Origin of the sequence: Microbacterium sp. gxy059, assembly GCF_050958665.1 — a bacterium.
Classification (GTDB): Bacteria; Actinomycetota; Actinomycetes; order Actinomycetales; family Microbacteriaceae; genus Microbacterium.
Window position 1 is genome coordinate 56,846 of the sequence record NZ_JAMXWT010000008.1, and the last position, 55,066, is coordinate 111,911.

Consider the following 55,066-nt stretch of genomic DNA (forward strand, 5'->3'; position numbering starts at 1 on the left):
CTCACGGAGACGACGGCCCCCGCGAGCGTGAACCTGCCGTCTGGCTTCAAGATCGGCACGGTCGGGCCGGCGCTGCCCGGCGTCGGCCTGCGGGTCGCGGACGACGGCGAGATCCAGGTGCGGGGCATCAACGTCTTCCGCGAGTACTGGCGCAACCCGCAGGCCACGGCGGAGGCGTTCGACGGCGAGTGGTTCCGCACGGGAGACCTCGGCACGCTCGACGACGACGGCTACCTGACGATCACCGGCCGCAAGAAGGAGATCATCGTCACGGCGGGCGGCAAGAACGTGGCCCCCGCCATGCTCGAGGATCCGATCCGCGCCAACCCCATCGTCGGCCAGGTCGTCGTCGTGGGAGATCAGAAGCCGTTCATCTCGGCGCTCGTGACGCTCGACCCGGAGATGCTCCCCGCCTGGCTCGCGACGCACGGGGAGTCCTCCGACCTCACCGTCGAGCAGGCGGCGCAGTCGCCCGCCGTGCGCGCCGAGGTGCAGCGCGCGATCGACGAGGCGAACCAGCGCGTCTCGCGCGCCGAGTCGATCCGCGAGTTCGTGATCCTCCCGACGGAGTGGACGGAGGCCAGCGGCCACCTCACGCCGAAGCTCTCGATCAAGCGCGCGGAGATCATGAAGGACTTCGGAGACGAGATCGAGCGGATCTACTCGACGGGCCGCGACGTCACGAAGAACATCCCCATCGGCTGAGCGCGTCGACATACGACGGGGCCCGCGATCTCCTCCGAGATCGCGGGCCCCGTCGCGTGCGGAGTCAGAACCAGTCGGACTCCCTGACCTGGCGCATCGCGATCCGGCGCTCGTCCTTCTCGAGGCGATGCAGGTAGACCACGCCGTCGAGGTGGTCGGTCTCGTGCTGCAGCATCTGCGCGAAGAGCCCCTCCCCCTCGAGCACGGCGTCGCGCCCGTCGACGTCGATCCCCTCGACCCGCGCGTACGGGTGGCGCGGCGTGGGGTGCCAGAGGTTCGGCACCGAGAGGCAGCCCTCGTTGGTCGGCGTCTTCTCGCCGCGCACCTCGACGACGCGGGGGTTGAGGATCGCGCCGACCCGGCCGTCGACGTTGTAGCTGAAGGCGCGCAGGCCGACGCCGATCTGGGGCGCGGCGACGCCCGCCCTGCCGGGGAGGCGGACGGTCTCGATGAGGTCGTCGACGAGGGCGCGGATGCCGTCGTCGATGTCGTCGATCTCGGCGCACGTCGTGCGCAGCACCGGATCGCCGTAGAGGCGGATCTCCCGGACGGACATGTCAGTCGCTCTCCTTCCGACGCAGCCCCTCGACGACCTGGGCGGCGAGGTCGCGCGCGGCGCGGCGGGTCGCCGGCGCGAGCTCCGTGAAGCCGATCGCGCTTCCCGCGGCCAGGCGCGCGTCGTAGGGCAGACGCACGACGCCGCGCACGCGGCTCGCGAAGTGGGACTCGAGCTCGTCGACGTCGACCAGCGGCTTCCCCGGCGCGTCCTGGTTCAGCACGACGACCGCGTCTCGCACCTCGTCATCGTACCCGTTCGCCTCGAGCCAGGTCAGCGTCTCCGCCGCCAGCCGCGCCTCGTCGACGCTGAGGCCGGCGACGACGACGATCTGGTCGGCCGCCTCGAGCGCGGCGCGCATGACCGAGTGCACGATGCCCGTGCCGGTGTCGGTGAGGACGATCGAGTAGTACTGCTCGGCGATCCGCGCCACATCGCGGTAGTCGTCGTCCCCGAACGCCTCGGACACCTGCGGATCCGTGTCGGACGCGAGCACGTCGAGGCGCGTCGCGTCGCGTGCGACGTGCGCGGTGAGATCGGCGTACCCGTGCACCTCGTCGTGTCCGCGCACGAGGTCGCGGACGGTCTTCGTCGTCGTCCCCGCGACCCGGTCGGCGAGCGTGCCGCGGTCGGGGTTGGCGTCGACCGCGATGATCCGGTCGTCGCGGGCGTCGGCGAGCGCCATGCCGAGGAGCGCCGTGACCGTGGTCTTGCCGACGCCTCCCTTGCGGCTGAGGACGGGGACGAAGCGCGCCTCGCCGGCGAGCGGCACGGCGATGCGGCCGATGAGCTCCCTGCGCTCGCGCACGCGGCGTCCGTCGCCCGGGTGGATGAGGCCGAAGGTGGCCCGGTGCACGGCCCGTCGCCACCCGCCTTCGGGCGCGGGCCGGCGGACGGCGGTGTGGTCGAGCAGGCGATCGGCGGTCAGGACGTCGCTGCTCTCGCGCGTCGAGGCGCTCGTCACCTCGTTCGCGCGGCGCGCGGCGGGGACGGCGGGCGCCGGGCGGCGCTCGGGTGCAGCGGGTGTCACGGCGGTGTCCTCCTGCGGCGCGTCGTCGAAGGTCTCGGGTTCTGCTTCGGGCTCGGGCTCGGGCTCGGGCTCGGGCTCGGGCTCGGGCTCGGGCTCGGGCTCGGGCTCGGGCTCGGGCGGAGTCTCGCGCGGATCGGCGGTCTCGTCGTCTCCCGAGGGCGCGTCGCGGGGATCCGAGTCCTCCGGCGCGTCCACGACGTCCGCGGCATCCGCGGCGTCGACATCGTCGTCGGCATCCGCATCGTCGCCCACGGCGTCGTCCGCGGCGTCGACGGTCTCGGCGGGTGCGGACTCCTCGGCGACGGGGTCGCCCGCGGCCGCGCCGAGGGTCGCGGTCTCTTCGGCCTCGGGAGCCGCCGGCTCCTCGTCGGCCACGGGCCGTTCGTCGGGCTCGACCTCTTCCTCGACCTCGGCCTCCTCCGCGGATTCCGTGTCCTCCGCGCCCTCGCCGTCCGACCGCGCACCGGCGACGAACGGCGCCCACCGATCCTCGTCGGGCTCCGCCTCGGACGGGGCGTCGTCCGCCTCCTCGACCTCTTCGCCGTCGATCTCCAGGGCGGCCGGCTCCGCCGGATCCTCGTCGGGCTCGATATCCCCGACGACGAGAGCCTCACCCGGCTCGATCTCGTCGGCGATGACGTCGTCGCCCTCGTCGTCCCTGTCCGGGTCGTCGGGCAGCGAGACGGGGATCTGCGAGGTCAGCCCCAAGAAGTCGATGGCCGTCGTGTCGATGCTCTCGGAATCGAGCACACCGCGCTCGACGGGCTCGTCAGAAGACGGCGTGCGATCGGCTGGCACGTGGAGTCGCTCCTCATGAGGAATCGGGGGCGGTCGAGACCGCGGCGGGTCCTTCCCGCCCCCGAGAGGCTACTCGGCCGCGCGCACGACGACCAAAAGATCGCCCGCGTCCACCTGCTGCGTCTCGCCGATCGCGACGCGCTCCACGACGCCCGTGACGGTGGCGTTGATGGACGCCTCCATCTTCATCGCCTCGATCGAGGCGACCGGGTGCCCCGCCTCGACGGAGTCGCCGGGCTGGACCTTGAGCGTCACGACGCCGGAGAAGGGCGCGGCCACGTGCGCGGGGTCGCTCCGGTCGGCCTTCTCGGCCTGGTGGCTCTCGACCGTGATCGACCGGTCGCGCACCTCGAGCGGACGCAGCTGCCCGTTGAGGGTCGTCATGACCGAGCGGATCCCCTTGTCGTCGGCGTCGCCGATCGACTCGAGGCCCGCGTAGAGCTCCACGCCCTTCTCCAGCTGGACGACGTGCTCGACGCCCGGCTCGAGGCCGTACAGGTAGTCGAGGGTGTCGAGCACCGACAGGTCGCCGAACTCGTCGCGCGTCTGCTCGAAGGCCGCGGTCGGCTGGGGGAACAGGAGGCGGTTGAGCGTCGCGCGCCGGGTCGCCGAATCCGCGTCGAGATCCCGTGCGTCGTCCTCGCTGATCGGCGTGATGCCGGTCTTCGCCGTGCGCCCCGCGAGCACCTTGGAGCGGAACGGCTCCGGCCACCCGCCGGGCAGCTCGCCCAGCTCGCCCGCCATGAAGCCCACGACGGAGTCGGGGATGTCGTACTTCTCCGGGTTCTGCTCGAAGTCGTCGGGGTCGGCCTTCACCGCCGCGAGGTGCAGGGCGAGATCGCCCACCACCTTCGACGACGGCGTCACCTTCGGGATCCGTCCGAGCATGCGGTCGGCCGCCGCGTACATGTCTTCGATCAGCTCGAAGTCGTCGGCGAGGCCGAGCGCGATCGCCTGCTGCCGCAGGTTCGACAGCTGGCCGCCGGGGATCTCGTGCGTGTACACGCGCCCGGTGGGGCCGGCGAGCCCCGACTCGAAGGGGCGGTAGACCTGGCGCACGGCCTCCCAGTACGGTTCGAGATCGGCGACGGCGTCGAGGTCGAGCCCCGTGTCGCGGCTGGTGTGCGCGAGCGCGGCGACGAGCGCCGACAGCGACGGCTGGCTCGTGGTGCCCGCCATGGTGGCGGCCGCGGCGTCGACCGCGTCGGCGCCGGCCGCGCTCGCCGCGAGCAGCGTGCCGAGCTGTCCGCCCGCCGTGTCGTGGGTGTGCACGTGCACGGGCAGGTCGAACTCGCGGCGCAGCGCCGTGACGAGCTTCGCCGCGGCGGGCGGCCTCAGCAGACCCGCCATGTCCTTGATCGCGAGCACGTGCGCCCCCGCGTCGACGATCTGCTCCGCGAGGCGCAGGTAGTAGTCGAGCGTGTAGAGGTCCTCCGCCGGGTTCGCGAGGTCGCCCGTGTAGCAGAGCGCCACCTCGGCGACGGTCGAGCCCGTCTCGAGCACGGCGTCGATCGCGGGGCGCATCTGCGAGACGTCGTTGAGCGCGTCGAAGATGCGGAAGATGTCGATGCCCGTCGCGGCCGCCTCGCGCACGAACGCGTCGGTGACCTCGGTCGGGTACGGCGTGTAGCCGACCGTGTTGCGGCCGCGCAGCAGCATCTGGATGGCGACGTTGGGCAGCGCCTCGCGCAGGCGGGCGAGCCTCTCCCACGGGTCCTCCCCGAGGAAGCGGAGGGCGACGTCGTAGGTCGCGCCTCCCCAGGCCTCGACCGAGAGCAGCTCGGGCGTGAGGCGCGCGACGTGCGGGGCGACGCCCACGAGGTCGCGCGTGCGGACGCGCGTCGCGAGCAGCGACTGGTGGGCGTCGCGGAACGTCGTCTCGGTGACAGCGAGCGCCTTCTGGTCGCGGAGCGCCTTCGCGAATCCGGCCGGGCCGAGCTCGAGGAGGCGCTGGCGGCTGCCGGCGGGAGCAGGCTGCTCGAGGTCGACGACGGGGAGCTTCGCCGACGGGTCGAGGTCGGTGGGCCGATCGCCGTGCGGCTTGTTGACGGCCGCGTCCGCCATCCAGCGCAGCAGCTTGGTGCCGCGGTCCTTCGACTCGCGGCCGCGCAGCAGCTCCGGCCGCTCGTCGATGAACGACGTCGACAGGTCGCCGGCGACGAACGCCGGATCCTCGAGGACCGCGCTGAGGAAGGGGATGTTCGTGGAGACGCCGCGGATGCGGAACTCGGCGAGCGCGCGACGGGCGCGCGCGACGGCCGTCGGGAAGTCGCGACCGCGCACCGAGAGCTTCGCGAGCATCGAGTCGAAGTGCGGCGAGATCTGCGATCCGGCGGCGGTCGTGCCGCCGTCGATGCGGATGCCCGCTCCGCCCGGCGAGCGGTAGGTCGTGATGCGGCCTGTGTCGGGGCGGAAGCCCTGCGCCGGGTCCTCGGTCGTGATGCGGCACTGGAGGGCGGCGCCGTGGAGCCGGATCGCGTCCTGGGACAGGCCGATCTGCGCGAGGGTCTCGCCGGACGCGATGCGCATCTGCGCCTGCACCAGGTCGACGTCGGTGACCTCCTCGGTCACCGTGTGCTCCACCTGGATGCGGGGGTTCATCTCGATGAAGACGACCTCGCCCGCGCGGGGCCCGTCGGTCTCCAGGAGGAACTCGACCGTTCCGGCGTTCTGATAGCCGATCGAGCGCGCGAACGCGACCGCGTGGCTGTGCAGGGCGCGCGCGATCTCGGGGTCGAGGTGCGGGGCGGGCGCCAGCTCGACGACCTTCTGGTGGCGTCGCTGCACCGAGCAGTCGCGCTCGAAGAGGTGCACCGTCTCGCCCTCGCCGTCCGCGAGCACCTGCACCTCGATGTGGCGCGGCCTCAGCACGGCCTGCTCGAGGAACATGCGGGAGTCGCCGAACGCGCTGCCCGCCTCGCGCATCGCGGCCTCGAGCGCGTCGCGCAGGTCGTCCTTGGTCTCGACGCGGCGCATGCCGCGACCGCCGCCGCCCGCGACCGCCTTCGCGAAGAGGGGGAAGCCGATCTCCTCCGACTGGTCGAGGAGAGCCTCGACGTCGTCGGTGGCCGGCGTCGACCGGAGCACGGGCACGCCCGCGGCGATCGCGTGATCCTTCGCCGTGACCTTGTTGCCCGCCATCTCGAGGACGTGCGCGGGCGGCCCGATGAAGGTGATGCCGTTCTCCGCGGCCTTCGCCGCGAGCTCCGGGTTCTCGGACAGGAAGCCGTAGCCGGGGTAGATGGCGTCGGCCCCGGCCTCCAGGGCGACCCGGACGATCTCGTCGACGTCGAGGTACGCCCGGACCGGGTGCCCCTCCTCGCCGATGCGGTACGCTTCGTCCGCCTTCAGGCGGTGCAGCGAGTTGCGATCCTCATAGGGGAACACGGCGACGGTGCGCGCGCCGAGCTCGACAGCGGCGCGGAACGCGCGGATCGCGATCTCACCTCGGTTGGCGACGAGAACCTTCGAGAACATGGGCCTCCTTAGAGGGGAGCGGCGGATCCCCGGATCTTTCCGGCGGGCCGGGGACGCTCACAGCTTAGGGGAAGGTAACGTTGTCGTCGTGCACGTACTCAGCGTCAGCTCTCTGAAGGGCGGAGTCGGCAAGACCACAGTCACCCTGGGCCTCGCCTCCGCCGCGTTCGCGCGCGGCATCCGCACGCTCGTCGTCGACCTCGACCCCCAGTCGGACGTCTCGACCGGGCTCGACGTGTCGACAGCGGGGCGTCTCAACATCGCCGACGTGCTCGAGGATCCGAAGGAGAAGACGGTCCGCCAGGCCATCGGCTCCAGCGGGTGGACCAAGGTGCATCCCGGCACGATGGATGTGCTGATCGGCAGCCCCTCGGCGATCAACTACGACGGCCCCCACCCCTCGGTCCGCGACGTGTGGAAGCTCGAGGAGGCGCTCGCGATGCTCGAGAGCGAGTACGACCTCGTGCTCATCGACTGCGCGCCGTCTCTCAACGCCCTCACCCGCACCGCGTGGGCGGCGAGCGACCGCGTCGCCGTCGTCACCGAGCCGGGCCTCTTCTCCGTGGCCGCCGCCGATCGCGCGCTCCGCGCGATCGAGGAGATCCGCCGCGGCCTCTCCTCGCGTCTGCAGCCGCTCGGCATCGTCGTGAACCGCGTGCGCCCGCAGTCGGTCGAGCACCAGTTCCGCATCAAGGAGCTGCGCGACATGTTCGGCCAGCTGGTCCTCGAGCCGCAGCTGCCGGAGCGCACCTCGCTCCAGCAGGCGCAGGGCGCCGCGAAGCCGCTGCACGTGTGGCCCGGCGAGTCGGCCCAGGAGCTCGCGAGCGACTTCGATCAGCTCCTCGACCGCATCGTCGAGGCCGGGCAGATCCCCGTTCCCGAGAACGGCCCGCAGCAGGCCTGACCCGATACGCGAGAAGAGGGGCCGGATCCGACATCGGACCCGGCCCCTCTTCTCGTCCTCCGCCCTGACGAGGGACGAGAAGAGGGTGCGACGAGGAGTCCTCGTCGCACCCTCTGCGCTTCCGCGCGGGGTCTCACATGTTGATCATGTGACCCGCGAGCCCGTGGAACGCCTCCTGCAGCGCCTCGGACAGCGTCGGGTGCGTGTGGACGTTGCGCGCGGCCTCGACGGCCGTGAGGTCCCACTTCTGCGCGAGCGTCAGCTCGGGCAGCAGCTCCGACACGTCGGGGCCCACCATGTGACCGCCGAGCAACTCGAGGTGCTCGGCGTCGGCGATGAGCTTGACGAAGCCGACGGGCTCTCCGAGCCCGTTGGCCTTGCCGTTGGCCGAGAAGGGGAACTTCGCGACCTTCACGTCGTGGCCCTCGGCCTTGGCCTGCTCCTCGGTGAGGCCGAAGCTCGCGACCTGCGGCGAGCAGAACGTGGCGCGGGGCATCATCCGGTAGTCGCCCAGCGTCATGGTCTCGGCGCCGCCGATCGTCTCGGCCGCCACAACCGCCTGAGCCTCGGCCACGTGGGCGAGCTGCAGCTTGGCGGTGACGTCGCCGATCGCGTAGACGCCTGGCACGTTGGTGCGCATGTGGTCGTCGATGTCGATCGCGCCGCGATCCGTGAGGGCCACGCCCGTCTTCTCGAGACCGTAGCCCTCGGTGCGGGGGGCGAAGCCGACCGACATGAGCACCTTGTCGGCGTCGATCTCGCCGGCGGTGCCGTCCTTCTTCTTGTACGTCACGTGCACGGACGAGCCGTTGTCGTCGGCGCTCGTCACGCCCGTCGACGTGAGCACCTCGATGCCGTACTTCTTGTACTGCTTCGCGATCTCCTTCGACACGTCCGGGTCCTCGTTGGGGAGCACCCGGTCGGCGAACTCGACGATCGTGACCTTCACGCCGTAGTTCGACAGCACGTAGGCGAACTCCATGCCGATGGCGCCGGCGCCCACGATGACGATCGAGTTCGGCAGGTCGCGGGTGAGGATCTGCTCCTCGAACGTCACGACGTTCTGGCTCAGCGAGACGCCGGGCAGCGAGCGCACGGTCGAGCCCGTCGAGATGATGACGTTGTCGGCCGTGACGCGCTCGCTCGTGCCGTCGCTCTTCGCGACGTCAATCGTCTTCGCGTCGACGAAGGTGCCTCGACCCTCGTACTCGGTCACCTTGTTCTTCTTCATGAGGAAGTGGATGCCCTTGACGTGCGTCTCGGCGACCTTGCGGCTGCGGTCGAACGCCGCGCCGAAGTCGAAGGACACATCGCCGGAGATCCCGAAGAAGTCGGCCTTGTGGGTGAAGGTGTGGGCGATCTCCGCGTTCTTGAGAAGCGACTTCGACGGGATGCAGCCCACGTTGAGGCAGACACCGCCCCAGTACTTCTCTTCGATGATCGCGGTCTTGAGACCGAGCTGGGCGCTTCGCACGGCCGCGACGTACCCGCCGGGGCCGGCGCCGAGGATGACGACGTCATAATGAGCCATGGCACCCAGCCTATCGCCTGGCGACCCTGCGGTTCACCCGTCGGATCCGCGTCGGCGGCGGATCGTCCGCCACGCGATCCCGATCGCGACGAGCGCCACGACGACGACCGCGCCGCCGATGAGCCACGGCGTCGCGTCTCCCGCCTCGTCCTGCGCTTCGTCGGCGGGAGCCTCCGAGGCGGACGTCTCATCGGAGGCGTCCGACCGCGGGTCGTCGTCGCCCTGCTCCGCGGACGCGCCGGAGCCGTCCGCATCCGGGGCCTCCGCCTGGTCCTCCCCCGCGTCGGCGTCCTCCGCCTCGGCGGCGGAGACGCCCTGCTCCGCGGTGAAGACGAACAGCTGGCTGTCGGCGTGCCCGTCCGCGTAGAGCACCCGCCAGATCACGGTGTACTCCCCCGCGGGAGCGTCCGACGCGTCGATCGCCTGCGTCACGACGGGGCCGGCCACGACCGGGTCGCCCGACGCGTAGTCGCGGCACTCCCGGGTGTCTGCCTCTCCGGGGTTCGCGACGAGCAGGGCCGCGTCCTCGCAGGTCGCGTCGTAGACGACGACGTCCGTGGTCCCGTCGCCGGGCGCCGTCGGCGCGATGAGGTCCTCGCTGAAGGTCAGCGACACCTCGCTCGGCAGGCTCTCGACGACCCCCTCGGTCTCCGGGGAGGTCCCGATGAGCGTCGAGTGCGCGCTCGCAGGAGAGGCGGGGCCGGCGAGAGCGGCGAGGAACGCGACGGCGAGGGCCGCGAGCGCGGGGCCGCGGCGGCGTCGGAGAGCGGATCGATCGGTCACAGAGCACACCGTACGCGCCGGCCCCGCACGACGTCCGGAGCCGCTCGACGACCGCGCGCGACACGCGCGGCGACCGTGATGAATCCGTTAGGCTTGCGGGAACGGAAGGAGGGCACGTGTCTGACCAGCAGTCCCAGCCCATGACCATGTCCTTCAAGCGCGATCAGTTCGCCGCAGGACACGACGGATCGGGCGACCTCACGCAGACGTTCCGGCACGACACCGATCTGTCGTTCGTGCCGTTCGCGGGAGAGCTGACCCAGGCGGAGCTCGACGCGGTCGCGGCCCTGCCCTCCGGCGCCGCGCTCCTCCTCGTGCGGTCCGGCCCCTCCGCGGGAGCGCGCTATCTCCTCGACTCCGACTCGACGACCGCGGGCCGTCACCCGGACGCCGACATCTTCTTCGACGACGCGACGGTCTCCCGTCGTCACGCCGAGGTCACCCGCACGCGCGCGACGTTCGAGATCGTCGACCAGCGGTCGCTCAACGGCACCTACGTCAACGGGGAGCGCGTCGACCGCGCGACGCTCCGCAACGGCGACGAGGTCCGGATCGGCAAGTTCCGCCTGAACTTCTTCAGCTCCCCGCGCGACCTGCCCGGGGCCCGCGACTGATGGCGGGGGCGTCCGCGGGAGGCGCCGCGACGCCCGCAGGCAGCCGGCTCTCGATCGGCCAGGTGCTCTCGAAGCTCACGGGCGATTTCCCCGCGCTCACGTCCAGCAAGCTGCGGTTCCTCGAGGTGCAGGGCATCGTCTCGCCCGAGCGCACCTCCTCCGGCTACCGCAAGTTCTCGTCGTCCGACGTCGAGCGGCTGCGCCTCGCCCTCACCCTGCAGCGCGATCACTACCTCCCGCTGAGCGTCATCCGCGAGCACCTCGATCAGCTGGACGAGGGGGACTCCCCCGGGCCGCCCGAGATCCCGGCGTCGATCCACCCCCGGGGCCGGTCGCTGTCGCGCGCCGAGCTCCTCTCCGAGACGAGCGCCTCTCCGCGGCTGCTCGACGAGGCCCTCGCGCTCGGCCTGCTGTCGCCCGCCGAGCGCTACGACGACGCGGCCCTCTCGCTCCTCCGCTCCCTCGTGGCGCTCGAACGGCACGGCATCGACCCCCGGCACGTCCGGGCGATGCGCCAGAGCGCCGAGCGCGAGGCCGCCCTCGTGGAGGCGGCGCTGGGCCCGCTCCTGCGCCGCTCCGACCCCGCCTCCCGCGCCCGCGCGTCCGAGCTCGCCCCCGAGCTCGCCGCCCGACTGGACGAGGTGCGCGCGCAGTTCGTCCGGGAGGCTCTCGACAGGATCCTGTCGAGCTGATCACGATTCATAACGCTTGATCGACACGCCGAGACGCTCGCGGGCGATGTCGTTGATGGCGATCACCGGTGGCCCTACTGTGGGGGAGACGGCTCCGGAGGAGAGGATGCACATGAGCGCGGGACACACCCACGGCGACACCTTCGCCGTCGATCTCCTCTTCACCGACGGCCTCCCCCAGCTCGACCCGGACATGGGATACCGCGGCGCGATCGCGGCCCGCGCGGCCGGGATCACCTACCGTCAGCTCGACTACTGGGCGCGCACCGAGCTCGTCGTCCCGACCGTGCGCGGCGCGCAGGGATCAGGCACGCAACGGCTCTACGGCTTCCGCGACATCCTCGTCCTGAAGCTCGTCAAGCGGCTCCTCGACACGGGCATCTCCCTGCAGCAGATCCGCGTGGCGGTCGATCAGCTCCGCGCGGCGGGGATCCGCGATCTGGCGGGGACGACCCTCATGAGCGACGGCGCCTCCGTCTACCTGTGCACGTCCAACGACGAGGTCATCGACCTCGTGAGCCGCGGGCAGGGCGTCTTCGGCATCGCCGTCGGCAAGGTGCTCCGAGAGGTCGAGTCGACCCTCGTCGAGTTCGACCCCACGGCGCCCGATCCCGTCGACGAGCTCGCGGCGCGGCGCACCCGCAAGTCGGCCTAGCGCCCGCTCAGCGTCCGAGGGCGCGCGCGAGCTTCGACGCGCTCGAGGGCGCCGTCGCCCCCGCGCCGAGGGCGATCCGCTCGACGGCGGAGAAGAAGGCCTCGTGGTCGCCGGGCGCCGCCGGCCCCAGCTCCATCTCCCACTCGCTCCACGCGCGCTCGACGCTCGTGCGCAGATCGGTCGCGACGACGTGGTCGTCGACGAACTCCGCGACGACTCCCCCCGCGGCGTCCCGGAGCGTGTACGCGGTGCGGTCGTTCACGATGCGCGCGAGCGGGAGGAATCGGGGCGCGTCGGTCCACCGAGCGAGCTCCGGGAGGAGCGCCTCGGGGATCTCCGTCTCGGCTCCCGACCCCAGCGGCCAGGCCAGCTCGACGCGCGCGCCGTCGACGAGCGGCCCCTTGATGTGCCACCCCTCATCGGGCCCTCCCGTGCGGCGGCGCAGCGCGACGCCCGACGACGCCAGCTGACCGTCCGCGGTGTCGAGGTAGAGGGCGTCGAGATGCCGCGGCTCTCCCGCGGAGACGCTCGCGACGCCGGGCGCGCCCGTCCAGTCGGGGACAGCGACCCCGGGACCGACGTCGAACTTGCGCTCGATCTCGACGGAGCGAGACGCCACCCTCAGCCCTCCCCGTCCGGGACGAGGTCGCCCTCCTGCTCGACATAGCGGAAGTCGGCCTCGGTGGGCCCGTCGTGCTCCCCCGTGTTCCGCGCCTCTCCCTCTCGCCGATAGACGAGCTGCGCCTCGGAAAAGGGCAGGATGAGCTGCTCGTCGTCGAGCTCGTCGAGCGGGATCGTCTGGCCGTCGAGGGGGCCACCGTGGAGACGTGCGAGTGCCATGCCCCCACGATAGCGCCGGGCGCGGCTATTCGGCAGGGGCCTGGGACGCGCGCCGCTCCGCGCGCTCGCGCTGCTTCTGCGCGGCGTCGCGCTCGGCCTCGCGGGCGAGCCGCAGGGCGTCCTCCGCGACGCGCAGGTCGCGCTCCGCGGCCCGCACCGCGCGCTGCGGCATGGTCGCCGCGCCGTAGCGCTCCCCGATCCGGTCCTGCCGCTCCTCCTCGCTCACGACGATGTACGCGCTCGCGATGAGGATGACCTGCGCGGAGAAGTTGAACCACAGCAGCAGCGCGATGAGCGACGCGAAGGAGGCGAGGAGGGGGTTGTTCGTCGCGCCGCCCACGAACAGGCTCGAGAGCTGCTGCAGCACGACGAGGCCGAACCCTCCGAGGAGGGCGCCGGGCACGATGGTGCGCAGCGTCGTCTTCACGCCCGACAGCAGCCAGAACAGCCAGGCGATGATGACCGCGTCGAGGAGGAACGTCACGAGGACCGTCAGGATGCGGGTGAGCACCTCCGCGGTGCCGCCCGGCGCGCCGCCGATCCACGAGAGCACCGTCGTGACGAACGTGGAGCCGAGGAACGTCGCGACGGCCGAGGCCGCCAGCAGCACCCCCAGGGAGAGGGCGAAGAGGAGATCCCACAGCTTCGTGATGAGCGCCGAGCTCGTCTGCTGCGTGCCGGCGATGACCCGCAGCGACTCGCGCAGGTTGCCGACCGCTCCGAGCATCGCCATGACCAGCGCGACGACGGAGGCGATGCCCGCAGCCGTCATGCCGTTCTGCAGGTCGTCGACCTTGATGAGCGCGTTCTCGCCGCCGATGAGCCCCGGGATGACGTTGTCGACGATCTCGACCAGGGCGTCCCACAGGTCGTCGCGGGAGGAGAGCCAGATCGATGCGACGGAGAACCCGAGGAGCACGGCGGCGAACACCGCGAACAGCGCGCGGAAGGTGATGGCCGCGGCGAGGAGCCCTCCGCTGTGATCGCTGAACATCATGGCCGCGCGGACGATGCGCAGCCGCAGCAGCCGGGCGATCAGGTCGGCGATCCATTCCTGCAGCTTCTCCATCACCTCATGTTAGGAGGAGACCGGCCGCGGTGCCCAGCGCCATCCAGGGACCGAACGCGATCCGCGTGCGCCGGGTGCCCCGGCCGACGGCGATCAGCGCCGCCGCCGCGAGGCCGGCGAGGAGGAAGGAGGCGGCCGCGCCGATCGCGAGGGGGAGCCACCCGTGCCAGGCGAGGACCATGCCCACGGGCACGGCGAGCTTGACGTCTCCCCCGCCGAGGCCGCCGCTCGTGAGGTCGCGCAGCGCGAGGAAGGCGGCCCCGAGCACGAGCCCGCCGGCGAGCGCGCGCAGCAGGGGGCCCGCGGATCCGCCGACGGCCGCCGCGAGGGCGAGGCCCGCGGCGACGCCGACCGCGAGCGGGGCCACGACGGCGTTGGGCAGCCGGTGCCGGGTGACGTCGATGTGCACGAGCGCCCCGCAGACGGCGAAGAACCCGATGACGACGAACGAGGCGAGCAGGTCGGCCATGCCCGCCAGGCTAGGAGGGGAGGTCGGGGTGGCGCAGATGCCTGTGGAGAGTCAGTCGCCCATCCGGTTGCGCGTGCGCATCGCGCGCTCGGCCTCGCGCTTGTCCTGCCGCTCCCGCAGCGTCTGGCGCTTGTCGTACTGGGTCTTGCCCTTCGCGATGCCGATCTCGATCTTCGCGCGGCCGTCGACGAAGTACAGCTTGAGCGGCACGAGCGTGTAGCCGCCCGCCTGCGCCTTCTGCCCGATCTTCGCGATCTCGTCCTTGTGCAGCAGCAGCTTGCGCACCCGCTTCGCGGAGTGGTTCGTCCACGTGCCCTGCGAGTACTGCGGGATCGACACCTGGTCGAGCCACGCCTCGCCGCGGTCGACGTACGCGTAGCCGTCTGTGAGGTTCGCGTGCCCCGCGCGGAGGGACTTCACCTCGGTGCCGGTGAGCACCAGCCCCGCCTCGTAGGTCTTCTCGATCGTGTATTCGTGGCGTGCGCGACGGTTCGTCGCGATGACCTTCTCGCCCTTCTCGCGTGCCATGCTCACCTCCCGGGGTCCGATGCTGGAACAGCCTTCCAGCTTAGACCATCGTGGACTCGCTCAGGCGCGCAGCCAGCGGCGGATCGCGAATCCGGCCGACAGGGCCGCGAGGACGACGCCGAGCCCCACGATCACGGGCACGACGACCCAGGCCTCCGACAGGCCGATCCAGGGGATCGCGCCCGCCTCGCGCGCGAGGTAGTCCTCGACGCCGACGCGCACGCCCACGAGCACCGTCGCGCTCGCGAGAGCCGCGCCGAGGAGCGCGGCCAGCACGCCCTCGAGGACGAACGGGGTCTGGATCGTCCCGTTCGAGGCCCCGACGAGGCGCATGATGCCGACTTCCCGTCTCCGGGCGTAGGCAGACAGGCGGATGGTCGTCGCGATGAGCAGAACCGCCGAGATGAGCATGAGCACCGCGATCCCGACCGCGATGTAGGTGGCGATCGTCAGCGTCGCGAACAGCGGATCGAGGTACTCGAGCTGATCGGCGATCTCCTCGACGCCCTGCACGCCGCTGAGCGCCTCGCGGATGACGTTCGTCTGGTCGGGGTTGAGCAGCGTCACGTGGAAGACGGCGCTCGTCTGCTCGACCGTGAGCAGCCCCGCGAGATCCTCGTCGAAGTTCTGCACGAGGGCGTCGTGCGCCTCCTCCTGCGATTCGAAGGAGAACTCCTGGATGAGCGGGCTGAGCGTGTCGCCGGTCAGCCGCCCCTCGACCTCGGAGATCTGCTCCTCGGTCGCGACGCCGTCGACGCAGGTGGCCTCCTCGGACAGCGACGAGCACATGTACACGTCGACCTGCGCGCGATCCTCGAAGTACGAGTTGGTCTTGGCGATCTGCGCCTGCATGAGCACCGCCGCGCCGACGAACGTCAGCGACACGAACGTGACCAGCACGACGGAGACGACCATGGACGCGTTGCGCCGGAGGCCCTGCAGGGCCTCGGAGAGAACGAGGGAGAGGTTCACGAGGTGGGCCCCACTTCGTCGTCGTCTGCGCGGTCGAGGCCGAGCCGGTCGGCCATGCCGAGGGCGTCGATCTCGACGTCGATCTCCGGGATGGAGCTGGCGCGCGGGGCGTCCTGCTCCTCGCCCGCGTCCCGCGAGCGGGCGTCCTCCTCCCCCGGTGCGGCGTCCTCGGGCTCGTCCGCCGGGTCGGCCGGCGCCGGGGGCGCCTCCTCCTCGATCGGCTCGTCCGCCGCCTCGGGGGCCTCCTCGACGACCGGCTCGGCGGGAGCCGCGGGGTCGTCGTCCGCGGGGACGATCGGGTCGGGCGAGGGGGTCTCGTCGGGCGCCGTGGCGTCCTCGGGATCCGCGACGTCGGCGCTCTCGCCCGGGCCGCTCACCTCCCGCTGCAGCTCGATGGCGGCCGTGAGGGCGGCGATCGCGGACGCGCCGCGCTCGGCCTCCGGCCTCAGCGTCGCGACGACCGACGTGTCGCCGTAGGAGCCGCGCAGCTCGTCGCGCACGAGCTCGCCCTCGCGCAGCTCGATCACGCGGCGCTGCATCTTGTCGACGAAGACCGCCTCGTGGGTCGCCATGACGACGGTCGTCCCCGCGGCGTTGATGCCTTCGAGCAGGCGCATGATCTCGACCGACGTGCCGGGGTCGAGGTTTCCCGTCGGCTCGTCGGCGAGGAGGATCTGGGGGCGGTTGACGATCGCGCGCGCGATCGCGATGCGCTGCTGCTCGCCGCCGGACAGCTCGTGCGGCATGCGCCGCCCCATGTCGGCGAGGCCGACGCGCTCGAGCGCCTCGGGGACCGCCGACTTGATGAAGGCACGGGAGCGGCCGATGACCTGCAGCGCGAACGAGATGTTCTGGGTGACCGTCTTGGAGGGCAGCAGGCGGAAGTCCTGGAACACGGAGCCGATGCTGCGACGGAAGTAGGGCGTTCGGCGGTCGCTGAGGCCGCGCGTGTCCTTCCCGAGGACGACGACCCGGCCGGAGCTCGGAACGCCCTCTCGCAGGATCAGGCGCAGGCAGGAGGACTTCCCGGATCCCGACGGGCCGACGAGGAACACGAACTCGCCGCGCTCCACTTCGAAGTCGACGCTGTCGAGCGCGGGGCGCGCGGTGCCGCGGTAGCGCTTGGTGACGTTCTCAAACCGGATCATGACCCCACGAGGCTACGCGTCGAGGACGGGCCCGGGGGCCGCGACACTCCCTGAGTGCGTCGGCGCTCCGCCCATCCTCAGCACGCCGTCGGCGCCGCGGATCGCGTCCGCGCGGTGGGCGATGACGACGGTGGTGATCCCCGGACGGGCCGCGATCGCCTCGCGCAACGCCCGCTGGGTCTCGGGATCCTGGTGGCTCGTCGCCTCGTCGAGCACGAGGATCCGCGGATCCCGGGCGAGGGCGCGAGCGAGGGTGAGGCGCTGGCGCTGGCCGCCCGAGAGGGAGAGCGCGTCGTCCGAGAGCGCGGCGCGGAGCCCGTCGGGGTGCGCGCGCACGTCGTCGCCGAGGGCGGCGTCGTCGAGCGCCCTCCACGCCTCGTCCTCCGTGAGCGCGGGGCTCCCGAGGCGCAGGTTGTCGAGCACCGTGCCGCGGAGGAGGACGGGCCGCTGCTCCACGATCGCCACGACGCGACGCAGCTCCGCGAGGTCGACCCGGCGGACGTCGACCGCCCCCGAGGCTCCGACGAGCCGCACGGCGCCCTCCCTCGGATCGCGCTGGCGGGTGAGGAGGGAGGCGAGGGTGGACTTGCCGCTCCCGCTCGGTCCGACGACCGCGAGGGTCTCCCCCGCGCCGATGCGCCGCGTGAGCCCGTCGATGACGTCCGGGGCGTCGCCGTATCCCGCGCGGACGCCGTCGAGCTCGATGCCGAGGGCCCCCTCGGGGATCGGCTCGGGCGCAGGGGGCGAGGCGATCGACGGCGTGCGTGCGAGCACGCGGTCGAAGCGCCGTGCCGAGGCCAGCGCGGTGGGCAGCGAGCGCGTGAGCGCCTCGACGGCCGAGACCGCGGGGGCCGCGCCGAGGACGGCGGCCGCGGCGACGACGTGCGCGCCGATCGTCTCAGGCGACGCGAGAGCCACGATGCCGATCGCGGCGAGGAGCGGCCAGGCGAGGCCGATCGCTGCGCGCAGCGACTGCCCCGCTCCGGCACGGCGCACGGCGCGGCCGAGGTCGGCGTCGCGCGAGGCGAGGGCCGAGAGCCGGGACTCGGCGGCTCCGAGCGTGCGGATCTCCGTCGCGGCCTGGATGTCCTCCGTCACCTGCTGGGCGATGTCCGCGCGGCGGGCGACGACCTCGCGGGACGCGGAGGCGGAGCGGCGGGCGCCCAGGAGCGGGGCGACGACGCCCCCGACGGCGAACGCGGCGAGCGCGACGCCCGCCGGAGCCGCGCCGACGCCCGCGGCGAGAGCCGCGACGACGCCCGCGGGGATGAGCACGGCGGTGACCGCGGGCACGAGCGTGTGGGCGAAGAACACCTCGACGCGGTCGATGTCGCGCGTCGCGACCGTCGTGAGGTCGCCGGATCCGCCCGTCTCGTCATCGGGCGCGAGGGGGAGCAGGGCGTCGAAGAATGCCAGCCTCATGTCGGCGATGAGCGAGAACGCCGCGCGGTGCCCGAGGTAGTGCTCGAGATAGCGGAAGAGCCCCTTGAGCACCGCGACGGCCACGAGGATCCCCCCGACCGCGGCGAGGGGCGGCGCCGCGCCCTCCGCGGCGCGCACGACGAACGCCGCGGGGAGGGCGATCAGCGCGATGCCGGCCGCGAGGTTCAGGATGCGCGCGACGAGCGATCCCGCGAGCCACGGCCAGGCGGTCGCGGCGATGCCCAGGAGCCGGCGGATCATCGCGCTCCCCCTTCCGCCGAGGCGGAGCGGGACGGCGGGGCGAGCGCCGTGCGCCCCTCGTCGACGACGCCGACGCGGTCGGCGAGCGCCGCCTCCTCGTCGCGATGGGTGATCATGACGACCGCGCGCTCGCGGGCGAGGTCGGCGATCGTGCGGGTCACGCCCTCCGCCGTCTCCGGATCGAGGTGGGCGGTGACCTCGTCCGCGACGAGGACCGGCCTGCGGGTGAGGAGAGCCCGCGCGAGGCAGATCCGCTGCGCCTGGCCGCCCGAGACGCCGCGCGCGCCCTCCCCCACCGGGGTGTCGAGCCCCTGCGGCAGCTCGTCGCCCCCGCGGGGGAAGCCGGCGGCGGCGAGGGATCCGCGGAGGTCGGCGTCCGACGCCCCGCTGTCCGCCAGGAGGAGGTTCTCCCTGACCGTCCCGGTGAACAGCTGCGATCGCTGGGGCACGTAGGCGACGAGGCCCAGGAGGTCCGCTCTCTCGGCGGGACGACCGTCGACGCGGATGCCCTCGGCGTGCGCGAGACCGGCGATCCCGAGCGCGAGCGACGACTTCCCGGCGCCGGAGCGGCCGACGAGGGCCGTGAGACCCGTCGCGGGCACGTCGAGGTCGGCGTCGCGGATGGGCCAGGCGTCGCCGCGGCGCACGCGCGCGCCGCGCAGCGAGAGGACGGGGTCCGCCTCCGGGCGGAGCGCCTCCTCCGGGGCGACGTCGTCGCTCTCCGCGGCCTCGAGCGCGGCGCGCACCCGCTCTCCCGATGCGCGCCCCGCGAGGCCGACGTAGAAGGAGCGCCCCAGGCTGTCGACGGGCTCCCGCAACAGCCCGGACAGCACGAGGAGCGCGACCGCCGTGCCGGGCGTGAGCCAGCCGTCTCGCGTGCCCGCGACGGCGGCCGTGCCGACGACGGCGAGCGCCACGACGCCGAACACCGCGTCGGTGACGAGGATGACGAGCTGGTTGCGGGCGAGGAGGCGCATCACCTCGGCGCGCAGCCCCTCCGACCGGGCGGCGAGGACGCGGCGGCGCTCGCCTGCAGCGCCGAGCATGCGGATCGTGTGCCGGGCGCGCATCGTCTCGAGGAATCCCGCGGCGAGCTGTCCCGACAGGCGGCGGTAGCGGCCGCTCGACGCGCGGAACCGCGCCATGAATCCTCCGATGACGACCGGGATCAGGGCGACGCAGACGGCGAGGACGCCCGCCAGCCCGGCGGAGACGAGCGCCGCGATGACGACGAGCACGACGACCGGGACGACGAACGCGGCGACGAGCGGCCCCAGGAAGGCCGCCCGATAGTGCGCGAAGCGCTCGACCTCCTCGGTCGCCCGCGCGATGCGCTGGCCCGTCGGCTCGTCGTCGTCGAGCGGAGCGGCGAGCTCCGCCCGCATCGCGCGGGCCCGCCACGCGGCCTCCTCCCGCGCCTGGGCGCGCACCGGCGCGAGGCGCTCGACCGCCTCCAGCGCGGCGGCGGCGAGGACCGCGACGCCGGCGGCCGAGAGCGCGGCGAGCGCGCCCTCGCCGGCGATCACCCGGTCGACGCCGCGACCGAGGAGCAGGGCCGCGGCGGTGACCGCCGCGGCGCGCATCACGGCGATGAGGACGACGGCCCACCCTGCGTGCGGCACGTCGCGGAGCATCCCGAGCTTCATGGGTCCCCATTCTCGCCCGGCGTCCTGGGCGAATCGTCATCTTCCCCGGTGCCCGCGCGCGGCTCGCGTGCGGCAGACTGATGCCATGACCGCATCCGCCGACGCCCCGTCCGACGACCCCCGCGCGCTGCGCAGCCGGCGCCGCCTGCAGGAGGCGCTGCGCACCCTGCTGCGCCAGGAGGAGCTCGGCGATCTCGGCGTCTCGGAGCTGTGCCGCGAGGCCGGCGTGCACCGCACGACGTTCTACGGCCACTACGCGAGCGTCGGGGAGCTCGCGGCCGACGTGTACGCGTCGCTCATCGACGAGATCTTCCCCGAGGATCCCGCGGACGGCCAGGACCCGCAGGCGATCGCGCGCATCTACTTCGACGGCAAGATCGCGCTGATGCGGCGCGTCGCCGAGGAGCGCCGCCCGATCCGCGCGCTGCTCGCCTCCCCCGTGTCCCTCGAGTTCCGCCGGCTGCTGCGCGAGCGCTACCGCGAGCACGTCTCGCGGGCGATCGCCGTGCTCCGCCGCAGCGGCGGGGGCGAGGGCATCGAGGGGTCGGCGGAGGTCGCGGGGGCGTTCATCGCCGGCGGCACCCTGAGCGCGGTCGAGATGTGGGCGATGAGCGACGACGAGGACGCGGAGGCGTTCGTGCGCGACATGATGACCGCGATGCCCCGCTGGTGGCCCTCCGCCGAGTGAGCGGAGGACCGCCGCGGGGTCAGCGGGCGAGCAGGACGGCCCCGTAGGGGCCGAATCCCCAGCCGAGCGTCGTGGTGCGCGTCTCCTGCGCGCCGGCCTCGCGCGCGAGGCGTTCCAGGTCGGCTCCGGCGCGCAGGGGCGCCCCGGTGAGCGCGAGGCTCGTGAGAGCCCGCTCGGCGACGTGGTCGTCCTCGGCCGCCCCGTCGGAGGTCGGCTCCGCGAGGACGACGCCCGCTCCGCCGGCCAGCGCCGCGCGCAGGATGGTGCGCGCCTCGTCGTCGTCGCGCCCCTCGAGGGCCCCGATGAGGATCGCCGCGTCGTGCGCCGGCCATTCGACGGCGTCCGCCGCGGGGAGCACGACCGTGCGCGTCTCGCCCAGCTGCGCCGCGACGTACGCGGCGCCGTCGCCCAGGACGGCGACGACGCGCGCGTCGCGGAGGGCGGGAAGGCTCGTGAGCGGCCCGATGGCGTACTGCAGGCGATCGGCGGCCCGCTCGTCGTAGGCCGCCTCGAGCGCGGGATCCGCCGCGCGACGCCCGCGCCACGTCGCGGTCTCCCCACCCGATCCGCGCAGCACGTCGAGCAGGCCGACGAGGGCCAGGGCGTCGCGGTTGGCGGGGTTGTCGAGCGAGAGCTCGTCGATCGCGGCGTCCTCCATGAACACCCCGCCGAGGGCCGTGTTGCGCACGCGCTCTCCGTCGCGTTCGAGGATCCCGAGGGCGAGCATCGCGTCGACGAGCGGCGCAAGGAGCTCGGGGGTGATGCCCGTCTCGCGGGCGAGCGCGGGCAGATCGTCCGCGCCGCCCGCGACGAGCGGGCCGATGCCGAGCGTGACCGCGACCCGCGTGACGATCGCGGGGGCGAGCTCGCCCAGCTCGTGCGCTTCGTGCAGCAGCGCGAGGGCCGATTCGTCCTCGGATCCGCGCTCGGGCGCCTCTGCGCCCTCCTCCGCGGGGGCCGCGTCGACGGCGCGCGGGCGGCGCCAGTACCCGACGACCTCGACGTCCTCCTTCGGGAGGCCCCGCTCGCCGCGCAGGTGCCTGCGGATCGGCGCGATCGACATCGACTCCCCGCCGACCCAGGCGTAGACGCGCTCCCCCTCCGGGAAGGCGACCTCGCGCACGGCGTCGTACAGGAGCGTGCTCTGGCCCGCGGGGATCCCGTCGCGGGCGATCCACCGCACCTCGATGTCGGAGGCGGTCTCGATCTCCTGGCGGTCGGCGAGGGTCGGCACCTCGACGATCGCGAGGCCGCGTGCGCCGGCCGGCGCCTCCTCGAGGAAGCGTCCGATCGCGGGCAGCGCCGTCTCGTCTCCGGCGAGGAGGTGCCAGTCGACGCCCTCGCTCACGAGCGCGCAGGACTTCGGCCCGGCGAAGGAGATCTCGTCTCCCGGCTGGGCGCGGAAGGCCCAGTCGGCGGCGAGCCCGTGGTCGTGGCGCACGACGTCGACATCGAGCGCTCCGGTCTCGGGATCCCAGGAGCGCACCGTGTAGTCGCGGGTGAATGCGAAGACCTCGCGGTTCCACGAGAAGGTCGTCGCCTGCTGCTCCCCGGCCTCGGGGAGCTCGTCGTCCGAGGGCGGGAAGACCATCTTGATGTGGTCGTCGAAGCCGTCGGATCGGAAGGCGGGACGCGGGTGCCCCTCCCCCATGACGCCCGCGGACAGCTCCTCGCCCGTCAGGGTGAGTCGGCGCATGTTCGGGGTGAGGTCCGCGATCCGCTCGACGCGCGCGCGGCGGAGGACGATCGGGTGGATCTGCAGGGGGCGGGAGGTGCGGGGCACGGAGGGACTCCATCGACGGGACCGGGGAACCAGGTAAGCCTAACCTCACTCCTCCGGTCCCGTCGATGCGGATCAGACGGCCCGCACCCGGAGATCGCGCGCGAGGTCGTCGCGCTCCTCGAGGACGAGGCGGCGCAGAGCGCCGGGAGCGTCCGCGTTCTCCTCGAGCCACGCGTCGACGAGGCGGAGATCGTCGGACGCCGGGAAGAGGTCGCGCACGAGGCGCCGGGCGATCTCGATCGACCGGCTCCCCCAGGCCTCGCGGATCCGCGAGAAGTACTCCTCGTCGAAGCGCGCGATGAGGTCGCGGCGTCCCCCGGCGCGGAACCCGGCGATCGTCGCGCCGAGGTGGTCGTTCGTGAGGGTCTCGTCCTCCCACGCCGCACGCCAGGCGGACGCGCGCACCTCGGCGTCTGGCCGGGCGGCGAGCGCCTGGATCGAGGCGGTGCGCCCGGACATCGTGTCGTCGCGCGCGAGCTCCTCTCGGATCCCCTCCTCGTCGATGCGGCCCGTCGCCGCGAGGCCCGCGACCCAGATCCACCGCAGGTCGGCGTCGAGGGCGAGCCCCTCGGGCGCGGGGGCCTCTCCCGCGAGCATCGCCCGCACCTCGTCCGCTCGCGCGTCGCAGAACGCCGACGCCGCGCCGAGGGCACGGGCCCAGGCCAGCTGCGCGCCGCTCCCCGGCCGGGCGGCGCGCAGCCCCTCCCAGACGACGTCGAGCCAGATGCGCCGCGCGTCCGGGCGGTCGGCATCCGGCACGTAGTGGCCGATGGCGAAGGCGGCGTTCTGCAGGGCCGCCGAGAGGAGGCCCACGTTCGGCTCCGCGGGCGCGTGGCGGCGCACGGTCTCGAGGAAGCGCGTCGCGGCGAGCTCGCCGTCGCGCACCGCGTTCCAGAGCGACGACCAGACGAGGGCGCGCGCGAGGGTGTCGTCGAGCGCGCTGAGACGGTCCTCGACCGTGCGCAGCGAGCGCGCGTCGAGGCGGACCTTCGCGTAGGTGAGGTCGCCGTCGTTCAGGAGCGCGAGCGGCGCCTCCTCGCCGTCGACGAGCGGCAGGCTCACGGGCGTGCGCTCGTCGGCGATGTCGATCTCGACGCTCTCCCGGCGCACGAGCGATCCGTCCTCGTCGGCGAAGAGGCCGATGCGGAGGCGGTGCGGGCGGGGATCCGTCTGGACGACGACGTGCGCATTCCCCTCCCGCTCGAGGCGGAGCGTCGAGACGCCCGTGCTCTCGAGCCACGCCCGCGACCACGAGCGGATGTCGCGCCCTGAGGTCTCCTCGAGCACGACGAGCAGATCGTCGAGACGCGTGCTGCCGAAGGCGTGCCGGGCGAAGTAGGTCCGCGCGCCCGCGAAGAACGCGTCCTCCCCCGCGAAGGCCACGAGCTGCTTGAGCACCGAGGCTCCCTTGGCGTAGGTGATGCCGTCGAAGTTGAGCTTCGCGGCCTCGAGGTCGGGGATGTCGGCGACGATCGGGTGGGTCGTCGGCTTCTGGTCCTGCTCGTACGCCCAGGCCTTCCTCCGGTTCGCGAAGGTCGCCCAGGCGTCCTGGAAGCGGGTCGCGGCGACCGAGGCGTGCGCGCCCATGTAGTCGGCGAACGACTCCTTGAGCCACAGGTCGTCCCACCAGGTCATCGTGACGAGGTCGCCGAACCACATGTGCGCCATCTCGTGGAGGATCGTGTTCGCGCGCCCCTCCCGCTGCGCGTCGGTCGCCGCTCCCCGGAACACGTAGCTCTCGGTGAAGGTCACGAGACCGGGGTTCTCCATGGCGCCGAGGTTGTACTCGGGCACGAAGATCTGGTCGTACTTCCCCCACGGGTAGTCGTAGCCGAACGCGTCGGCGAAGAAGTCGAGCCCCTGGCGGGTGACCTCGAGGATCTCGTCGGCGTCGAGGTGCTCGGCGAGCGATGCCCGGCAGAGCGCCCCGAGGGGCACGACGAGGCCGCCGCGGCGCCACTCGCCCGCGACGCGATGGTACGGCCCGGCGGCGACCGCGGTGATGTAGGACGAGATGGGCGGGGTGGGCGCGAACTCGACCGTCTGGGACGCCCCGCCTCCCGTCGTGACCACCGGACGCTGGTTCGACAGCACCTCCCAGCCGGCGGGCGCCGTGACGACGAACGTGTACGCGGCCTTCATGTCGGGCTGCTCGAAGCACGCCATGACCCGGCGCGCGTCGGCCGGCTCGTACTGCGTGTACAGGTACGTCTGTCCGTCCGCCGGGTCGACGAAGCGGTGCAGCCCCTCGCCGGACCGGCTGTAGACGCCCTCGGCCTCGATGCGCACCTCGTTCGAGGCCTCGAGGCCCGCGATCCGCACGCGCGCGCCGTCCCAGAGCACCGGGTGGTCGACGCCGTTGACGACGACGCGGTGCACCGCGCGGCCGATGAAGTCGATCCAGGTGGCGTCCGCGTCGGAGGCGAACGTCAGGGTGGTCGTCGTGAGGAACGAGGACGCGTCGGGGTCGGGCGCGCTCGTGAGATCGAGCTCGACGCGGATCGCGGAGACGTGCACCTGCGCGGATCGCGCGGCGGTCTCCTCGCGGGTGAGGTTGGCGGCAAGGTGTGCGCTCATCCCCCCATCGTAGGAAGGGAAGCGCGCTTCCCGCGCCCTCGGCCCGCCCCGGCGGGGCTCAGAGGCTGAGGCGGCGCCGGCGCTCCAGCCGGCGCAGACCGGAGGAGAACGGCCGCCCGGCGGGCAGGAGAGCGGCCTCCAGCCGGGCGCGCGCGTCGTCCGCGAGGTGCGGTCCGATGGCGACGTGCCCCTCCTCCGCGGGGCCGTCGGGCGCGCGGCGCACGTCGATGGTCCGCCCGACGAGGTTCACCGCGTAGCGCCGTGCGCCCCGCGGGGAGCGCACGGGCACGACCCCCTTCAGACGGTAGGCGCCGGCGGGAGGATCCTCGAGCAGGTCGACGAGCGCCCCGGCGTCGACCGGGGCTCCGGCGACGACCGACACCGCCTCGGCGTGCGCGTGATCCCCGCGCCCGCGATGCGCCTCCCGCAGCAGGGCGGAGATCGGCAGCTCGTCCGGGGGATCCTCCTCGTCTGACCCGTCGAACACGAGGGCGGGATCGATCCGCCCCTCGTCCGACGCGATGACCGTCGCGGCTGGGTTGCGCCGCCCGACCCGGTCGGCGATCGACGCGAGCCGCCGGTCCCGCTCCTCGGGAGCCAGCCGGTCGAGCTTGCTCACCACGACGAGGGTGGCCGCGGCGTATCGCGCCGGCGGGAGGGCGCCGGTGTCGACGGTGCGGTCGTGCTCGACCGCGTCGGCGACGTCGACGACGCCCCCGAGAGGCACGTCCGCGACGCCGCTGAAGCGGATGAGGCGGGCGAGCGCGAGCGGCTCGGCCGCACCCGACGCCTCGACGACGATCGCGTCGAGGCGGAGACGCGGATCCGCGAGCCGCTCCAGCGCGTCGTCGAGCGCGGTGTCGTCGTCGAGGCAGCAGATGCATCCGCCCGCGATCGAGGCCGCCTCGTCGACCTGTCCGGCGAGGAGGCCCGCATCCACCGGGATGTCGCCGAAGTCGTTGACGACGACCCCGACCCGCGCGCCGGGGTGCGACAGCAGATGGTTGAGCAGCGTGGTCTTCCCGGCCCCGAGGTGGCCGGTCAGAGCGATCACGGGCACGGCCATCGTGCCCCCTCTCTGATGAGATCCGCTCTCGATAACGGTAGCGCGAGCGTCCGCGCGGGGGCGAGCCGGGCCGTCGCGCCGCGAGGCCCCTCAGAGCAGGTTGACGAGGAGGACGAAGGTCGCGGTCCCGGCGGCGATGCTCAGCAGGGTGCGCCGGCCGCAGCTCAGGTGCACGGCGACCGTGACGGCGGCGGCCGTCAGCGCCTCGAGGAGATGGCCGGCGGCGGAGTCGCGGAAGGTCGCCGCCGCGAGGAGCGCCAGGATCCCCACGGGCATCCACGCCGCCATCGCGGCGACGAGCTCCGACTCGCGCAGGGGCTTCAGGACCGCGAACGGGAGGGCGCGGAGGGTCAGCGTGATGACGAAGGCGATCGCGAGGACGGCGACGATGTATCCGGTCTCAGGCACGGCGCCTCCTCCGGATCGCGAGCCGCGCGAGGAGCCCCGCGAGGAACAGGAGCATCGAGGCGAACAGCAGGTGCTCCGGCACCGCCGTCGCGGAGAACGCGAAGGCCGCCGCCGCGATGAGGATCGACGGCACCTCCCGGCGGGAGCGCGCCGCGTCGAGCGCGAGGGTGATGAACAGTGCGCAGAGCGCGAACTCGAGCCCCTCGATCGGGGCGGGCAGGAGGGCGCCGACCGCGACGCCCGCCAGGCCGCCCGAGACCCAGTAGAGCTGCAGCGACGCCTGCAGGGAGAGCAGCCGCCAGGACGTCCACCCGTCGGGGTGAGCGGCGGTGATGGCGTACGCCTCGTCCGTCAGCGCGTACATCGAGTAGGCGCGGGCGATCGGGTTCCGCACGACGTGCAGCGGGAACGAGAAGGCGTAGAACACGTGCCGGAAGTTGACGAGCAGCGTCGTGACGGCGATCGCGATGAGCGGCGTGCGCTGCGTCATGAGATCCACGAGCAGCAGCTCGAGCGACCCCGCGTATCCCGCCGTGGACAGCGCGGGAGCCGACCACAGCGGCAGGCCCGACTGCGCGACGAGCAGACCGAACGCGATGCCGAGCGGCACCATGCCGAGACCGGCGGCGAGCGACATGCGCACGCCCTGGGCGACCTCGTGCCGACGCGAGAGGCGACGAGGAGAAGCGGACACCCTTCGATCCTACGAGCGGCGGCGAGCGCGTCAGCGCGTCAGCGGGACGCCCTCGGCCGTGAGCGGGAAGAAGCGCCGGTCGGCGTAGACGAGCGGCGTGCCGCCCTCGCCCTGGTCGATGTCGCTGACGTGCGCGACCACGAGGACGGAGCTGCCCACCGGCACCGTCTGCACGATCCGCGCCCGCAGACGCGCGCGCTCGCCCGCCAGGCGGGGCGCGCCGTCGTCGTCGAACGACCAGCCCTGCTCCGGCGTGAAGCGCTCGCCGCCCGAGACGGCGAACCGGCCTGCCGTGTCGATGTGGTCGGGCGTGAGGAAGTGCACGAACACGTCGCCCGACGCGAGGAGCGCGCCGGCCGTGCCCGTGGCACGGGTCACGGAGAACGACAGCGCGGGGGGATCCGTCGCGACCGACGCCACGCTCGACGCCGTGAGGCCGACGGGCCCCTCGGGGGTCTGCGCCGTGATGAGGGTGACGGCGGCGGGGTGGTCGCGGAACGCAGCCTTGAAGCGATCGCCGAGGGAAGGCACGTCGTTGCTCATGCCTTCGACGGTAGTCCTCTCGCGCGGGGCGGGCGCCGCGTCCCGAAACCCGGCGTCATCCCGCGTCACGCCGAGACGGTCCAGCGCGCCGCACGCCGGAGCACCTCGCGGTGCGCGGGCGAGGAGAACGAGCGCTCGTCGTGGCCGAGCGTCGACACGACGCTGCGCCCCCCGGCGCGCTCGAGCGCCCACAGCGCGGGCTGGCGCTCGCCGTCGACCTCGGAGACCGCGAGCACCTCCGCCTCGTCCGCCACGGCGAGGCGCGCGTAGCGCTCATCGAACGCCTCGATGCGGTCGAGACCCGCGACGATCTCGTGCTCCGGCCGGACGACGTCGAAGACCGCGGGCCCGATGGGCGGGTGCCCCGACCGGTCGACGATCCACTCGCCGCCGATCGCCGGGATCCACTCGGGGTAGTCGCGCAGCGACGACACCGCGTTGTGCACGGCCAGCACGCCGATGCCCCGCGCGAGGGCGTCCGCAAGGCCCGCGCGGGACGCCTCGGGCGCTCCCCTGCCGGTCTCGCCGTTCCGCCAGGGGTCCCCGGCGTTGACGACGAGGAGGTCCGCGCCGTCCAGCGCGGCGAGGGCCTCGTCCGGCTCGCGCGCCTCGACGCGCCAGCCGTCGCCGGCGAGGATCCGCGCGATCTCCTGCGATGTGCGCGCGAACGGGTGCCAGGGATCCCCGTATCGCCCCGCCCCGGTCGCGACGACGGCGCGCATCACGCGGCCGCCTTCGCCGCCCGCTCCGGCGCGGGCTGCAGGCTGTGGCGCCCGCCCGACCAGACCACGTACAGGCAGGCGGTGGCGGTGAGCCCCAGCCCGAGGGCGGGCGCCTGCACGAAGACGACGGCCTGGACGGCGGCGACGGCGAGCGAGGCGACCGTGAACGGCCAGCGGCGCACGGCGACGAGCGGCGCCATCCGCAGCACGTCGCGCAGGCGGATCTCCGGCGCCTCCGCGACGGCGACGAGGCCGACCATCCCGCCGGCGAGGGCGAGCAGCGCGACGACCGCCATGAGCGGCGCGGCGATCGCCGCCGCCGTGGGCAGCAGCACGACGACGTCGACGATCGCGACGACCGCGATGGCGACCGCGACGCCCGCGACGGCGAGGGCCGACCGCCACGTCTCCCGGAGGCCCCGGAGGAAGGGGCGCACGACGCCCGTCTCGCCCTCGCGCTGCGCGCGGAAGACCCGGAAGAGGGCGGCGACGCCGGGCCCGCACCACACGGCCGCGATCGCGATGAGCGGCCACGAGAGCGACGGGTCGGTCGTGACGAGCAGCGCGACGAGCGGCAGGCACCAGATGGCGAGCAGCGCGTTGCCGATCAGCACGAGGGAGGCGACGGAGAACACCATCGCGTACGTGCCGTGCGAGATCCTCTTCATCCTCAGCCCTTCATGCCGCTCGTCGCGATGCCCTCGACGAAGAACCGCTGGCCGAGGAGGAACACGATCGCGATCGGGAGCACCGAGATCGTGAGGCCGGCGAAGAGCACGCCGTAGTTGGGGTCGTACTGGTTCGACGCGAAGTTGAACAGGCCGAGCTGCAGCGTCCAGAGGCTCGGGTCGCGCAGGTAGATGAGCGGGCCGAGGTAGTCGTTCCACGTGTTCACGAACGTCAGCAGCGACAGGCTCGCGATGGCCGGAACCGTGAGCGGCACCATGATGCGCCACCAGATGCCGTACTCGCTCAGCCCGTCCAGGCGCCCGGCCTCCGACAGCTCCTCGGGGATCGTCTCGTAGAACTGCTTCATGAGGAACACGCCGAACGCGCTGAAGGTCTGCAGCAGCAGGATCGACCAGAGGGTGTTCGCGAGGTTCCAGTCGGACAGCATGATGAACTGCGGGATCATGTACGACTGCCAGGGCACCGCGATCGTCGCGATGTACAGGAGGAACAGCGCGTCGCGGCCGGGGAACCGGATGCGCGAGAAGCCGTAGGCCGCGAACGATCCCGTCAGCACCTGCAGCGCGGTCACGCCGACCGACAGGACGAGCGTGTTGCGGGTCCAGGTGAGGATGCCGGAGTTCTGCCAGATGTCGACGTAGTTGCTCCACACGAACACCTCGGGCAGCCAGCGGACCGGCACCGAGAACACCCCGTTGGCGCTCTTGAGGGAGCTCATGACCATCCAGAAGAACGGGGTGAGCATCGCGGCCGCGGCGATGATGAGCGCGGCGTAGAGGAGCACGCGGCGGGTTCGCCGCGCGGCGTCGCCGGCTCCGCCTGCCGGGCGCGGGCGCAGGGTGCGGCGCCCCTTCTCGGAGGTGACGAGCGTCATGGTCTCGCTCATTTGTCGCTCCCTCGTCTGTTCCACATGAACTGCACGACCGTGACGATGATGCAGAGGAAGAACAGCACGACGGCCGCCGCGGACGCGTAGCCGAAGTCGTTCTCCTCGAAGCCCTTGCGGTAGATGAACTGGCTGATGACGGTCGTCGACTGGCCGGGGCCGCCCTGCGTGAGCACGAGGATGAGGTCGAACACCTTGAACGCCTCGATCGTGAGCATCACGGTCACGAAGAACATCGTGGGGCGCAGGCAGGGCAGCGTGACGTTGAGGAAGCGCTGGAAGGCGCTCGCCCCGTCCACGCGCGCCGCCTCGTGCAGCTCGCGCGGCACGGTCTGCAGGCCGGCGAGGAAGAGCACCATGTAGTACCCCATGGCGCGCCACGTCGAGATGATGACGACGGCGGGCATCGCCCACTCGGGCGAGGTCAGCCACCCGGGCGGCTCGCTGATCCCGACGAAGCGCAGCATCTCGTTGATCGGCCCGTAGTCGGGGCTGAACAGCAGGTTCCACACGAGCGCGATCGCGACGATCGAGGTGATGTACGGGAAGAACGCCGCGGTGCGGAAGAAGGCCACGCCGCGCAGCTTGTTGTTGAGGAGCAGCGCGAGACCCAGCGAGACGGCGATCGTCAGCGGGATGTGCAGGGCCGAGTAGTAGATCGTGTTCCAGAACGCCTTCCGGAAGCTGCCGTCGCCCCAGAGCCTCTCGAAGTTGTCGAGGCCGATGAAGGTCGAAGTGCCGAAGATGTTCCAGTCGGTGAGCGACATGTAGAACAGCACGATCACCGGGAAGAGGGTGAGCGTCGCGAAGCCGAGGAAGTTCGGCAGGATGAAGCTCCACCCCAGCAGGGTGTTGCGCGCGCGGAGGCGCGAGGCGCGCCGCCGCGGGGCGCGCGCGGGCGGAAGGTCGGTCTTCCGCGGCGGGGTCGTCGTGGTCATGCGTCTCCTCCGGACACCTCGGGCGCCGGCCGGACGGATCCGGCCGGCGCCGGGTGATCACTCGGCCGGGACCTCGCTGGCGACGCGCTCCTCGGCTTCCGCGATGGCGTCGTCGACGTCGGCGGAGCCGGAGAGGATCGCCGAATGCAGGTCGTTCAGGATGTTCTGGATCGGGTTCGTGCGCTCCGACGCGGGGTTCTCCGCGCGGGTGTCGTTCGTCTGGACGGCGAACTGCGACAGCTCGTCCTGCGGGGCGCCGTCGACGCCGAAGTACGCCTCGACGACGGCGTCGGTCAGCAGGGCGGGCCGGATGCCGATCTCGGCGAGGGAGATCGCGGCCTCCTCGCTCGCGGCGTACTCGAGGAACTCCTTGGCGAGCGCCTGCTTGTCCTCGTCGATGTTCGCGTTGATGCCGAACCCCGTCGGGTCGCCGAAGGTGACGGGCACGCTGTCGGTGCCCGCGGTCGAGGCGTCCTTCTGGGGAACGGGCGCGATGCCCCACTCGAACTCCTCGGCCTCGCCCGAGGCCTGCTGCGCGATGAGCGTCCCGGTGTACCAGGTGCCCATGAACATCGTCGCGGCCTTCTGCGTGCCGAACTCCCCCTGGTAGGTGAGCTGGTTGGCGCTGACGGTGTTGAAGGGCTCCTGGAGGCCCTCGTCCTGCAGCGTCAGCACACGCTCGTACGCCTCGGCGAACTGCCCGTACTCGCCCGTGAGGATGTCGGTGTCAGCCTGCGCGGTCGCGAGGCCCTGCACAGCAGACTGCCACGAGTGCTGGTACGCCGCCTTCGCGCCGTCCAGTCCCTCGCCGAGCGCGCGCAGCGCCTCGACGTAGTCGTCCCAGGTCCACGATCCGTCCGGCTCGTCGACTCCCGCCTGCGCGAAGAGGTCCTTGTTGTAGTACATGACCCACGAGTCCTGGCGGTAGGGCGTGGCGTAGGAGACGCCGTCGACCTGGTAGTTCTCGACGCCCGCGATGTCGTCCGGCAGCGAGACGTCGGACACCCCGGCGAGCTGCCCTCCGCCCTGGAAGGTGGTGAGGGCCTTGACCTCCTTCTGGGTGATGACGTCGGGCGCGGATCCCGCGGCGAGGTCGGCCGTGATGAGGGTGTTGTACTCCGTGGGGTCGTACTCGACGAGCTTCACGTCGATGTCGCCGCCGTGCTGCTCGGCGAACCCGTCGGCGAGCAGCTGGAACTCGGGCGTGGTGGAGATGCTCCAGCCGGAGATCGTCAGCGTGTCGGCGTCTCCGCCTTCCGCTCCGCCTCCTCCGCCGCCGGAGCATCCGGTGAGCAGGAGCGCGGCGCCCGCGGTGGTCGCGAGGCCGATCGTGATCGAACGCTTCATTGCGCAGCCTTTCGGTTTCTTGGTGTGTCGGGGGTGGGGGTCGTGTCGGCGCACCAGGCGCCGGGGTCGATGACGGTGTCGGGGCCGGCCGGCCAGGCGATGCGCCAGCCGCCGTCGTCGGGCTCCGCCCGCGGGGCATCCTCGGCCGCGGCGGGGGCGCCGAGGAGGATCGCCGCGGCGCCCCACTCCGGCGTCGCCTCGGCGAGGATCCAGGGCACGGCGGACTCTCCCGCGAGCGGCGTGACGTCGTCCTCGCGGAGCACGCCCGATTCGCGGACCGGGGTGAGGGGCACGACGCGGCTGGCGAGCCGCGGGGTCTCCGTCCAGGCGGCGCCGCGGTTCGCGGGGCGGCCCGTGAGGGCCCAGCCGCCGACGCGGACGACGCCGTCGTGGTCGCCGGCGTCGCCGCGCACGCGCCAGAAGCGCACCTCCCACGCGCCGCGCACGATCGAGACGACGTCGATCTCCGGGCCGAGCGCGGTGCGGATCGCGACGTCGCCGTGCCCGTGATCGGGCTCGCCTGCGAGCTCAAGGGGCCAGTGCGCCGTGGCGGTGGAGCCGCCCGCGAGGGTCTCGTCCGGCAGCGCGCCGACGGGCCCGCGGGCGAACCCTGACCGGTGGCTGGGGCGTCCCTCCCGCAGCAGCGCGACCGCGCCGTCAACGGGGTCGAGCACGCCGTCGCCGCGCAGCACGGGCGCCATGGCGGTCGAATAGCCGAGCTTCGCGTAGAGCGGGCCGTCCGGCTGGTGATCGCCCGCGTGGCCGTGGTCGGTGCCGTGGTTCACGAGGCGCACGACGCCGTCCTCCGTGCCCGTGGCGAGCCAGCCGGGGGCGGAGATCAGGCGGGCGAAGGGCGCGCGCTCGACGGGCAGCGGCTGCTCGACGGCGGTCCACACGGAGTGATCCGCCGGCAGCGCGATCCCGAGCATGCCCTTCGAGGCCCAGTAGGGGGATCCGGGGCCCGAGTAGTTCTGCGCCATCGCGCGCCACGGGCCGTGCCAGCCGAGCGAGAGCACGCCCTCGGCGTCGGGGGCGCCGTGCGCGACGAAGTGCGCGACCTGTCCGCTCGCGGCGCGGCGCAGCAGGCCGGGATCGAACCGCTCGCTTCCCGCGACGGCCGCGGCCCATGCCGGGGCGGCGGAGGCGAACCGGTAGGTGAGGCTGCGGCCCTGGAACAGCGGTGCGCCGTCGGCGCCGACGAGGTGCAGCGCGTCGGCGAGGTAGTCGTCGAGCGCGGTGCGGCTGCGGGCGATGCGCTCGGCGTGCCGGGGGTCGTCGCCGACCATCCCGGCCCAGATGACGGGGTAGAACGGCAGCGCCCACCCGCAGTAGTGGTCGTAGGAGCGCGCGAGCCCGTCGGCCTGCCAGCCTTTCTCGTACGGGAAGGAGTCGACGAGCGCGAGGTCCTCGGCGACGTCGTCCGGAGACCAGTCGGCGCCGACCGAGGCGAGGAACTGCTCGACCATGATCCGGAACCACGCCCAGTTGTTCGGCGGGTAGCCGCCGCCGATGAAGGTCGCGAGGTACTCGGCCGTCTGCTGCCGCGTGCGATCGGACATGCGGTTCCAGATCTGCGCGCGGGTGAGGTGGAGGCCGAGGGCGAGGGCCGCCGCCTCCACCTTCGCCTGGTCGACCTCGTCTGGCCGCAGCCACCGCTCCCCCGAGTCCGGGTCGACGCCCGCCTCGAACCCCCGGCGGTAGCGCTCCGCGAGGCGCTCGGTGCCGTCGGGATCGCCCGCGATGCGGAAGGAGGCGAGCAGGAAGGTGCGCGCGAAGCCCTCGAGCGCGTCGACCTCGCTGCCGTATCCGCCCGGCGCCCCCGGGAATCGCACGAGCGATCCGGAGGGGCTCATGCGGCGCGCGGCGCCGTCGAGGATCGCGTCGGCGACGTGCAGCCAGTGCGCGCGGGTCCACCCCGTGTAGGGAGACAGCTTCCGGTCGAGCGGGGGCAGCGACAGGATGCTCACGCGCTCACCTCCAGCTCGCGGGCGGCGACGGGGTGCAGCGGAGCGCGCCCGGCGGCGTACGCTTCGAGCTCGTCGAGCGCCTCGTCGGCGAGGCGCCGGGTCTCGCTGCCCAGGGATCCCGCCAGGTGCGGGGTGATGGCGACGTTCGGCAGCCGCAGGAGCGGCGAGTCGAGGGGCAGCGGCTCGGGGTCGGTGACGTCGAGGATCGCGTCGAGGCGCCCGGACCCGCACTCGGCGGCGAGGGCGTCGTGGTCGAGGATCGACCCGCGGGCGGTGTTCAGGACGACGGCTCCGTCGCGCAGTGCGGCGAGCTGGGCCGCGCCGATCATGTGCCGGGTGGAGGGCAGGGAGGGCGCGTGCAGGGAGAGCACGTCGACCCGGCCGAGCATCTCGCTGAGCGGCACGAGCTCGCCGCCCGCGGCCCGCACCTCGTCGGCGTCGGCATACGGGTCGGCGACGAGGATCCGCACGTCCTCGAGCTGGGTGAGGAGCCGCACGAGGCGTCGCCCCGTGCGCGAGAACGCGACGACGCCGATCGTGCGTCCGAGCGTGCCGTAGTCGTCGCGGGGCACGTTGCCGATCCATCCGGGGCGGTCCTCGGGCTCGGACCTCACGTGGAAGAAGGTGCGCTTGGTGGCGAGCACGATCGCGGCGAAGGCGAACTCGGCGACGGGGATGGCGTTCTCCTCGGCGGCGGAGGTGACGAGGAGGTCGCGCTCCCAGACGGCGTCGGAGACGAGGGCGCGCACGCTGCCGGCCGCGTGGAAGACGGCGCGGAGCCGCGGCATGCGGGCCAGGCGCTCGGCGGTGAGCTGGGGGGCGCCCCACGAGGTGATGAGCACCTCGGCGTCGGCGAGCGCCGCGGCGCACGCGGGGTCGTCGAGGTCGGGGATCTCGGAGACCTCGCCGCCCGACAGCCTCCGGAGCCTCTCGCGGCGCGGCGCGTCGAACAGCAGCTCGCTCGTGCTCGGCGCCATCACGAGGTGCGTGCGGGGGGTGTTCGGCATCTGGCTCTCCATCGAGTGCGGGGACGCGCAGACCTTGCGCGTCTCGACCTTTCCTAGAATGCTGATTGGGCACACACGATCAATCATTTCGATCCGTTTAGGTCTTACTCAATCATGATCGAACATTCTGCGGCAGCGTCGCCGCCCTCCTCCCTCATCCCCCGGGGCGCGCTCACGAGCCTCTGGGGTCCGCCCGTCCGCGGCCTGCGCGACGTGGTCCCCGCCGCCTCGGACCGCACGCGCTGGGGCGCCGTCTCCCCCGGCCTCGCGCGCGCCGTCCTGGCCGCCGCCGATCGGGATCGCGCGTCCGAGTGGCCGGAGCTCCTCCTGTCGCAGTGGTCGGCGTTCGCCCGCACGGGGTCCCGGCTCGCGTACGAGAGCCCGCAGTTCGCCCGCACCGCGCGCATCCGCCGCACCGTGCTCGCCGCCGCGATCGAGCCGACCGCCGAGCGCGTCATCGCCGCGGCCGACGGGCTCTGGCTGCTGTGCGAGCAGTCGAGCTGGTGCTGGCCCGCCCACGACGACGCCTTCCGCCGCGAGCTCGAGACCCCCGACCCCGACGCCCCGACGGTCGACCTCGGCGCGGGCGAGGCGGCGGCGCTCGCGGCCTGGGCGGACGTCGTCCTCGGCCCACTCCTCGACGAGCACGTGCCTGGCCTGCGCCGTCGCCTCGCGCGCGAGGCGCGGGCGAAGGTGCTCCTGCCGTTCGCGAGCCGCCGCTGGCGGTGGGAGGGCGAGGACGGCCCCGTCAACAACTGGGCGCCGTGGATCCACGGCAACGTCCTCGTGGCGGCCGAGGCGTTCGCCGATCCCGCCCTGCGCGCGGAGATCGGCGAGCGGGCCGTCGACGGCATCGACCGCTTCCTCGCGCAGCTGCCCGCCGACGGAGCGGTCGACGAGGGGTTCGGGTACTGGTGGCAGGGATCAGCCCGCGCCTTCGACGCGCTGTGGCTCATCGACCTCCTGCGCGACGGGGCCGTCGCCCGCGCGGCCGACGGCGGATCGCTCTCGGGTCTCGCGGAGCTCGTCCGCTTCCCCGAGCGGATGCACCTCGGCGGCGACTGGTACGCGAGCTTCTCCGATTCGCGCGCCCTCGTCGACGGGGCGCTGCCCTGGTACGCGCTGTTCCGCGCCGCGCGGCTGTGCGGGCGGGGCGAGACGGCCCGCTTCGCGGCCGCGCGACGCGACGAGGAGGGCTTCCCGTTCGCCGCCGACGAGATGAACGCGAGCATCGGCACCCAGGTGGGCGCGCTGCTCGACGCGGACTGGGCCCGGGCCGAGCCGGGCGCCGACCCGCTCCCGGCGCGCGTCGACCTGCCCTCGCTGGGGCTCGGCATCGCCCGCGAGCGCGACGGCGACGCGCGCGGCCTCGCGGTGGTCGTCAAGGCGGGCCATAACGACGAGTCGCACAACCACAACGACCTCGGCTCGGTCGAGATCGCCGTCGACGGCGAGCCGCTCGTGATCGATCTCGGGCGCGCCACCTACACGGCGCAGACGTTCTCGGACGAGCGCTACGCGCTGTGGTTCGTCCGCAGCGACTGGCACAGCGCGCCGCTCCCCCGCGGCCTCCTCCAGGATGAGGGAGCGGAAGCGCGCGCCGCGCTCGAGGCGACGGAGGACGGCTGGCGCATCGGCCTCGACGACGCCTACCCGTTCGCCCCCGGCGAGGGGTGGGCGCGGGAGGTGCGCCTCGACCGTGACGCTCGCGAGGTGCGGATCCGCGACGCCTGGCGCCTCGCCGAGGGCGAGGGGGCCGCGACGTTCGTCTGCGTGGGCGAGGCCCGCGAGCAGGACGGGCGGGTCGTCGTCACGTGCCCGCGCACGGGCGCGCGCCTGGAGCTGCTCCACGACGCGGCGCGCGTGCGCATCGAGACGCGGGAGGTCGACGACGCCGAGCTCGCCCACCCCTGGGGCGATCTCGTGTCGCGCGTGGTGCTCGACGCGGCGCCGGGCGCCGCCGAGATGACGACGCGGGCCCGCCTCGCACGGGGGGCCGGCGCATGAGCGACGACGCCCGCCCCTTCGGCATCGTGCGCCGCGAGCGCATCATGGACGAGCTCCGCCGCACGGGGTCGGTGCGCGTGAGCGAGCTCGCCGCCGACCTCGGCGTGACGGAGCTGACCATCCGGCGCGACATCGGCCGCCTCGCCGACCAGGGCCTCGTCACCCGCGTGCACGGCGGCGCGACGCTGCGCAGCGCGCTCGACACGTCGGTGCCGCGCGACCGCGCCCAGAGCGCTCCGCGCTTCCGGATCGGCATGGTCGTGCCCTCGCTGAGCTACTACTGGCCGCAGGTCGTCATCGGCGCGCGAGCCGCGGCGACCGAGCAGCGGGTGCAGCTCGTGCTGCGCGGCGCGAGCTACGCGGCCGACGACCAGAGGCGGCAGATCGAGTCCCTCCTCGACGGCGGCGGCGTGCACGGCCTGATCGTGGCTCCGGAGAACCTCGGACCCGACGGCCACGCCCTGCTCGAGTGGCTCGAGTCGCTGCGCATCCCGGTGGTCCTGGCCGAGCGGCAGGCCCCGGCGGCGCTCGTGCTGAGGCGGCTCGAGTGGGTCACAACCGACCACGTCTTCGGCGGCGAGCTCGCGCTGCGCCACCTCGCCTCCCTCGGGCACCGTCGCGTCGGCATCGTCACCTCCGCGCAGTCGCCCACGTCGTGGCAGCTGCGGCGCGGCTGGTTCCGGGCGGCGGAGGATCTCGGGATCGACTCGCCCATCGACCTCTCGGCGTCGCTCGACCGAGTCGCGAGCGACGCGCGCGGCAGCGTCATCGAGACGCTCCTCGACGAGGTGCGCGAGACGGCGACGACGGCGCTGCTCATCCACTCGGATCCGCAGGCCCTGCTCGTGCAGCAGTTCGCCGTCGATCACGACTGGCGCGTGCCGGAGGACCTCGCGATCATCGCCTACGACGACGAGGTCGCGGAGGGCGGCGAGCCGCCGCTCACCGCGCTGCGGCCGCCGAAGCAGCACATCGGCCGTCGCGCGGTCGAGGTGATCGCGGCCCGCCTCGCGGAGGGTCCCGCGCGTCCGACGGAGCGCGTGCAGGTGGTGCCCGAGCTGCACGTGCGCGCCTCCACCGCGCCTCGCCGAGGCTGACGCGCGAGAAGGGCCCTCCCGCGCTCCCCCACAAGGAGCTCGGAAGGGCCCGGTCTCGGGCGCGGGAGCGTCAGCTCGCGCGGGTGAGGGCGCTCTCGCGCACCTCGCGGGCGGCTCCGACGAGGTTCTCGAGCGACGCGATCGTCTCCTCGTAGCCGCGGGTCTTCAGGCCGCAGTCGGGGTTCGCCCAGACGCGGCGGGCCGGGAGCGCGTCGACCGAGCGCTCGAGCAGCACCGCGATCTCCTCGCGCGACGGGACGCGCGGCGAGTGGATGTCCCACACGCCAGGCCCGATGCCCCGGTCGAAGCCCGACGATCCGAGCTCCTCGATGACCTCGCCGCGGCTGCGGGCGGCCTCGATCGAGGTGACGTCGGCGTCGAGGCCGGCGATCGCGTCGATGACGACGCCGAACTCCGAGTAGCAGAGGTGGGTGTGGATCTGCGTCTTCGGGGCGGCCCCGGCCGTCGCGAGACGGAACGAGTCGACCGACCACTCGAGGTAGGCGGGCTGCGCGTCGCGGGTGAGGGGCAGCAGCTCGCGCAGCGCCGGCTCGTCGACCTGGATGATGCGGGTGCCCGCGGCCTCGAGGTCGGCGATCTCGTCGCGCAGCGCGAGGGCCACCTGGCGGGCCGTCTCGCCGAGCGGCTGGTCGTCGCGCACGAACGACCAGGCGAGGATCGTGACGGGCCCCGTCAGCATGCCCTTCATCGGCTTGCTCGTGAGCGACTGCGCGTACTCGGTCCAGCTCACGGTGATCGGCGCGGGGCGGGAGACGTCGCCCCAGAGGATCGACGGCCGCGTGGCGCGCGATCCGTACGACTGCACCCAGCCGTTGCGGGTCACGGCGAAGCCGTCGAGGTTCTCGGCGAAGTACTGCACCATGTCGTTGCGCTCGGGCTCGCCGTGCACGAGCACGTCGAGGCCGATGCGCTCCTGCAGCTGGACGACCTCGCGGATCTCCTCGCGGAGGCGCTCCTCGTAGCCCTCCGTGCTCAGCTCGCCGCGGGCATGCTGGGCGCGGGCGACGCGGAGGTCGCCGGTCTGGGGGAACGATCCGATCGTCGTCGTCGGCAGGGCGGGCAGCCCGAGGTCCTCCTGCGCGGCGTCGCGGTCGGCGGCCGGGGCGCGCTGCGAGTCGGCCGGGGTGAGGGCGGCCGCGCGCTCGCGGACGGATCCGTCGCGCACGCCGGCCGCGCCGGCGCGGTCGGCGAGGGCCGCGGTCGCGGCGTCGAGCTCGGCGGCGATCGCGTCGCGCCCCTCCGCCAGCCCGCGGGCGAGGACGACGACCTGCGCGACGCGCTGGTCGGCGAAGGCGAGCCAGGACGCGAGGCGCGCGTCGAGGTCGGGCTCGTCCGCGACGTCGTGCGGCAGGTGCTGCAGCGAGGTCGACGTGCCGACGACCGTCTCGCGGGCGCCGAGGCCGCGCGCGGCCTCGAGGGCCGAGAAGGCTCCGGCGAGGTCGCCGCGCCAGATGTTGCGGCCGTCGACGACGCCGGCGACGAGCACCTTGTCGGCGAGTCCGTCGGCCGCGGCGGGCAGCGCGCCGCGCACGAGGTCGATGCCGATCGCCTCGACGGGGGCGGCGGCGAGCACCGGCCACGACGCGGGCGTCGGGCTCGCGTAGGCGGTCTCGACGAGGATCCTCGGGCGGTTCGAGGCGGCGCCCAGGCGGGCGAAGGCGCGCTCCGCGGCCTCGGCGACCTGCTCGGGCGCGACGTCGAGCGCCTCGGAGACGAGGGCGGGCTCGTCGATCTGCACCCACTCGGCGCCCGCCTCGCGCAGGCGGCCGAGGAGCTCCTCGTAGACCGGGAGCACCTGGTCGAGGAGCGACAGCGGGCGGAAGTCGTCGGCGACGTCGCCGGCCGGCTTGGACAGGGCGAGGAGCGTGACCGGGCCCACGATGGCGGGCCGCGTCCGGAAGCCAGCCTCGCGCGCCTCGGCGACCTCGCGGACGATCCGGTCGTCGGCGAGGCGGAAGGTCTGGTCGGGCCCGATCTCGGGCACGAGGTGGTGGTAGTTCGTGTCGAACCACTTGGTCATCTCGAGCGGCGGGCGCCTGTCGTCGCCGCGGGCGAGGGCGAAGTAGCCGTCGAGCCCGATCGTGCCGTCCTCCCGGACGACGTCGGAGAAGCGCTCGGGCACGGCGCCGACCGCGACGGCGGCGTCGAGCACCTGGTCGTAGAACGAGGAGGACTCGGGGATCGACGAGTCGTCCGCGCCGAGGCCGAGCTCCGCGAGACGGCCGCGGGTGCGCTCGCGCAGCTGGCGGGCGGCGTCCTCGAGGCCCTGCGCGTCGAGCTGGCCGCGCCAGTGCGACTCGAGGGCGCGCTTGAGCTCGCGGCGCGGGCCGAGCCGGGGGTAGCCGACGATGGTGCCGTTCGGGAAGGTCGTCATCTCTGGGTTCTCCTCATTGTGGGTGAGTGGATCGGAGGGCGTCAGACCGCGACGCCGGCCGCGCGCCGCGCGAGGGCGCGCAGGACGTCGAGCACCGTCTCGTGGCGGTTGAACGCATACAGGTGGAGGGAGGGCGCGCCGGCCGCGACGAGGCCCTCCGCGATGTCGGCGGCGCGACGCACCGCGATCGCGCGGCGCCGGCCGGGATCGGGCTCGGCGGCGAGCTCGGCCCGCTGGTCGGCCGGAGCGGTCTCGCCGGTGAGGCCGCAGATGCGATCGAGGCGCTCGGGCGAGGCGATCGGCATGATGCCGGGAACGATCGGGATCTCGACGCCCGCGGAGCGGGCCTGGTCGAGGAAGCGCGCGTAGTCGTCGGCGTCGAACACGACCTGGGTCAGCGCGAGCGTCACGCCGGCGGCCTGCTTCGCGAGGAGCGCGGAGATGTCGTCGCGCGGGTCGCCCGTGCGGGGGTGCCCGTTGGGGTAGGCGGCGGCGGCGATGTCGACGACGACGCCGCGCCGATCGGCGACGGAGCGGATGAGCCGCGCGAGCTCGACGGAGGTGACGCCCTCGTCGTCGGCGCAGGACGCCTCGTTCCCGCGGGGCGGATCGCCGCGGAGCGCGAGGAACCGCCGGAGTCCCGCGTCGAGGAACTCGTCGATGCGGCTCTCCAGCACGTCGTGGGTCGCGCCGACGGAGGTGAGGTGCGCGACGGGCTCGGACGCGGTCCGGTCGCGCAGGTGGCGCAGCAGCCCCAGCGAGCGATCGGTCGTCGACCCGCCGGCTCCGTAGGTCACCGAGATGAACTGCGGGTCGGACGCGGCGAGCGCGGTGGCCGCCTGCTCGACCTCGCCGATGCGCTCGGGGCTGCGGGCCGGGTAGAGCTCGAACGAGAACGGCACGGGCGCGACGATGGTGTCCGACGTCATGGGGTCCTCGAGGCAGGCGGAACCGGCGTACGGCGCCGGAGTGGTCCCCACGCTAGGAGGCGGCGGCGGGATCAGCGGCCGTCGTAGCGGTAGAAGCCCTCGCCCGTCTTGCGCCCCAGCCTGCCGGCGTCGACGTAGGTGCGGACGTAGTCCCTGGCCGTCGCGGGCATCCACGGGTACGCGTCGAGGTAGTGCTGCTCGATGTCGAGCACCACGTCGAGGCCCACCTGATCCATCATCGCGAAGGGGCCCGCCGCGAGCCCCATGTTGGCGCGCATGATGCCGTCGATGTCCTCGGGGGTGCTCACGCCCTCCGCGGCGACGGTGAGCGCCTCGCGCTTGATGGCCGCCCAGATGCGGTTGAAGATGAAGCCGACGCTCTCGGCGCCCGCGATGTAGACCTCGAGGCCGAACACGCGCAGCTCGCGGTCGAGGAGCTCCATGACGCCGTCCGCCGTCTGCCCGTCGCTCATGAGCTCGACGGCCATGCTGCGCGGAGGCATGGCGAAGTGCATGTTGAGCACGCGCTCGGGGCGGGTCACGTCGTCGGTGAGCACCTCGCGCGACGCGTAGGACGACGAGTTGGTGGCGAGCAGCGCGTCGGGGTCGGCGACGCGGTCGAGCTCCGCGAAGAGCGGCCGCTTGATGTCGAGCCGCTCGGGGACCGCCTCGATCACGAGCCAGGCGCCCGGGACCGCGTCGCTCGGCGCGGCGAAGGTCTCGAACGGCTTCAGGGATCCGATGGCGTCGGCGTCGAGGCGCGCGCGCAGCTCGCCGGTCGTCTCCTCGACGTACGACGCGGCCGCCGTCCGCTGCTCCTCCGAAGGGTCCACGAGCCTCACGCTCGCCCCTCCGCTGCGGAAGACGGCGGCGATGCGGCGTCCGAGGGTTCCGCCGCCGATGACGACGACGGGACGTTCGCTGATGCGGCTGGGCAGGTCGGTCTTCACGATGCGCCTCTCATTCGATACACTATATATTGAATCCATTATGCATCGTGATGCGAAGGAGGGGAAGCGCATGACCGAGACCGTCCGCCGCCGCGCGAACACCCGCACGCGGCTCGTCGACGCCGCGGAGGCGCTGTTCGTCGAGACCGGCGCGACCCGCGTGGGGATCGACGCGCTCTGCGCGCGCGCCGGGTTCACGCGAGGCGCCTTCTACTCCAACTTCTCCTCGGTCGACGATGTCTTCTTCGCCGTCTACGAGAGGCGCACGCGCGCCCTCCTCGACGCCGTCGCCGCGGCTCCCCGCCCCGAGCGGCCGGCGCGCACCGTCGAGCAGATCGCCGATCACCTCGTCGACGCGGTCCCCGCCGAGCCGGCCTGGCTCTCGCTCCGCGCGGGGTTCGCGGCGCGCGCCGGACACGACGAGGCGCTCGAGACGGCTCTGCGCGAGCATGCGGAGCAGCTGCGGGCCGGCCTCACGCCGCGCATCGAGGCCCTCGTCGCCGACGCCGGGCTGCGCCTCGCGCACGACCCGGCCGAGGCGACCCGCATCGTCATCGCGGCGAACGTCGGCGCCGTCCTGCAGGGGCCCCTCGTCGACGACCCGAGGCGCCTGCGGCGAGACGTCCTCGCCGCGGCTCTCGCCGGGATCACCCGCCGCGCAGACGAAGGAGCGAGCGCATGACCGCCCGATCCCTCTACGCCCTCACCGCCGCGCCGGGCGGGCTGCACCGCATCGACCTCGGCACCGGACGCGCTTCCCTCCTCGCCGCGACACCCGGAGAGGTGCCGGACGGCCTCGTGCTCGACCCCGATGCCGGCGAGGCGGTCGTGTCGTTCATGGGAGCGCCGGACGGACCGGCCGAGAACGGGGGCGAGCCGCCGTTCTCCCTCCCCCGCGGGTCCGTGCGGGCGTTCGCCCTGGCGGACGGCGCCGAGCGGGTGCTCGTGGAGCGCGGATCCTTCACGACGGGCAAGCAGATCGCGCGCGACCCGGCGACGGGGCGCCTCTTCTGGGCCGACAGGGAGGGGCGCGGCATCTGGAGCGCCGCGTGCGACGGCTCGGACGCCGCCCCGCTCGTGCTCACCGCGGGACGCACGCCGACCCCCGTCGAGGACGAGTGCGTCGGCGTCGCCGTCGACCCCGCGGGCGGGTGGCTCGTCTGGACCCAGAAGGGACCGAGCAAGGGCGGTCGGGGGCGGATCCTCCGCGCGCCGATCAAGCTGCCCGAGGGCGAGACCGCGGCCACCCGATCCGACGTCGAGGTGCTCTGGGAGTGCCTTCCCGAGCCGATCGATTTGGAGCTCGACGCGGACGCGGGCGAGCTGTGGTGGACCGACCGCGGGGCGGCGCCCGACGGCAACACCCTGAATCGCGCCGCGCTCCCGGCGCCCGGGGAGCGCGGCGAGGCCCCTCGGATCGTCGCGCGGGGCTTCCGGGAGGCGATCGGCCTGGCGATCGACCGCGATCGGAACCTCGCCTACGTCTCGGACCTCGCGGGCCGCGTGCACGAGGTCGCGCTCGCGACCGGACGCACGCGGGTCGTCGCCGAGCTGGCGGGCGGCGTCACGGGCATCGCGCTCGGCTGACCGGTCAGACCGCAGCGGGCTCCGCCTCGAAGCCGGCCGCCGTCTCGGCCAGGAAGGCCTCGGTGTGCCGGCGCGCCTCGTCGAGGAAGAGCGTGCGGGTGACGGCGCGAGCGACCGCGTCCGAGCCGATGGCGAGGCCGTTGATCCCGGACGTGACGATGCCGCCGCTCACGAGCCCCGCGCCGTTGAACATGTGGATCCGCTCGATCGCGGGGTCCGCCGCGGGAGTGCGCCGCAGGAGCCTCATGCCCTCTCCCAGATAGGGGTAGCGGGCGATCGTGCGGTCGACGGCGGAGTCGCCCAGCGGATGCCGATCGGCCCAGAGCGCGATGTCGTCGGAGAGGGAGGAGAGCCAGGGCACCCGGTCCAGATCGACCGCGAAGCCCGTGCCGAGGATGAGGAGGTCGAACTCGGCGGACTCCCCCGCGGTGTCCTCGATGCGCACGCCGAGGGGGGTCTCCTCGACCCGCCGCCAGCCGCGTCCGAGGCGCAGGTCGTAGGCCGCGTGCGCGCGGCAGCGCGCGACCGAGTGGTCCGGAGGCGGAATCGGGAGCGACAGGCGACGGCGCGAGATGTCGAGCTTGTCCCGGTCGTCGAGCGCCTCGTAGTGCCGGTACATGCCGCGGAACTCGCCCGACCGCGCCGTGTTGAGCGTCGGGAGCTCCGGGCGCCGCACGTACTGGACGACCGACCGCGCGCCGGCCTCGAGGGCGGTGGCCGCGTTGTCGAACGCCGACGCCCCGGCGCCGAGCACCGCCACCCGGCGGCCCCGCAGGGAGTCCGCGTCGAGCGCCCCGCTCGAGTGGATCCGCCGTGCGGGGTCGACGTGCGCGACGGCATCCGGGATCCGGGGCCCGCCGACGCCGTCGATCCCGGTCGCGACGACGAGCGAGCGCGCGAGGATGGTGCGGGTCTCGCCGGTCCGGCGCTCCCGCACGCGCACCGCGACGCGGTCGCCTCGGGGGACGACGTCGAGCACCTCGACGCCGTTGCGGACGTCCAGGTCGAAGACGCGACGGACCCAGGCGAGGTACTCCGCCCAGAGCGGGCGCGGGATCAGGTCGAGCTCTTCCCAGGCGCGCTCGCCGTGCTGCGCGGAGAACCACGCGGCGAACGTCGCGGCCGGGACGCCCGCGTCGGGGCCGTGGAGGATCTTGGGCGTGCGCAGGGTGCGCATGCGCGCCCAGGTGGCCCACGGTCCCTCCCTCCCCCGGTCCTCGCGATCGAGGACCTGCACGCGCGCGACCCCCTCGCGCCGCAGCTTCGCCGCCGCCGTGAGGCCCGCCTGCCCGCCGCCGATCACGACGACGTCCGCGTCGGCGTCCGCTCCGTCGGTCCAGTCGGCGTCGGGATGCGCGAGCACGCCGATCTGACGGCGGACGCGGCTCTCGAGGCCGGCGAGCCCCTCGAGCCGCTCAGTCATCCGCGGTCGCCTCCGCGAGCGGCTCGGGGGCGATGACCTGGTCGAGGTCGGGAAGCTCCGTGATGCTGCCCACCTCGAGGTAGACCTCGCCGAGATCGTCCATCCACTCGCGGTACTCGCCGTCGATCGGGCGCACGCCGTAGTCCCGGCGCGACATCGTCAGCTCCGCGGCCTCGGGCGTGAGTCCCGTCTCCTGCACGAGGTAGTCGGCGGCCTTCTCGGGGTTCTCGTTGACCCACTCCGTGCCTTCGATGTACGCGCGCAGGAAGGCGTCGACCTCGTCCGGGTGCTCCTCCAGGTAGTCCTCGGAGGTGATGATCACGACCGTGTTGAGGTACCACCCTTCGCCCGTCACGATCGGCGTGGCGAGATCCTGCAGCTCGGCCTGAGCGTAGAAGGGGTCGAACGTGTACCAGGCGTCGAGCGCTCCGGAGGTGAGCGCCGCGAGCCCGCCGTCGTTGGGGACCTGCGTGTAGTCGATGTCGTCGAGGCTCTTCCCCTCGCGGTCGAACAGGAGCGACAGGAACGAAGGCGGCGTCGCGAGGTAGCCGCCGACCTTCTTGCCGTCCAGGTCGTCGAGCGTCTCGATGTCGGAATCGGGCGAGACGAGGAGCGCGTGCGTGTCGGGGCTCGACTCCGACAGCGCGAGCAGGCGGAGTCCCGTGTCGCCGACGAGCACCGCGGGATCGAACCCGCCGATCGCGATGTCGCTGTGCCCCGCCGCGACGGACTGGGCTCCGTCGGTGCCCGACGCGACGAAGTCGACCTGCATCCCCGACGCGTCCGTCCCGAAGGCCTCGTCGAAGAACCCTTCCTCGAGCGCGGAGGGCAGCGCCGGGTACGCCGTGAGCGTCGCCACCCGGGGCAGCTCTCCCCCGCCGGCCGCGGCTCCTGCCCCGCCTCCCCCTCCCGCGCATCCGGCGAGGATCGCCGCGGAGGCGAGGATCGAGACGAGCGCCGCGCGACGACGCGGGCGGGCGGAGCGGTTGCGGGTCATGGTGGGCCTCCGTCGGGATGGTCAGTGGACGAGATGGAACTGGCGCAGCAGCTCCGCGCGATGACGGGCGAACTCGTCGGAGGCGCGGTTGCGCGGGAAGGGGAGGTCGATGCGCTGGACGTGCTGCACCCGGCCGGGGCGCGGCGCCATCACGACCACCCGGTTGGCGAGCACGACGGCCTCGTCGATGTCGTGCGTGACGAGCACGGCGGTCGTGTGGAACCGGCGCCAGACGTCCTGCAGCGCGTCCTGCATCTCGATGCGGGTGAAGGCGTCCAGCGCGCCGAACGGCTCGTCGAGCAGGAGCACCTCGGGGCGCGGAGCGAGCGCACGGGCGATCGCCGCCCGCTGCGCCATCCCGCCCGAGAGGCTGTGGGGGTACGCGTCGGCGAACGCCTCGAGGTGCATGAGCTCGAGCAGCTCGTCCGCGCGCTCCGCGGCCTCCGCACGGGTGCCGCGGAACCCGAACAGGATGTTCTCCCGCACCGTGCCCCACGGCAGCAGCCGATGCTCCTGGAACACCATGCCCCGGTCCGCGCGGGGGCCCGTCACGGGGCTCCCGCCCACGCCGACGCGGCCGGTGTACTGCGTGTCGAGCCCCGCGATGCTGCGCAGCACGGTCGACTTGCCGCATCCGGACGGGCCGATGAGCGCGACGAACTCGCCGGCCTCCACCTCGAAGGAGACGCCGTCGAGGGCGGTGACCTCCCGTCCGCGCGACCGGAAGACCCGGCCGACGTCCTCGAGCTCGATCCTGAGGCTCATGCGCTCATCTCCCTCTCCACGCTGTCCCGCCATCCGAGCGCCCTCCGCTCGATGAGGCGCACGATCGAGTCGACGATCTTCCCGACGGCCGCGAAGACGATGAGCGCCGCCAGCACGATGTCGACGCGGACGTTCTCGCGTCCCACCTGCATCCAGTGGCCGATCCCGCTGTTCGCGCCCGTGAGCTCCGCGATGACGAGCGCGAGCCAGGCGACGCCGAGCCCCAGCCGCACGCCCTGGAGGATGTGGGGAAGGGCGCCGGGGATGATGATGCGGCGGAGCATCTGCCCGGTCGAGAGCTCGTACATGCGGCCGACCTCGACGAGCTTGCGGTCGATCCCGCGGATCCCCGCGTACATCTCGATGTACACGAGGAAGAAGGCGGCGATCGCGATGAGGAGGATCTTGGGCAGCTCGCCGAGGCCGAACCACACGATGAACAGCGGGACGAGCCCCATGATGGGGATCGTCCGGAGCATCTGGAACGTGGGGTCGAGGAGCCGCTCGGCCGTGCGCGAGAGCCCGGTCACCGCGCCGAAGAGCAGGCCGAGGACCGCCCCGACGCCGAAGCCGAGGAGCCAGCGGCCGACGCTCACGCCGAGGTCGGAGAAGAAGCTCCCGTGGATCATCGCGTCCCAGAGCGTCTGGACCACGAGCACGGGAGACGAGAAGAGCACGGGGTTGATCCACCCGGCCTCGTAGGCGCCCCACCAGAACAGGACGATCGCCGCGGGCACGATCCAGCCGAGGGGGACGCGTCGCGGCCCGCGCGTCGAGACGGCGCGTCGCACCGGTCGGTCGGTCTGCGTCGTATCGAGCCCCAGCGCCATCCGGGCTGCCTCCCCGCGGTCGTCCGTCGGAGGGCCTCACGGCGCCCTCCCGAATCCGCTCAGGCTGTCAGCGCCGACGCTCCCCGCTCAAACACGGCGTCACAGCGGGAATATCCGGAGCGGGGTGCTACTCGTCCGAGCGCAGCGATCCGGCGATCTCGACGAGCTCCTCGCGCGACAGCTCGGCGTAGTCGCCGCGCAGCACGAGCGAGGTGATCTCCGCGCTGCGCGGCCGGTCGAGCTGCACGATGACGACCGGCTCCTCCCACGAGCGCGAGACGTTCGTCGCCTCCGTGTACTCCTGCTCGAACACGACCGCCTCTCCTGCGGGAAGGCTGATCTCCTCCGGGTCGATCGGATCCGAGATGTCGTCGATCGTCCGGTACCGGCCGTGGTGCCCGTTGGCGCGCACGTCGCCGCCCGTCTCGCACCCCGGGCTGTACCCCTCGAGGGTGAGCTCTCGGCCCATGGCGTAGCGGACGGAGACGCAGCCGTCCTCGGCGGGCCCCGTCTCGATGCGGGTGATGCCCGTCCCCGCCGGCACGCGCATCTCCAGGCCGACGTGCTCGTCGGAGATCGCGATCCGCGTCGTGTCGGGCGCCACGAGGAAGACGACGAGCTGGAACGCCGCCCACAGCAGGACGGCGAGCGTCACGATGCCCGCGACGATGAGCACGATCCGCCTGCCGGACGACAGGCGCTTCCTCGCGACGGGCGCTTCCGCGGACATGGTCGCTCCTCTCCGACGGGCGGCACGGGTCGACCCCACCCTACGGCGCCTCAGTTCAGCGCGATGATCCCCGCGTTGAGCGTCGCGGCGAACACCAGCCACAGGAGGTACGGGACGAGGAGGAGCGCGGCGGCCTGCGATCGCCGCGCCGCGAGGGCGATGAGCACCATAACGATGGCGATCAGGGCGACGATGTCGATCATCGCGAGCCACCACGCGACCTCGCCGATGAGCGGGTAGGCCGCGAAGAAGAGGGGCGTCCAGAGCGCGTTGAGCATGAGCTGGACGATGTAGAAGCCGGCGAGCACGCGCCCGAGCCCGTCGTCCTCCTCGCGGACGCGGCCCGAGCGCCAGAGCAGGAAGCCCGCGAGGGCGATGAGCAGGTAGAGGATCGACCATGCCGGCCCGAACACCGCGCCCGGCGGGTTCCACGGCACCTTGTCGACGTCGGCGTACCACCCCTCGACGTTGCCCATCGTCGCGAACGAGCCGCCGACGGCGATCACGGCGACGACCGCGAGCAGGCCGACGGCGACGGCGATCTGACGGGAGACGGGAACGGTGCGCGTCATGACAACCTCCGAGGTCGGGGGATCCCCTGGCGGATCGCGGCGATCTGACCTCACCCTGTCATCCGCGCCGTTCCGAGGGAAGGGCCGCGTCCGTCAGCGGCGCAGCGTGTCCTCCGACACCACCACTCCGGGCAGGAGCGGGATGGGCGCCATCACGCGCGGGGCCCCGTCGACCCATGCGGCCGCGATGCCCTCCGCCTCCAGCTCCTCGACGCTGAGGACGATGTCGAGCAGGCGGAACGAGACGTCCCCGTAGCGCGCGGCGGCGATCTCCTGCACGCGGTCGGCGGTCGTCGCGTGCACGAACCCCTCCTCCTCGAACGGGACGCCCCGCGTGGCGGCCTCGCAGAGGCCGTAGGCGCGGCTCATCTCCCAGTCGTCCTCGATCGCGATGTGGTGGATCTCCTGCGCCATGGTGCGCACCCCCTCTCAATGAAACGAGATCGTTTCCTTTGCTCTCGGGTATCCCCATGCCTGCGAAGAGGGGACGCCCCACCGCATCCGATCGAGCCGAGCGCCGCGAGCGGGTGCGCGCCATGATCTCGCGCATCCTCATCGAGCAGGGGCTCTCCGCCCTCACCTTCGATCGGGTCGCGGAGGCCGCGCGCGTCGCCAAGCGCACCCTCTACGACGACTTCGGCGACCGTGCGGGGATGCTGCGCGCCGCCGTCGAGAGACAGCATCGGTACCTGCACGCGGATCCGCCGGTTCCGGACGACCTCGTCGATGCGGCGATCGCCCTCTCGGCGGACCTGCTGCGCGACGAGGCCGTCGCCCTGCAGCGCGCCGTCATCGCGGCGGCCGCCGACCATCCGGAGATCGCCGCGGAGTTCTACGCCTCGGGCCCGCGCGCGGCGCGGCGGTTCCTCGCCGCGCGCATCCGCTCCGGCGACCCGGAGGGCGATGCCGAGGCGCTCCTGTCCCTCCTCCTCGGCGAGCTGCACCGGCGACGGATGCTCGGCGTCTCGCCCGCGCCGGACGCGGCCGAGATCACGCGACGCGCACGGCGGGCCGTCGCGCTCGCGGTCGGCGCCGCCAGCCGCTGAGGGGACGACGGCGCCGAGGCGGAGGTCAGGACGCGGTCGGCTCCGCGTCCTCGTCTGGCGCGGGCGCCGTGCGGGCGACGCGCAGCTGCGCGATCCGGCGCCTCTCGACCGCGGTCACCTGGATCGTCGCGCCGTCGACCTCGACCGCGTCGCCGACGCGCGCGAGCCGCCCGAGCCGCTCGATGACGAATCCCGCGACCGTGTCCGATGCGCCGCGCGGCAGGCTCAGGCCCGTCGTCTCCTCGAAGTCCTGCAGGTTGAGGCGGCCGTCGACGAGGCCGCCCTCGGCGCCGAGCTCCGTCGGAGCGGACTCCGTGTCGTACTCGTCGAAGATCTCGCCCACGACCTCCTCCACGAGGTCCTCGAGCGTGATGATGCCGTCCGTCCCGCCGTACTCGTCGACCACGACGGCGATCTGATCGCCCCGCGCCCGCATGCCCGTGAGCGTCGCCATCACGAGCGCGGTGGACGGGATGTAGGTGATCTCGCGCGTCACGTCGGAGAGCGAGGCGCCCTCAGGGGCGTCGAGGAGATCCCGCACGTGCACGAAGCCGGCGATGTCGTCGATGGACGTGTCGACGACCGGATAGCGGGAGTACGGGAGGCCGTGCACGCGCGCCGCGGCGTCCGCGGCGGACAGCGACGCGTCGAGGGTCACGATCTCCGGTCGCGGGCGCATGACCTCGCTCACCTGCCTGCCCCGCAGCGAGAGGACGTCGTCGAGGATCCGCCGCTCGTCCGCCGGCAGCCCCTCGTGGCTGGAGACGATGGACCGCAGCTCCTCGTCGCTCATCTCCTCGCCGGTCTTCTCCGGGTCGCCGCCGAGCAGGCGCACGACGGCGTTCGTCGACACGGACAGGAGCCAGATCACGGGGCGCATGAGCGTGGCGAACCCGCTCACGATCGGCGCGACCGCGTACGAGAAGGCGGCGTTGCGCTGGATGGCGAGGCGCTTCGGGGCGAGCTCCCCGAGGACGAGCGAGAGGTAGGCGATGAGGAGGGTGAGGATGACCGTCGCGAGCACCGAGGCGGCCTGCTCGGCCATGCCCCATGAGACGAGCAGCGGCGTCATCGCCGGCGCGATGGACGAGGCGCCGTAGGCGGCGGAGGCGAATCCCGCCACCGTGACGCCGATCTGCACCGCGGACAGGAACGTGTTGGGGTTCTCCGCGAGCGCGGCGACCTTCTGTCCGCGTCTGCCCCTCTGGGCGAGGGCGTCGACCTGACTCGCCCGCAGCGTGACGAGCGCCATCTCGGTCGCGGCGAACACGCCGCCGACGAGGACGAAGACGAACACCAGCACGATGTTCAGGAGGAGGTCGCCCATCATCGGAGGGACCTGCTCGCGCGCGGGGATGCGCCCGGGGTCACCCGGGCGCTGGGTTGATGGGAATCCGAGGAGTCTCCGGAATGCGTCATCGCCTCAGCGTAGGCGATCCGGCTGTGCCCCGACGCGCGTCGGCCGGGTCCGCTCGGGGCGACGGCCGTCGCGCAGACCGCCGACAGCGGATACCCTGGCGCCGCACCGTGCTGATCCATCCACAGAGGGAAGAACCATGCGCGCACTCCGTCACCAGTCCGTCGCCATCGCCCAGCCGGCCGACGCGGTCTTCCGCGCGGCCCTCGGGACCGTCCAGTCGGCCAAGGGCACGACGATCCTCGCCGTGCACAACGAGGGGCGGAAGCTCGTCGCCCGAGAGAAGTCGATGATGTCCAACCCCAAGCTCGTGCAGATCTGGATCGAGGGCGACGAGACCTCCGCCGAACTGAACGTCGCCGTCGGGTCGGATCCGCGCTCGCCGAAGGCCCTCCTCGACGGCAAGGCGAACGAGAAGTCGCTGGCGAAGCTCGTCGAGGCCATCCAGTCGGGAGGCGCCGCCCCGACGCCCGTCGCGAACCACTACCTCGTCAAGAAGACCGAGGTGCCGTGGACCGACCCGGCCGAGGATCCGCAGATCGAGCTCGACGGCACGCTCCTGGCCCTGTACGGGCGCTGACCCGCTCCCAGCGGATCCCTCGGCGGCCCCGGATACCGTGGCCCGGTGACCCCGCGCCTCCTGTTCCGCATCGTCGCCGTCGCCGAGCTCATCACGTGGGCGGGCCTCATCGCGGCCCTCGTCCTCCGTGCCACGGGCGTCACGGACGGTGCGGTGAGCATCGCCGGCGGCGTGCACGGCTTCGCCTTCCTCGCCTACTGCGCCGTCACGATCTTCACGTGGGTCGACCGGCGCTGGAGCGCGGCGACGGGCCTCGTCGGGCTGGCGGTCTCCGCCGTCCCGTTCGCGACGCTGCCCTTCGACCTCGTGATCGACCGGCGCGGGCTCCTCGGCGAATCCTGGCGACTCGGCCCCGGCGGGGAGACGCCCCGCGGTCCCCTCGAGCGCACGCAGGCCGCCGTGCTGCGCCGCCCGGTCGTCTCGGCCGTCGTCGCACTCGCCGCCATCGGCGTCGTCTTCGTCGCGCTGCTCTGGATCGGCCCGCCCGTCCCCCGCGCCTGACGGACGACCGGCGCGACCCCCTTCCGGGCGTCGAGCATCTCCGTTACCGTGCACGGATGACCGCGCACCTCTCCGACCCCAGGACCCTCCACCGCAGCGCCGGATTCCCGAAGGACGAGGGAACCCAGCCCGGACTGACCGACAACACGCACCCGCGCCCGGATCACGGCGAGGACTCCTACGCCGGATCGGCGCGGCTGACGGGTCGACGCGCACTCATCACCGGCGGCGACTCGGGCATCGGACGCGCCGTCGCCATCGCGTTCGCGCGCGAGGGCGCCGACGTCGCGCTCAGCTTCCTCCCCGACGAGCAGGAGGACGCCGCCGACACGGCCGCGCTCATCGAGGACGCCGGACGGTCGGCCGTGCTGCTCCCCGGAGACGTCGGTGACGAGGAGGTCGCGGTCGGCGTCGTCGAGGAGGCCCGTCGCCGGCTCGGCGGGCTCGATCTGCTCGTCCTCAACGCGGCGTATCAGAAGCAGCGCGCCGAGGATGCGGGGATCCCCACGGCCGAGTTCGATCGCGTGATGAGGACCAACCTCTACGCGCCGTTCTGGATGGCGCGCGAGGCGATCCCCCACCTGCCCGCCGGGGCGTCGATCATCGTGACGACGTCGATCCAGGGCTTCTCTCCCTCGCCGGACCTGCTCGACTACGCGATGACGAAGGCCGCGCTCGTCGCGTTCGTCGAGGCGCTCGCCGAGCAGCAGGGTCCCGCGGGGATCCGCGTCAACGGGGTCGCCCCCGGCCCCATCTGGACGCCGCTGATCCCCGCGACCGGGTGGCCGGACAAGCTGCCCGAGTTCGGGCAGGACACTCCCCTGGGACGCGCCGGGCAGCCCGCGGAGCTCGCCGGGGCGTACGTCTATCTCGCGTCCGAGGAAGCCTCCTACACCGCCGGGACCATCCTCGCGGTCACGGGCGGAAAGCACCTCTGAGCAGAAGAAGCGATCATGGTCGACCACACCGAGCCCACGACGACCCACGCCGAGTGGGGCGCGGGGGATCCCACCCTCATCGTCATCTCCGACGAGCGCCGGATGCGACACCCCCTGACCGAGGACGAGCTGACGATCGGATCCGGGGCGGGCTGCGGACTGCGACTCCCGGACATCGACCCGCTGCACGCGACGGTCGTGCACGATGAGCGCGACGAGTACGTGCTCACCCTGCACGGCGAGGGGACGATGAACGCGAACCCGCTCGCGGCGGGCACCCACCCGGACGACCGGAGCGAGACCCTCCGCACCGGCGCGCAGTTCACGGCCGGCCCCTGGACCGTCGTCTTCACGCGCGAGGAGTTCGCCGATCACGGACGTCCGTTCGCGGGCCGCGAGGGCGGCGAGCTCTCGGACCAGCCGCCGCAGCCCTCGCGGCCGGACTACGCGGAGGGCGAGTCGCCCGACTGACGCGCGGCCCCGCATAGTCTGGGGCCATGAAGTCGCCGGTGCCCGGATACCTCTCCCGCGTCCTCGCGTCCTCGTCCGCCTCCTCGGGCGGGGCCGTGGCCGACTACATCCCCGAGCTGGCGGGGGCGGATCCCGATCATGCGGCGATCGCCCTCGCGACGGTCGACGGCACCGTGTACGCCCAGGGCGACGCCGACCTCGCGTTCTCGATCCAGTCGATGTCGAAGCCGTTCACCTATGCGCTGGCGCTCTCCGATCGCGGCATCGACGGGGTCGGCGAACGCGTCGGAGTCGAGCCGTCTGGCGAGGCGTTCAACGAGATCTCTCTCGAGCCCGACACGGGGCGCCCGCGCAATCCGATGATCAACGCCGGGGCGATCGCGACACACGGTCTCGTCTCCGCGTCCTCCCCCGA

At 73.1% G+C, this 55,066-nt stretch carries 54 protein-coding genes (2 of these 54 cut by a window edge); 16 read left to right on the top strand and 38 right to left on the bottom strand.

Annotated features, from left to right (window positions below):
- Nucleotides 1-705: the final stretch of an AMP-dependent synthetase/ligase gene (locus tag NHL53_RS06775; RefSeq protein ID WP_433776092.1), read on the top strand. The gene continues 1,128 nt to the left of window position 1, outside the view; the window shows 705 of its 1,833 coding nt (coding positions 1,129-1,833); its start codon lies off the left edge, out of view; its stop codon occupies nucleotides 703-705.
- Between the two features lie 64 nt (nucleotides 706-769).
- Here NHL53_RS06775 and def read toward each other — a convergent pair whose 3' ends face one another.
- The 3 genes from def to NHL53_RS06790 form a co-directional block, all read right to left on the bottom strand.
- Nucleotides 770-1,261 (bottom strand): peptide deformylase, encoded by a 492-nt coding sequence (def, locus tag NHL53_RS06780; RefSeq protein ID WP_433776093.1) that lies wholly within the window; start codon nucleotides 1,259-1,261, stop codon nucleotides 770-772.
- Between the two features lies 1 nt (nucleotide 1,262).
- Nucleotides 1,263-3,089 (bottom strand): AAA family ATPase, encoded by a 1,827-nt coding sequence (locus tag NHL53_RS06785; protein WP_433776094.1) that lies wholly within the window; start codon nucleotides 3,087-3,089, stop codon nucleotides 1,263-1,265.
- A 69-nt stretch (nucleotides 3,090-3,158) separates the two neighbouring features.
- On the bottom strand, nucleotides 3,159-6,566 hold the full coding sequence (locus NHL53_RS06790; protein WP_433776095.1) for a pyruvate carboxylase: 3,408 nt from the start codon (nucleotides 6,564-6,566) through the stop codon (nucleotides 3,159-3,161).
- Between the two features lie 88 nt (nucleotides 6,567-6,654).
- On the opposite strand from NHL53_RS06790, the gene NHL53_RS06795 reads away from it, so the two are divergent.
- Nucleotides 6,655-7,470: a ParA family protein gene (locus NHL53_RS06795; RefSeq protein WP_433776096.1), complete on the top strand. Its 816-nt coding sequence runs from the start codon at nucleotides 6,655-6,657 to the stop codon at nucleotides 7,468-7,470.
- A gap of 133 nt (nucleotides 7,471-7,603) precedes the next feature.
- Here NHL53_RS06795 and lpdA read toward each other — a convergent pair whose 3' ends face one another.
- Entirely contained in the window at nucleotides 7,604-9,001 is a 1,398-nt protein-coding gene (gene lpdA / locus NHL53_RS06800) for a dihydrolipoyl dehydrogenase (RefSeq protein ID WP_433776097.1), read from the bottom strand.
- 33 nt (nucleotides 9,002-9,034) lie between these two features.
- Entirely contained in the window at nucleotides 9,035-9,784 is a 750-nt protein-coding gene (locus NHL53_RS06805) for a copper resistance CopC family protein (protein ID WP_433776098.1), read from the bottom strand.
- Nucleotides 9,785-9,924: 140 nt separating this feature from the next.
- Between NHL53_RS06805 and NHL53_RS06810 the strand changes: the two genes are divergently transcribed.
- From NHL53_RS06810 to NHL53_RS06820, 3 genes are all read left to right on the top strand, one after another.
- Complete coding sequence (locus NHL53_RS06810; RefSeq protein WP_433776159.1) at nucleotides 9,925-10,398, top strand: FHA domain-containing protein; 474 nt, start codon at nucleotides 9,925-9,927, stop codon at nucleotides 10,396-10,398.
- Nucleotides 10,398-11,090, top strand: a complete 693-nt coding sequence (ftsR, locus tag NHL53_RS06815; protein ID WP_433776099.1) for a transcriptional regulator FtsR — start codon at nucleotides 10,398-10,400, stop codon at nucleotides 11,088-11,090. Before NHL53_RS06810 ends, ftsR begins: the two co-directional genes overlap by 1 nt.
- 112 nt (nucleotides 11,091-11,202) lie before the next feature.
- Nucleotides 11,203-11,745: a MerR family transcriptional regulator gene (locus NHL53_RS06820; RefSeq protein WP_433776100.1), complete on the top strand. Its 543-nt coding sequence runs from the start codon at nucleotides 11,203-11,205 to the stop codon at nucleotides 11,743-11,745.
- A gap of 7 nt (nucleotides 11,746-11,752) precedes the next feature.
- On the opposite strand, the gene NHL53_RS06825 is transcribed toward NHL53_RS06820, so the two are convergent.
- The 9 genes from NHL53_RS06825 to NHL53_RS06865 are packed head-to-tail and all read right to left on the bottom strand — an operon-like array spanning nucleotide 11,753 to nucleotide 20,100.
- Nucleotides 11,753-12,364, bottom strand: a complete 612-nt coding sequence (locus tag NHL53_RS06825; RefSeq protein ID WP_433776101.1) for a CYTH domain-containing protein — start codon at nucleotides 12,362-12,364, stop codon at nucleotides 11,753-11,755.
- 2 nt (nucleotides 12,365-12,366) lie between these two features.
- Nucleotides 12,367-12,585 (bottom strand): response regulator, encoded by a 219-nt coding sequence (locus tag NHL53_RS06830; RefSeq protein WP_433776102.1) that lies wholly within the window; start codon nucleotides 12,583-12,585, stop codon nucleotides 12,367-12,369.
- Between the two features lie 25 nt (nucleotides 12,586-12,610).
- Nucleotides 12,611-13,654, bottom strand: coding sequence for a YhjD/YihY/BrkB family envelope integrity protein (locus NHL53_RS06835; RefSeq protein ID WP_433776103.1), 1,044 nt, complete (start codon nucleotides 13,652-13,654; stop codon nucleotides 12,611-12,613).
- A 4-nt stretch (nucleotides 13,655-13,658) separates the two neighbouring features.
- Nucleotides 13,659-14,123 (bottom strand): prepilin peptidase, encoded by a 465-nt coding sequence (locus NHL53_RS06840; protein WP_433776104.1) that lies wholly within the window; start codon nucleotides 14,121-14,123, stop codon nucleotides 13,659-13,661.
- 51 nt (nucleotides 14,124-14,174) lie between these two features.
- Nucleotides 14,175-14,651 carry an SsrA-binding protein SmpB gene (gene smpB / locus NHL53_RS06845; protein WP_433776105.1) on the bottom strand — a complete coding sequence of 159 codons (477 nt, stop codon included), beginning with the start codon at nucleotides 14,649-14,651 and terminating at the stop codon, nucleotides 14,175-14,177.
- A gap of 60 nt (nucleotides 14,652-14,711) precedes the next feature.
- On the bottom strand, nucleotides 14,712-15,623 hold the full coding sequence (gene ftsX / locus NHL53_RS06850; protein WP_433776106.1) for a permease-like cell division protein FtsX: 912 nt from the start codon (nucleotides 15,621-15,623) through the stop codon (nucleotides 14,712-14,714).
- Entirely contained in the window at nucleotides 15,620-16,771 is a 1,152-nt protein-coding gene (gene ftsE, locus NHL53_RS06855; protein WP_433776107.1) for a cell division ATP-binding protein FtsE, read from the bottom strand. Before ftsE ends, ftsX begins: the two co-directional genes overlap by 4 nt.
- Before the next feature lie 12 nt (nucleotides 16,772-16,783).
- Nucleotides 16,784-18,454: an ABC transporter ATP-binding protein gene (locus NHL53_RS06860; RefSeq protein WP_433776108.1), complete on the bottom strand. Its 1,671-nt coding sequence runs from the start codon at nucleotides 18,452-18,454 to the stop codon at nucleotides 16,784-16,786.
- Nucleotides 18,451-20,100 (bottom strand): ATP-binding cassette domain-containing protein, encoded by a 1,650-nt coding sequence (locus NHL53_RS06865; RefSeq protein ID WP_433776109.1) that lies wholly within the window; start codon nucleotides 20,098-20,100, stop codon nucleotides 18,451-18,453. Before NHL53_RS06865 ends, NHL53_RS06860 begins: the two co-directional genes overlap by 4 nt.
- 85 nt (nucleotides 20,101-20,185) lie before the next feature.
- Between NHL53_RS06865 and NHL53_RS06870 the strand changes: the two genes are divergently transcribed.
- Complete coding sequence (locus NHL53_RS06870) at nucleotides 20,186-20,788, top strand: TetR/AcrR family transcriptional regulator (RefSeq protein ID WP_433776110.1); 603 nt, start codon at nucleotides 20,186-20,188, stop codon at nucleotides 20,786-20,788.
- A 19-nt stretch (nucleotides 20,789-20,807) separates the two neighbouring features.
- Here NHL53_RS06870 and NHL53_RS06875 read toward each other — a convergent pair whose 3' ends face one another.
- From NHL53_RS06875 to NHL53_RS06935, 13 genes are all read right to left on the bottom strand, one after another.
- Nucleotides 20,808-22,571: an SIP domain-containing protein gene (locus tag NHL53_RS06875; RefSeq protein WP_433776111.1), complete on the bottom strand. Its 1,764-nt coding sequence runs from the start codon at nucleotides 22,569-22,571 to the stop codon at nucleotides 20,808-20,810.
- A gap of 72 nt (nucleotides 22,572-22,643) precedes the next feature.
- Nucleotides 22,644-25,148 carry an aminopeptidase N gene (gene pepN / locus NHL53_RS06880; protein WP_433776112.1) on the bottom strand — a complete coding sequence of 835 codons (2,505 nt, stop codon included), beginning with the start codon at nucleotides 25,146-25,148 and terminating at the stop codon, nucleotides 22,644-22,646.
- A 58-nt stretch (nucleotides 25,149-25,206) separates the two neighbouring features.
- Entirely contained in the window at nucleotides 25,207-26,214 is a 1,008-nt protein-coding gene (locus NHL53_RS06885) for a CobW family GTP-binding protein (RefSeq protein WP_433776113.1), read from the bottom strand.
- Nucleotides 26,215-26,304: 90 nt separating this feature from the next.
- A complete protein-coding gene (locus NHL53_RS06890) occupies nucleotides 26,305-26,622 on the bottom strand; it encodes a branched-chain amino acid transporter permease (protein WP_433776114.1) in 318 nt (105 codons plus the stop codon).
- The gene (locus tag NHL53_RS06895) at nucleotides 26,615-27,316 is read right to left on the bottom strand and encodes an AzlC family ABC transporter permease (RefSeq protein WP_433776115.1); all 702 of its coding nucleotides are present in this window, start codon (nucleotides 27,314-27,316) and stop codon (nucleotides 26,615-26,617) included. Before NHL53_RS06895 ends, NHL53_RS06890 begins: the two co-directional genes overlap by 8 nt.
- A gap of 30 nt (nucleotides 27,317-27,346) precedes the next feature.
- Entirely contained in the window at nucleotides 27,347-27,859 is a 513-nt protein-coding gene (locus tag NHL53_RS06900; RefSeq protein ID WP_433776116.1) for a flavin reductase family protein, read from the bottom strand.
- A gap of 65 nt (nucleotides 27,860-27,924) precedes the next feature.
- Nucleotides 27,925-28,581 carry a ThuA domain-containing protein gene (locus NHL53_RS06905; protein ID WP_433776117.1) on the bottom strand — a complete coding sequence of 219 codons (657 nt, stop codon included), beginning with the start codon at nucleotides 28,579-28,581 and terminating at the stop codon, nucleotides 27,925-27,927.
- The gene (locus NHL53_RS06910; protein WP_433776118.1) at nucleotides 28,581-29,249 is read right to left on the bottom strand and encodes a ferredoxin-NADPH reductase; all 669 of its coding nucleotides are present in this window, start codon (nucleotides 29,247-29,249) and stop codon (nucleotides 28,581-28,583) included. Before NHL53_RS06910 ends, NHL53_RS06905 begins: the two co-directional genes overlap by 1 nt.
- A 2-nt stretch (nucleotides 29,250-29,251) precedes the next feature.
- Nucleotides 29,252-30,157: a carbohydrate ABC transporter permease gene (locus NHL53_RS06915; protein WP_433776119.1), complete on the bottom strand. Its 906-nt coding sequence runs from the start codon at nucleotides 30,155-30,157 to the stop codon at nucleotides 29,252-29,254.
- Entirely contained in the window at nucleotides 30,154-31,095 is a 942-nt protein-coding gene (locus tag NHL53_RS06920; protein ID WP_433776120.1) for a carbohydrate ABC transporter permease, read from the bottom strand. Before NHL53_RS06920 ends, NHL53_RS06915 begins: the two co-directional genes overlap by 4 nt.
- Before the next feature lie 57 nt (nucleotides 31,096-31,152).
- On the bottom strand, nucleotides 31,153-32,442 hold the full coding sequence (locus NHL53_RS06925) for an extracellular solute-binding protein (protein ID WP_433776121.1): 1,290 nt from the start codon (nucleotides 32,440-32,442) through the stop codon (nucleotides 31,153-31,155).
- Nucleotides 32,439-34,409 (bottom strand): DUF2264 domain-containing protein, encoded by a 1,971-nt coding sequence (locus NHL53_RS06930; protein WP_433776122.1) that lies wholly within the window; start codon nucleotides 34,407-34,409, stop codon nucleotides 32,439-32,441. The genes NHL53_RS06925 and NHL53_RS06930 overlap by 4 nt, the downstream gene beginning before the upstream one ends.
- Nucleotides 34,406-35,416 (bottom strand): hydroxyacid dehydrogenase, encoded by a 1,011-nt coding sequence (locus NHL53_RS06935; protein WP_433776123.1) that lies wholly within the window; start codon nucleotides 35,414-35,416, stop codon nucleotides 34,406-34,408. Before NHL53_RS06935 ends, NHL53_RS06930 begins: the two co-directional genes overlap by 4 nt.
- A 114-nt stretch (nucleotides 35,417-35,530) precedes the next feature.
- On the opposite strand from NHL53_RS06935, the gene NHL53_RS06940 reads away from it, so the two are divergent.
- Together NHL53_RS06940 and NHL53_RS06945 are read left to right on the top strand one after the other, a co-directional pair.
- Nucleotides 35,531-37,423, top strand: a complete 1,893-nt coding sequence (locus NHL53_RS06940) for a heparinase II/III domain-containing protein (protein ID WP_433776124.1) — start codon at nucleotides 35,531-35,533, stop codon at nucleotides 37,421-37,423.
- On the top strand, nucleotides 37,420-38,520 hold the full coding sequence (locus NHL53_RS06945; protein WP_433776125.1) for a substrate-binding domain-containing protein: 1,101 nt from the start codon (nucleotides 37,420-37,422) through the stop codon (nucleotides 38,518-38,520). The genes NHL53_RS06940 and NHL53_RS06945 overlap by 4 nt, the downstream gene beginning before the upstream one ends.
- Nucleotides 38,521-38,590: 70 nt before the next feature.
- Here the strand turns inward: NHL53_RS06945 and metE are convergent, their stop codons facing one another.
- The 3 genes from metE to NHL53_RS06960 all read right to left on the bottom strand — a co-directional run bounded on the left by metE (nucleotide 38,591) and on the right by NHL53_RS06960 (nucleotide 42,794).
- The gene (gene metE / locus NHL53_RS06950) at nucleotides 38,591-40,915 is read right to left on the bottom strand and encodes a 5-methyltetrahydropteroyltriglutamate--homocysteine S-methyltransferase (protein WP_433776126.1); all 2,325 of its coding nucleotides are present in this window, start codon (nucleotides 40,913-40,915) and stop codon (nucleotides 38,591-38,593) included.
- A 41-nt stretch (nucleotides 40,916-40,956) separates the two neighbouring features.
- Complete coding sequence (locus tag NHL53_RS06955) at nucleotides 40,957-41,844, bottom strand: methylenetetrahydrofolate reductase (RefSeq protein WP_433776127.1); 888 nt, start codon at nucleotides 41,842-41,844, stop codon at nucleotides 40,957-40,959.
- A gap of 71 nt (nucleotides 41,845-41,915) precedes the next feature.
- Nucleotides 41,916-42,794: a 3-hydroxyacyl-CoA dehydrogenase family protein gene (locus NHL53_RS06960; protein WP_433776128.1), complete on the bottom strand. Its 879-nt coding sequence runs from the start codon at nucleotides 42,792-42,794 to the stop codon at nucleotides 41,916-41,918.
- A gap of 70 nt (nucleotides 42,795-42,864) precedes the next feature.
- Here NHL53_RS06960 and NHL53_RS06965 point away from each other — a divergent pair, with 70 nt between their 5' ends.
- Together NHL53_RS06965 and NHL53_RS06970 are read left to right on the top strand one after the other, a co-directional pair.
- Nucleotides 42,865-43,476, top strand: a complete 612-nt coding sequence (locus NHL53_RS06965) for a TetR/AcrR family transcriptional regulator (protein WP_433776129.1) — start codon at nucleotides 42,865-42,867, stop codon at nucleotides 43,474-43,476.
- Entirely contained in the window at nucleotides 43,473-44,381 is a 909-nt protein-coding gene (locus NHL53_RS06970; protein ID WP_433776130.1) for a hypothetical protein, read from the top strand. The genes NHL53_RS06965 and NHL53_RS06970 overlap by 4 nt, the downstream gene beginning before the upstream one ends.
- 4 nt (nucleotides 44,382-44,385) lie before the next feature.
- Here the strand turns inward: NHL53_RS06970 and NHL53_RS06975 are convergent, their stop codons facing one another.
- The 7 genes from NHL53_RS06975 to NHL53_RS07005 form a co-directional block, all read right to left on the bottom strand.
- The gene (locus NHL53_RS06975; protein ID WP_433776131.1) at nucleotides 44,386-45,804 is read right to left on the bottom strand and encodes an FAD-dependent oxidoreductase; all 1,419 of its coding nucleotides are present in this window, start codon (nucleotides 45,802-45,804) and stop codon (nucleotides 44,386-44,388) included.
- Nucleotides 45,797-46,801 (bottom strand): ABC transporter substrate-binding protein, encoded by a 1,005-nt coding sequence (locus NHL53_RS06980; protein ID WP_433776132.1) that lies wholly within the window; start codon nucleotides 46,799-46,801, stop codon nucleotides 45,797-45,799. The genes NHL53_RS06975 and NHL53_RS06980 overlap by 8 nt, the downstream gene beginning before the upstream one ends.
- A gap of 21 nt (nucleotides 46,802-46,822) precedes the next feature.
- Nucleotides 46,823-47,566 (bottom strand): ABC transporter ATP-binding protein, encoded by a 744-nt coding sequence (locus NHL53_RS06985; RefSeq protein ID WP_433776133.1) that lies wholly within the window; start codon nucleotides 47,564-47,566, stop codon nucleotides 46,823-46,825.
- The gene (locus NHL53_RS06990) at nucleotides 47,563-48,396 is read right to left on the bottom strand and encodes an ABC transporter permease (protein WP_433776134.1); all 834 of its coding nucleotides are present in this window, start codon (nucleotides 48,394-48,396) and stop codon (nucleotides 47,563-47,565) included. The genes NHL53_RS06985 and NHL53_RS06990 overlap by 4 nt, the downstream gene beginning before the upstream one ends.
- A 127-nt stretch (nucleotides 48,397-48,523) precedes the next feature.
- Nucleotides 48,524-49,126, bottom strand: a complete 603-nt coding sequence (locus NHL53_RS06995; protein ID WP_433776135.1) for a hypothetical protein — start codon at nucleotides 49,124-49,126, stop codon at nucleotides 48,524-48,526.
- A 50-nt stretch (nucleotides 49,127-49,176) separates the two neighbouring features.
- Nucleotides 49,177-49,698: a TspO/MBR family protein gene (locus NHL53_RS07000; RefSeq protein WP_433776136.1), complete on the bottom strand. Its 522-nt coding sequence runs from the start codon at nucleotides 49,696-49,698 to the stop codon at nucleotides 49,177-49,179.
- Between the two features lie 93 nt (nucleotides 49,699-49,791).
- A complete protein-coding gene (locus tag NHL53_RS07005) occupies nucleotides 49,792-50,112 on the bottom strand; it encodes a hypothetical protein (protein ID WP_433776137.1) in 321 nt (106 codons plus the stop codon).
- A 56-nt stretch (nucleotides 50,113-50,168) separates the two neighbouring features.
- Between NHL53_RS07005 and NHL53_RS07010 the strand changes: the two genes are divergently transcribed.
- Nucleotides 50,169-50,744, top strand: coding sequence for a helix-turn-helix domain-containing protein (locus NHL53_RS07010; RefSeq protein WP_433776138.1), 576 nt, complete (start codon nucleotides 50,169-50,171; stop codon nucleotides 50,742-50,744).
- Between the two features lie 25 nt (nucleotides 50,745-50,769).
- Here NHL53_RS07010 and NHL53_RS07015 read toward each other — a convergent pair whose 3' ends face one another.
- Nucleotides 50,770-52,074 (bottom strand): hemolysin family protein, encoded by a 1,305-nt coding sequence (locus NHL53_RS07015; protein ID WP_433776139.1) that lies wholly within the window; start codon nucleotides 52,072-52,074, stop codon nucleotides 50,770-50,772.
- Nucleotides 52,075-52,300: 226 nt separating this feature from the next.
- Between NHL53_RS07015 and NHL53_RS07020 the strand changes: the two genes are divergently transcribed.
- The 5 genes in view from NHL53_RS07020 to NHL53_RS07040 are tightly spaced (at most 56 nt apart) and all read left to right on the top strand, a layout consistent with a single transcriptional unit that may run on beyond the window.
- Entirely contained in the window at nucleotides 52,301-52,741 is a 441-nt protein-coding gene (locus tag NHL53_RS07020) for a hypothetical protein (protein ID WP_433776140.1), read from the top strand.
- Between the two features lie 45 nt (nucleotides 52,742-52,786).
- Nucleotides 52,787-53,242: a DUF3817 domain-containing protein gene (locus tag NHL53_RS07025; protein WP_433776141.1), complete on the top strand. Its 456-nt coding sequence runs from the start codon at nucleotides 52,787-52,789 to the stop codon at nucleotides 53,240-53,242.
- 56 nt (nucleotides 53,243-53,298) lie between these two features.
- Nucleotides 53,299-54,180 (top strand): SDR family oxidoreductase, encoded by an 882-nt coding sequence (locus tag NHL53_RS07030; protein ID WP_433776142.1) that lies wholly within the window; start codon nucleotides 53,299-53,301, stop codon nucleotides 54,178-54,180.
- A 15-nt stretch (nucleotides 54,181-54,195) separates the two neighbouring features.
- Complete coding sequence (locus tag NHL53_RS07035; protein WP_433776143.1) at nucleotides 54,196-54,651, top strand: FHA domain-containing protein; 456 nt, start codon at nucleotides 54,196-54,198, stop codon at nucleotides 54,649-54,651.
- 26 nt (nucleotides 54,652-54,677) lie between these two features.
- A protein-coding gene (locus tag NHL53_RS07040) for a glutaminase (RefSeq protein ID WP_433776144.1) crosses the window boundary here: on the top strand, nucleotides 54,678-55,066 show its 5' portion. 847 nt of this gene lie beyond the right edge of the window; only the first 389 of its 1,236 coding nucleotides appear in the window; its start codon is at nucleotides 54,678-54,680; its stop codon lies off the right edge, out of view.

What these genes read in the sequence shown, in the direction of transcription:
- NHL53_RS06935 (WP_433776123.1), bottom strand. Translation starts at nt 35,416, where the DNA reads ATGCCGAACACCCCCCGCACGCACCTCGTGATGGCGCCGAGCACGAGC.
- NHL53_RS06835 (WP_433776103.1), bottom strand. Translation starts at nt 13,654, where the DNA reads ATGGAGAAGCTGCAGGAATGGATCGCCGACCTGATCGCCCGGCTGCTG.
- NHL53_RS06810 (WP_433776159.1), top strand. Translation starts at nt 9,925, where the DNA reads ATGACCATGTCCTTCAAGCGCGATCAGTTCGCCGCAGGACACGACGGA.
- NHL53_RS07000 (WP_433776136.1), bottom strand. Translation starts at nt 49,698, where the DNA reads ATGACGCGCACCGTTCCCGTCTCCCGTCAGATCGCCGTCGCCGTCGGC.
- smpB (WP_433776105.1), bottom strand. Translation starts at nt 14,651, where the DNA reads ATGGCACGCGAGAAGGGCGAGAAGGTCATCGCGACGAACCGTCGCGCA.
- NHL53_RS06990 (WP_433776134.1), bottom strand. Translation starts at nt 48,396, where the DNA reads ATGGCGCTGGGGCTCGATACGACGCAGACCGACCGACCGGTGCGACGC.
- ftsR (WP_433776099.1), top strand. Translation starts at nt 10,398, where the DNA reads ATGGCGGGGGCGTCCGCGGGAGGCGCCGCGACGCCCGCAGGCAGCCGG.
- NHL53_RS07030 (WP_433776142.1), top strand. Translation starts at nt 53,299, where the DNA reads ATGACCGCGCACCTCTCCGACCCCAGGACCCTCCACCGCAGCGCCGGA.
- NHL53_RS06865 (WP_433776109.1), bottom strand. Translation starts at nt 20,100, where the DNA reads ATGAAGCTCGGGATGCTCCGCGACGTGCCGCACGCAGGGTGGGCCGTC.
- NHL53_RS06860 (WP_433776108.1), bottom strand. Translation starts at nt 18,454, where the DNA reads ATGATCCGCCGGCTCCTGGGCATCGCCGCGACCGCCTGGCCGTGGCTC.
- NHL53_RS06945 (WP_433776125.1), top strand. Translation starts at nt 37,420, where the DNA reads ATGAGCGACGACGCCCGCCCCTTCGGCATCGTGCGCCGCGAGCGCATC.
- NHL53_RS07010 (WP_433776138.1), top strand. Translation starts at nt 50,169, where the DNA reads ATGCCTGCGAAGAGGGGACGCCCCACCGCATCCGATCGAGCCGAGCGC.
- lpdA (WP_433776097.1), bottom strand. Translation starts at nt 9,001, where the DNA reads ATGGCTCATTATGACGTCGTCATCCTCGGCGCCGGCCCCGGCGGGTAC.
- NHL53_RS06885 (WP_433776113.1), bottom strand. Translation starts at nt 26,214, where the DNA reads ATGGCCGTGCCCGTGATCGCTCTGACCGGCCACCTCGGGGCCGGGAAG.
- NHL53_RS06985 (WP_433776133.1), bottom strand. Translation starts at nt 47,566, where the DNA reads ATGAGCCTCAGGATCGAGCTCGAGGACGTCGGCCGGGTCTTCCGGTCG.
- pepN (WP_433776112.1), bottom strand. Translation starts at nt 25,148, where the DNA reads ATGAGCGCACACCTTGCCGCCAACCTCACCCGCGAGGAGACCGCCGCG.
- NHL53_RS06870 (WP_433776110.1), top strand. Translation starts at nt 20,186, where the DNA reads ATGACCGCATCCGCCGACGCCCCGTCCGACGACCCCCGCGCGCTGCGC.
- NHL53_RS06830 (WP_433776102.1), bottom strand. Translation starts at nt 12,585, where the DNA reads ATGGCACTCGCACGTCTCCACGGTGGCCCCCTCGACGGCCAGACGATC.
- NHL53_RS06980 (WP_433776132.1), bottom strand. Translation starts at nt 46,801, where the DNA reads ATGACCCGCAACCGCTCCGCCCGCCCGCGTCGTCGCGCGGCGCTCGTC.
- NHL53_RS06970 (WP_433776130.1), top strand. Translation starts at nt 43,473, where the DNA reads ATGACCGCCCGATCCCTCTACGCCCTCACCGCCGCGCCGGGCGGGCTG.
- NHL53_RS07020 (WP_433776140.1), top strand. Translation starts at nt 52,301, where the DNA reads ATGCGCGCACTCCGTCACCAGTCCGTCGCCATCGCCCAGCCGGCCGAC.
- def (WP_433776093.1), bottom strand. Translation starts at nt 1,261, where the DNA reads ATGTCCGTCCGGGAGATCCGCCTCTACGGCGATCCGGTGCTGCGCACG.
- NHL53_RS07005 (WP_433776137.1), bottom strand. Translation starts at nt 50,112, where the DNA reads ATGGCGCAGGAGATCCACCACATCGCGATCGAGGACGACTGGGAGATG.
- NHL53_RS06820 (WP_433776100.1), top strand. Translation starts at nt 11,203, where the DNA reads ATGAGCGCGGGACACACCCACGGCGACACCTTCGCCGTCGATCTCCTC.
- NHL53_RS06920 (WP_433776120.1), bottom strand. Translation starts at nt 31,095, where the DNA reads ATGACCACGACGACCCCGCCGCGGAAGACCGACCTTCCGCCCGCGCGC.
- NHL53_RS06955 (WP_433776127.1), bottom strand. Translation starts at nt 41,844, where the DNA reads ATGACGTCGGACACCATCGTCGCGCCCGTGCCGTTCTCGTTCGAGCTC.
- NHL53_RS07015 (WP_433776139.1), bottom strand. Translation starts at nt 52,074, where the DNA reads ATGATGGGCGACCTCCTCCTGAACATCGTGCTGGTGTTCGTCTTCGTC.
- NHL53_RS06915 (WP_433776119.1), bottom strand. Translation starts at nt 30,157, where the DNA reads ATGAGCGAGACCATGACGCTCGTCACCTCCGAGAAGGGGCGCCGCACC.
- metE (WP_433776126.1), bottom strand. Translation starts at nt 40,915, where the DNA reads ATGACGACCTTCCCGAACGGCACCATCGTCGGCTACCCCCGGCTCGGC.
- NHL53_RS06900 (WP_433776116.1), bottom strand. Translation starts at nt 27,859, where the DNA reads ATGAGCAACGACGTGCCTTCCCTCGGCGATCGCTTCAAGGCTGCGTTC.
- NHL53_RS06940 (WP_433776124.1), top strand. Translation starts at nt 35,531, where the DNA reads ATGATCGAACATTCTGCGGCAGCGTCGCCGCCCTCCTCCCTCATCCCC.
- NHL53_RS06790 (WP_433776095.1), bottom strand. Translation starts at nt 6,566, where the DNA reads ATGTTCTCGAAGGTTCTCGTCGCCAACCGAGGTGAGATCGCGATCCGC.
- NHL53_RS07035 (WP_433776143.1), top strand. Translation starts at nt 54,196, where the DNA reads ATGGTCGACCACACCGAGCCCACGACGACCCACGCCGAGTGGGGCGCG.
- NHL53_RS06840 (WP_433776104.1), bottom strand. Translation starts at nt 14,123, where the DNA reads ATGGCCGACCTGCTCGCCTCGTTCGTCGTCATCGGGTTCTTCGCCGTC.
- ftsE (WP_433776107.1), bottom strand. Translation starts at nt 16,771, where the DNA reads ATGATCCGGTTTGAGAACGTCACCAAGCGCTACCGCGGCACCGCGCGC.
- NHL53_RS06910 (WP_433776118.1), bottom strand. Translation starts at nt 29,249, where the DNA reads ATGAAGAGGATCTCGCACGGCACGTACGCGATGGTGTTCTCCGTCGCC.
- NHL53_RS06995 (WP_433776135.1), bottom strand. Translation starts at nt 49,126, where the DNA reads ATGTCCGCGGAAGCGCCCGTCGCGAGGAAGCGCCTGTCGTCCGGCAGG.
- NHL53_RS06925 (WP_433776121.1), bottom strand. Translation starts at nt 32,442, where the DNA reads ATGAAGCGTTCGATCACGATCGGCCTCGCGACCACCGCGGGCGCCGCG.
- NHL53_RS06905 (WP_433776117.1), bottom strand. Translation starts at nt 28,581, where the DNA reads ATGCGCGCCGTCGTCGCGACCGGGGCGGGGCGATACGGGGATCCCTGG.
- NHL53_RS06965 (WP_433776129.1), top strand. Translation starts at nt 42,865, where the DNA reads ATGACCGAGACCGTCCGCCGCCGCGCGAACACCCGCACGCGGCTCGTC.
- NHL53_RS06975 (WP_433776131.1), bottom strand. Translation starts at nt 45,804, where the DNA reads ATGACTGAGCGGCTCGAGGGGCTCGCCGGCCTCGAGAGCCGCGTCCGC.